The organism is Saccharibacillus sacchari, from assembly GCF_037722395.1.
In the GTDB taxonomy this organism is placed as follows: Bacteria; Bacillota; Bacilli; order Paenibacillales; family Paenibacillaceae; genus Saccharibacillus; species Saccharibacillus sacchari_A.
In genome coordinates, this window is record NZ_JBBKAR010000003.1 from 1 (window position 1) to 57,671 (window position 57,671).

The following is a 57,671-nucleotide window of genomic DNA, read 5'->3' on the forward strand; positions in this document are numbered from 1 at the left end:
AAACGAATCCCAAAATCAAGGGAAATAAATGAAAATGTTACTGAGGTTTTTGGGGGAAGAGGAAACGTCGAGTTGGAGCTACTTGAGAAGTTGTCGAACGGCGAGTTGAGCGGCGAGCAGGTTTTTAAGTTGTTGGAGGTATCTTATGAATAAAAAACATAAAATAAAAGAAATTATTTCTTTGGTAGAGCAAGGGGATATTACGCCTGATGAAGGACGGCTGTACCTCGAACAATTAAAACAGCATACTGAAGTACGCTTGACTCCTCGTACAGGAGCTGGAGAAAAAGTGTGGCTTGATAAACCAACTTCCGTGCAAGGTGTTCAGTTAAGAAGTGTCCCCGTAGAAAAACCAAATGACGAAGAAGTGAAGGTGTTAGTTAAAGCATTTTCTATAAACTTCGGAGATCTATTATGTGTAAAAGGTTTGTATCCCATGCAGCCTGAATACCCGTTCACTCCAGGCTTTGAATTCGCAGGTATTGTGCAGGAAGTTGGGAAAAATGTAAAAGGCTTAAACCGAGGGGACGAAGTGATTGGGTTGACTGGTCCTCGAATGGGGGCACACAGTTCTATCGTAATTACAGACAGTAAACTTATAGTGAAAAAACCTCGAAAACTTTCGTTTGAAGAAGCAAGTAGCTTCCCTGTGGCATTTTTGACTAATCAAATGATTTTTGAAAAAGCGAATATTCAACCGGGAGAAAAAATACTTATTCAAACAGCCGCAGGAGGAACCGGACTTATTGCTGTACAAATGGCGCAATTGAAAGGTGCTGAAGTGTACGCAACAGCGGGTTCGAGGGAGAAGTTAAATTATTTACAAAAAATGGGTGTTGAGAATCTTATTCTTTATAAAGAAACAGATTTTGCCTCGGAAATTCTGGATTTGACGAACGGATATGGAGTAGACGTTGTTATTAACACCCTTTCAAATGAAGCCGTACAAAAGGGACTAGACATTCTTGCTCCAGAAGGAAGGTATATTGAAATTGCTATAGGAGCCCTAGGGGGCTCCTATAAGTACAGCCTGGGACATTTGGTAGAGAATCAGAGCTTCCACAGCATAAATATACGCAAACTTTTAACGGGCAAGTCCGAAGAAATCTCGTCTTATCTTAAGCAAATGGTAGACATACTGGAGCTTGGACAAATCAAACCACAGGTAGGCCGTGTATTTCCATTTTCGGAGATCAAAGAAGCTTACCACTATCTTGAGAATGGAAAAAATATAGGTAAAGTAGTCATAAAAACAGATGCTATCTGGGATTCTTCAAAAAAAGATGCAGAAGATCTTCACGAAGTTCCGAAAGAGCATTCGGTTATCAACCCTAATGATAAATTAAATAGAGATATAGCCATTGTAGGCATGTCAGGTAAATTCCCGGGAGCAGATAACCTAGAAGAATTCTGGGAAAACTTAAAAAACGGTCACTGTGCAATTAATGAAGTACCAAGAGAGCGATGGTTGGTTGAGGAGTTTTATGATCCTGATCCCAAAAAATTAGATAAAACTTCTAGTAAGTGGGGAGGGTTTCTTAGAAATATTGATCAATTCGATGCAAAATTCTTTAACATTTCTGGAAAAGAAGCCGACCTTACTGATCCGCAGCAAAGAATCTTTCTGGAAACATGTTGGAATGCGCTTGAAGATGCAGGTTATGCAACAGAAGATATCAGCAATAAAAAGTGTGGAGTATTTGTGGGAACCAGTGGCGGAGATTATTTGAACAAAATGCAAGAAGACGGAACTGTCATGGAACCTCAAGCTTTTTGGGGGAATTCTTTGTCTGTACTTGCTGCGAGAATCTCTTATTTCTTGAACTTAAAAGGGCCTAGTCTGTCTATAGATACAGCTTGTTCTTCTTCCCTGGTAGCTATCCATTTGGGCTGTCAAAGTATCCTCTCTGGCGAAAGTGAAATGGCTATAGCAGGAGGCATATTTATTTCGCTAACTCCTGCTTTTATTATTTTATCAAGTAACGCAGGTATGCTTTCTCCTACTGGTCAATGCAAAACCTTTGATGATGGAGCAGATGGCTTTGTTCCAGGCGAAGGTGCAGGTGCAATCATTCTTAAATCCCTAGATGCTGCGGTTCGAGATAATGATCACATCTATGGAGTGATAAAGGGTTCGGCAATCAACCAAGATGGCAAAACAAACGGGCTAACGGCTCCTAGTACTTTGTCACAAACCCAAGTGGAACTTAGTGCTTATCGTCAAGCTGGAATCAATCCAAGATCTATTCAATTTATTGAAGCACATGGAACAGGAACCAAACTGGGAGACCCAATTGAAGTGGAAGCTTTAACTAATGCATTTGGTCATTACACCTCTGATAAGCAATTTTGTAAAATCAGTTCGGTAAAAACGAACATTGGTCATACCGCTTCAGCGGCAGGAGTAGCTAGTGTGTTGAAAGTTTTACTTTCTTTAAAACACAAAAAACTTCCGCCCAACGTAAACTTTCAAAGACAGAATAGTCACATTGAATTTGAGAAAACACCATTCCAAGTTGTTGAGAAACTAGAGGACTGGCCGGCAATCCAGACGCCTAGGAGAGCAGGGGTAAGTTCTTTTGGGTTTAGTGGTACCAATGCGCATCTTCTTATAGAGGAAGCTCCTGCACCAAAAAAACTAGAGGCATTCGATTACAACTATTTTATAGTTCCTTTATCTGCAAAAAGCAAAAAGTCGCATGAATCCGCTTTGAGCAACTTCTATAATTGGCTCACGATAAACAAGGATGAGTATAGGCTGGCTGATATAGCTTATTCCTTGCAAACTTCACGAGCTCATTTTTCTCACCATACTGTACTTCTAGTTCAGTCCACAGAAGAGTTATTGATGAAGTTGAGAAGACTATTAGAAAATGAAATGGAAGATGGTGTACACCAATTTCATGTGAAACAGAATGCAATAAAGCTGAGTGAAGAAGATAACGAATTTAAGCAGTTTGAACAAGCAAGAATGAAGATTTTAAAAGAAGGAGCAGAAATCTCCGATCAAGGCCAAAGTTGTTTGCAAATCATAGGGCTTTATGAGAAGGGTTACGAAATACCATGGAAAAGTCTTTGGCATGAAAATTCTGTTCAAAAAGTCCCACTCCCTACATACTCATTTAATTATCAAAGTTACTGGTATGACAAATCAGAACGTAAAACGGCAGTCAAAAAAGATAAGATCAATAAAGTTGCTTTGCATCCACTAGTCGATGCTAATATATCTACTTTGAAAGAAACTCAGTTTTCTCTGAATGTGAGTGGTGAGGAGTTTTATTTAAAAGACCACATTGTACAAGGCAAGCCGTTAATGCCAGCTGCTGCTTTTTTGGAGATGGCAATGGGGGCGGCAAACTATGCAACCAATTCGGATACCGCAATGATGAAGAATGTGATGTGGATAAATCCTTTTTCTGTTACAGAAGCGTCCCAAAACTTGACTACCCGTTTCAAACAAGAAAGCACAGGAATTACTTATGAGATTTTTTCTATGGATTCAAAAGGTGTAAAGGCTATTCACTCAAGGGGACTAATCAAAGACAACGATGAATATGAAACAATAGAACCGCTATCCATCGATCATATACAGGCTCAATGTAATTCCTTTTTTGAAGGAGAGGAATGTTATAAGGCCTTCGCAGAAGTAGGGTTTGATTATGGGTATAGCTTCCAAACAATTGAGAAAATAGGGATATTTGAAGGTGGGGCAATAGCGGAGATAAACCTTCCAGCAGATAGCATACCAGCTAGTTCTTTTGTTTTACATCCTGCACTGATGGATGGAGCATTACAAACCATTATGGGATATCTGTTGTTAGGAAATTCAGCAGACAAACAAATAAGCTTACCTTTTTCGCTTGAATCAATCAAAATTTATGGGAATCTCTCATCTGGAGCCTACGCTTACATTCGAGAAGTCAAAAATAAAAACATCGTAGAATCCGGAATGAGAAATTATAATATTTTGATTGCGGATCATCAAGGCCAAGTAATAGTAAAAGTCGAAAACTTTATGAGCCGATCTATCGCTTCTATATCGAAAAAAGAGAATGAAGTCAGCAAGGAAAGAGAAGATCTTTTGGCTTTTAAATGGAAATGGAAAGAAAAAACTCTAACCGACCAGACTGCTGAATTGTTAAAAGGAAATATCTTGATTTGGACGGAATCTGAACAATATGTTCAAGCTATAAAACAACAAAGTGACCCTCTCACGCAAGTAGTATGGGTACAACCTGCGGGCAACTTTGGCATCATCGAAAGGGATCAGATTTACTCAATTAATCCTGTAGAACAAGATGATTATGTGAAACTTCTAACTGTTTTAAAAGATAAAAAGCAAGAACCTAACTATATTGTATTCCATGACTCGAACTCCACATCTGTAAATACGCTGAACATCAAAGAACAAATCGAACAAAAGTTCCACCCATTATTCTTCTTGACTAAAGCGATTGGGATGACGAAAATAGTCTCGCAAAAAATGAGTTTGATCTATTCTTTTATAAATTCTTTGAATCAGACGGCAAACCCGCTTGATCGCGCAGTAGGTGCCTTTCTCAAATCAGCTTCCTTAGAAATACCGAACATGCAGGTCAAAAGTATAGAATATACGGATTCATTTTTTGATAAACCTGATAAATGGGCAAAGACGATAGCTACAGAGGCAGCATTGATGTCAAAAAACAGCGTAGAGATTAAATATACAGATCAATCAAAAAGCGAAAAAGAAGTCGAAGAATTTCAGCTTCCAGATACAGAACCACAGAAAGTATTTCGGAGGAATGGAACTTATATCATTACTGGAGGTATGGGAGGAATCGGTTACGAAATTTCCAAATACTTAGCCTCTGAATTCCAAGCAAAACTTATTCTCTTAGGTCGTTCTTATATGGGTGAGGGGTTAAAACAAAAAGTTGAACGACTCCGTACTTACGGTTGTGAAGTTTCTTATATGCGTGTTGATGTATCCCTTGAAACTTCTATGCAAAGTTTTGTGGAAAAGATTACTACAGAGCATTCTGGCGTTCATGGCATTTTCCATTGTGCGGGATTGACCAAAGATAAGATGTTGGTCAATAAATCCATTGAAGACTTAAATGAAGTGATAGGCGCTAAAATAATCGGAACTACCCATCTTGTTCGGATGACGCAACAGTTGAAACCTGATTTTATAGCTTTGTTTTCTTCTGTCGCTGAAATCAGAGGTAACATTGGGCAGGCTGATTATGCCTACGCCAATGGATTTATGAATTCCTTTGCGGAATGTCATGAGGATCATATGGGCCAAACAAAAATATTGTCTATCGGGTGGCCTTTATGGAAAGACGGAGGAATGCAATTAAATGAGCACGCGGAGCGTATGTTCCGTGAGAAGACAGGCATGACGAATATATCAACAGAAAGCGGCTTAGAAGTGCTGAAGCAGGGGCTTTCCATGCCTCTAAAGCATTTCAGTGTTATGGTAGGTAGCCCATCCTTGATACGCAATTGGTTAGGAAGCAGTATGGATCGTAAAGAGGAAAAAGAGACACATTTGCTTAGCGAAGCGGAATTTGTTGAAACAGATAATAAAAAAATAGAGCAAGAAGGTTCTGGCGTATACGAATTGTATCAGACAGAAGTTATTGGCATCGTATCAGCCCTACTTCGCATTGATATTGAAGAGATAGACTATTACGGAGAATTATCTGAATATGGATTTGATTCTCTCTTACTAGCTGATTTTGCACTCCAACTGGGACAAACATTTCATATAGATCTCACACCAGCTTCTGTATTTGGTCATTCTTCTATTGGAGGCATTGCGGATTTCATTTTTGAAGAACATAGATCCGCTATTGCAGGCTTGCTGAATGAACGAGAAAAAGTGAGCTTGACCTTTAGAGAAGAAAAACAAGAACAGAACAAGCTTCATGAGACCGTCACGGAACCAGAAGAAGATTTGCTAAAGCTCCCAGAGTTGGTGGAAATCGAATCTCTGCTTCCTCGTGAACCTCATCAAGAAGAGAAGGAATATAAAAATAATACGCGATACGAACCTATTGCCATCATTGGCATGAGCGGAAAAATGCCTGAATCGGAGAACATGTCAGCATACTGGGAGCATCTTAAAAATGGTGATCACATGGTATCGCTTATACCAGAAGAGCGCTGGAGTTGGGAAGAGCATTATGGAGATCCGGATACCGAAATCAATAAGACTGATATTAAATGGGGTGCCTTTTTAAAAGACGTAGATAAATTTGACCCCTTGTTCTTTGGGATTTCACCTAGGGAAGCAGAAATGATGGATCCACAGCAGCGTATATTTTTGGAAACGGTATGGTCAACTCTAGAAGATGCGGGGTATCGAGCTTCTGATTTGGCCGGAACGGATACAGGACTTTTTGTTGGAGTAGCAAGTAATGACTATACAGAGTTATTACAAAAACAACATGCCGCAGTAGACGCGCAAACTTCTACTGGAATGTCGCACTGCATTTTACCTAATCGAATATCTTACTTGTTAGATCTTCATGGGCCAAGCGAACCTGTTAATACCGCATGTTCCAGCTCTCTCGTTGCTATCCATCGCGCGGTAGAATCCATTCAGAATGGTCACTGCAAAATGGCGATAGCCGGAGGAGTAAATGTCATATTGACTCCAACTCTCCATGTTTCTTTTAGTAAAAATGGAATGCTTGCTCAAGATGGCCGTTGTAAAACATTTGATCACAAAGCAGATGGTTACGTAAGAGGTGAAGGAACGGGAGCCGTATTGCTTAAATCTTTGCAACAAGCCGTTCAGGATGGCGATCACATCTATGCAGTCATAAAAGGTTCCGCTATTAACCATGGAGGCAGGACGAATTCATTAACAGCTCCCAATCCCCATGCTCAAGCAGATCTCCTAGTAAAAGCTTATGAAAAAGCAGGTTTCGACCCGTCAACTATCTCTTATATAGAGGCGCACGGGACGGGAACAAATTTAGGAGATCCTGTTGAAATTAACGGGCTGAAATCGGCATTTACTCGGCTGTATCAAAGTTATGATAAAGAGTTTTCTGGGAAACCCCATATTGGTATAGGCTCCGTCAAAACCAATATTGGACACTTGGAAGCTGCAGCAGGGATTGCTGGGATTTTCAAAGTGGTATTAGCCATGAAAAATGGAATCATACCATCTAATCTTCATTTTGAAAAAATGAATCCATACATTGAATTGAATAATTCTCCATTTTATATTGTGGAAAAAAGTAGTCCGTGGGAGACTCCAAAAGATCCAAAAGGTAAGCCTGCGTTAAAACGAGCCGGGGTAAGTTCTTTTGGATTCGGAGGAGTAAATTGTCATATTGTTCTGGAAGAGTACGTTGAACAAGCAAGTCAAGTTTTAGAAAATCGCCCAGAAGTTGTCGTGTTATCAGCAAGAAGCGAATCTCAGTTAAGAGATTATTGTCGTTCTCTACGTAATCATATCGTTAACGAGAATTCTGAAGACTCCCCAAATGTAATTGAAGGAGAAAACATTCATGGCTTGAATAGGAAACTCACTCAAATTTGTTCGGAGATCCTGAATGTTCCGGAGAAAGAAATTGATCTTTCGGAAGATATCTATCAATTAGGCTTCTCTCAGTTAGAGCTGAGTCTTCTCACAAATAGAGTATCTGAAATGTATGGTATCGAGTGCTCTCCAACTTTAGTCAGTGAATACCGAACCTTACATGAAATTTCTCAGTACCTGCTTGATAAGCACATTATAAAAAGTACAGATGCCTATAAGAGGAATTTGGACTTGAAACGAATTGCTTTTACATTACAGACGGGCAGAGAAGCATTTGACTATAAAGTAGCTTTTGTTGCCGAAAGTGTGAAAGAGTTGGTTGAATTATTGGAACAATATGAGAATCAAAGTTTGAAGATCTCCAAGAACATTTTCCAAGGAAAGTCCAGCAACAAAAAGTCATCTCTGCAAAGAAAAGAATTACCAGATCATTTTCTCGTAGAGGAAGCCATGGAAAGCTATAATGCTATGAAATTGGCTGAACTATGGGTGACTGGAGCTAAGATTCCTTGGAAATTGATTCATTCCGAGAGAGATTTAAAGAAACTCTCTTTGCCAACTTATCCATTTAGTAAAGAAAGTTATTGGTTGGCTATAGAAAAAAGCAAGAATGAAAGACCTCAAAATTCTGTTCTTTTACAAAAACTTCATCAGCTGAGAAACGGTGAGATAACAATCGAACAAGTTAAAAATAGTATGGGAGGCTTGTGAATGAATCAAGAGGCGATGAACGAAATATTGATGCAAATTGAGTCTAAACGCTTGAGCCCAGAACAAGGACTGAAAATGCTTGAACATTTAAAAGGGAAGGAGGTGCTAGATAGCAAAACAGGAGGCGGAAAATCAGGTTTTTTATTTTTTAAGGAAGAATGGGAAGAAACCCCTCTTTCATACCAAGAACCTGATCTCATCAATGGTCCAATTATTGTTTTTGAAGAGGGGAATGCTATTTCCGATTCATTCAAGCATATGAGTAATTCAAAACGATATGGTGGAGAAAACGAAAGCTTGAAAGTGATCCGCATTATCCCGGGAAAATCATTCGAAGAGAAAAATGACGGATGTTTTGTCATTCGTCCTCAAGAATATACTGATTATTTGTTTGTTATCGATCTCCTCATGCAGCGGGGAATTCACTTTGATAAGGTTGTACACGCTTGGTGTGAGTGTAAAGCCCACTTTGCCCCTGACCTTGTTGGAGAACAACTCGCTTCTAGTTATTTCAGTGTATATCACTTTTGTAAAGCATTGATTGAAAAGAAGTACAAACATCCTCTAGAGTTACGGTTTGCGTATAAGTCTATAAAAGGACATCATCCCATTTTTTCTTCAATGAGTTCTTTTCTTAAGACCGTACATCAAGAGTATCCTTCTATTCGAACCTCCTGTATTGAAATTGATGAGGTAGAGCAAGCAAGGTTTGCAGAAATATTGGTTGCGGAACTCTCATCTTCAAGTTGGGAAGAGGAAGTGAAATATAAGAAAGAAGTTAGGCTTTCAAAAAGACAAAAAATACGTTCAAGTAGAACGATATCATCGAGCTTTTCGAGGAAAGAACTGTTAAAACCTAAAGGAGTTTATATCATTACTGGTGGTTTAGGTGGAGTAGGTTATAAATTCGCTTGTCATTTTGCAGAAAAGGCAAATGCAAGATTGGTGTTATGTGGAAGATCAGAATCTAGTCGTATAACTGAAGAAAAGTTAGAAAGACTTGCTTCAATAGGAGCAGAAGTCACTTACCTACAAGTTGATATTACAAATCCTGAAGATGTAACTCGTCTCATATTTGAGACTAAACAAAAATATGGGCATATCGATGGGATCATTCACGGGGCTGGTGTCATCCGCGATGCCTATATTATTCGGAAAACCGTTCAAAATATGGAGGAAGTAATAAACCCTAAGGTGTACGGAACAATTTTATTAGACGAAGCAACAAAAACAGAGCAACTTGACTGGTTTGTCGTCTTATCTTCTTTAAGTGAAGTATGGGGAAACCCCGGGCAATGTGATTATTCATTTGCTAATCGATTTATGAAGCAGTACTGTTCCTATCGAAATCGATCTAGCAATCAGAAAGAACCACTTAATCGCTTTGTATCAATTGATTGGCCATTATGGGCAGAAGGAGGAATGTCAGTAGATGACGCTCTGCCAGAAAATGTACCTATAAAGGGAATGCCAACAAATGAAGGTATAGAAGCATGGGAACAAATCTTGAAATCAAATGAAGAACACGTATCAATTTTGTATGGTGATGAAAATGAAATAGAAAAGTATTTTGAACAATTAAGCGCTAGAAAGCAAGTTAAACCAAAAGAAGTTGCGAGTACAATTCCACCTTTAGAAGGAACTCAACTTCTAGAGACGATAAAAAAATACATTACGTTTAACCTCGGTGATCTTTTAAAGCTTTCTCCTGAGAAAATAGATGTCTACACGCCTTTTCAAGATTATGGTGTAGATTCTATGGCAATAAAAGCTTTTAACAAAATATTAGAAGATGAACTTGGGAATGTATCCAAGACATTATTGTATGAATATCAAACAGTAGAAGAGCTTGCTGATTTTCTTTATGAATATCATGCTCCACAGTTCGCGAAGATTCTGAAGCAAACACAAATTCCAGAAGACAATAGAGGAGCAAATAATAAAAAAAATCACACAACAAGTAAAAAGCAGATGCAAGCAAACGACAAACCGATCGTAGCAATCGTTGGCTTAGCAGGTCAATATCCAAACGCGAGCAATACTGAGGAATTTTGGGATCTGTTAAAGTCTAGTCAATCATGTTTTCAAGAAATTCCTAATGATCGTTGGAATTATGAAGAATATTTGGACAAAGGCATTTACTGCAAAAGAGGTGCTTTTGTAAATGGAGTAGAAAACTTTGATCCGCTACTATTCAAAATGAATCCACTAGAATCGAAGCTCATTAATCCAGAAGAGAGAAAATTTCTGGAATGTGTTTGGACGGCAATGGAAGATGGTGGATACAATAAGGATTATTGGAGCGGCAAGAGAGTGGGCGTATTTGTCGGGGTTACATCAATGACATATCCCCTTGCCGGTATTGATCATTGGGTATCACCCACGCCTACACCAATCAATTCAACTTATTTCAGTTTACCTAATAGGATTTCCTACTTTTTCAACCTGAATGGACCGAGCCTGGCATTAGACACCGCTTGTTCTTCTTCCCTTACAGCGATCCACATGGCCTGTCAAAGTATTTGGACAGGAGAAAGTGAAGCTGCAATTGCAGGAGGAGTCAATTTTTATTTGCACCCTTCAAAATATTTAAGCATGTGCCAAAGTAAAATGCTTTCTTCAAAAGATCATATCGAGTTGTTTGATCGGGATGGAGATGGATTTATTCCAGGTGAAGGTATAGGAGCCGTGTTATTAAAACCGTTAAATCAGGCACTCGAAGACGGAGATTACATTTACGGTACAGTTCGTGGTTCAGGATCAAGTCACAAAGGATACTCTTCAGGGTTTTTCTTGCCCGATCCTCAATCTCAAACCAGTCTGATTGAAAGTGTTTTAGAAAGCAGTGATACTGACCCGGCAACAATAGGCTACGCAGAACTACAAGCCTTAGGAAGTGAAATGACTGACATTATTGAGTGGACAGGCATTCGTCGAGCATACGAAGCGCATACCTCAAAAAAACAGTATTGCGCTGTGGGATCTTTAAAACCTATCATTGGTCATTTGGAAGCGGCCTCCGGAATTTCGCAATTAACCAAGGTTTTGCTTCAGTTAAAACATAAAAAGATCCTTCCAAACAAAGTTGCAAAGGAAATAAACAGCGGCATTTCGGTAGAGAATTCTCCCTTCTATATACCTGAATCGGAAATGGATTGGCCTTCTATGGAAGTAAAAGGAATAGACGAGACTCTAAAACTTCCTAGGCGAGCAGCTATTAGCTCTTTTGGAGCAGGAGGATCTGAAGCACATCTCATCATTGAAGAATGGATGGAAAATGAAAGTCCAATCAAATTTGAAAACAAAGAATTAGAAGAATATGCTATTCCTGTTTCGGCGCGAACTCAACAGCAATTGACATCCTATGTTGAAATTTTGCTGGATCATTTAAACCGACATCGTTATGGAGATGAATGGTTGGCTGACATTGCATTTACTTTGCAAAACGGACGGCAGTCGATGCAAAAGCGAGCTGTATTTATTTGCAAACAAGTAGAGCAATTGAAACAGCAGATGCAAGACTATATCGATTCTTCCAATTACGAGCCAGAGGTTGGTCTTCTTAAAGAAAGGATAAACAATAATTCTCAAGTGGTCATCGAAGATAGAGAACAAACCAAACTCAAGGTAGTCGCTGACAGATGGCTTAGAGGAGAAATTTCTGAGTGGATAATGGATCACAAGATGAATAAAAGGAGAAGAATTCCTTTGCCAACTTACCCTTTTGAAAAGCGCAGATGTTGGATGTATTCTACAGATAAACAAGTAGAACAAATTCAAGATGCTCAGGAGGATCGTGAGAAAAAAACGGCTTCTTTGTCAACTGGAAATTCTGACAATGTAGTAGCGAGTTATTACGATGCTTCTATTCAACACTACGCAGAAGGTTCGACAAGAGAAGGCTATTTAACTTTCGCTCCGTTCAACAAGAAAGTGGAAGGCTTCTCTTGGATAAGAGTCTTTTCCCAACCCGATCAGTTTGCGGATCATGCAGTGTACGCTCTGGAGAAACAAAAAGAAATGAGAAGAGTGCTTTATCGTCATATTGATTTTGGGAATGTGTTCAATTTGCTCGACATAGGATGTGGTTTCTCGACTGATTTGATAGAATTTGCTCGATTATATCCGCATCTGACTTGTGATGGGTATACAATTTCGGGAAATCAAGCTGAGTTCGGCCGTGTACAGGTTCAACAAAATGGTCTTGCTGAACAAATTCAGATTTATTGCAAAGATAGTTCAAAAGATGAGTATCCTAGTCATTATGATCTCATCATTGGATTAGAGGTTACGGTACATATTGCTGATAAGCAAGGAGTCTTTGGGAATATGTCGCGTCATCTATCTCCTAAAGGCAAAATTGTATTAGCTGATTGCATTGCTAATACCATGCACGAAGTAAATCTTCCTGAAGTAGGACAGTATACGGTGACACAATCGCAATACAGCAAAATTCTCGCTGACCATAGGTTGCAGATCGTAGATTGTGTAGATGCAAGTAAAGGTGTATCAAACTTTTTACATGACTCTAATTTTGAAGAGAATCTTGCTTTTTTAAATACAGAATACCCGGATACAAAGGGTATGGAAAACGAACATAAAGCGTGGAACAATTTTGGTAAAGCTTTGGGGTTAGAATTATTCCGCTATGTACTGCTAACTATTGAAAAAGCCGAAGATTCACTGACCTGGGAAGAATTAAAGAAGCTGAATGAGCAGGCTTTAACTAATTCAATCAATTATGAAAATGCGGCGGAAAAATGGGCACGGAGAACTGAAAAGGCGATTCAAGTTTTAAATGATGGTGAAAAAGATCAGTCTCGCCTCTCCTTAGTCTCTAAGTATGATGAAGGAGAAGAATCAATCCGACAACTTGAAGATAAGCTGACTGAATGGTTCGGAGAAACTCTAGAAATGGGTTATGAAGAGATTAATCGTCAAATCCCTTTCGCAGATTATGGAATAGATTCTCTACTAGGGTTGAAAATATTGGATGTAATTAACCGTAATTTGCAAATAAAACTTGAGGTTCATACCTTATTTGATCATTCTAATATTCACGATTTAGCTCTTTACTTATCTAAAACATATAGTGAAGCTGTTAGCGGAATCGTATTGAAGGATCGGCGACTAGATTTAGAAAAAAGCAATAAAAGCGAATCTGATGCTCCTTTCAAAGAAGTGACGAACGATAGTAAACCTTTAAAACAGATCACACCTGCATTACCATTAAGGAATTTACAGCAAACGAAAGCGATACCTTCTGAAGTCGCAATTGTTGGGATTTCAGGCAAGTTCCCTGGAGCAGAAGACGTTAATGAATTTTGGGAGAACTTAATTCAAGGTATCGATTCCATAACTGAAATTCCAGAAGAAAGATGGAATAAAGAAGAGCTATATGATCCAGATCCATTGAACCCTAATAAGTCACAAGGGAAATGGGGAGGTTTTTTAAAGGACGTAGACAAGTTTGATCCCGCATTTTTTAACATCTCTCCAGTTGAAGCTGAAATGATGGATCCCCAACAGCGATTATTTTTACAAGAGAGTTATAAAGCCTTAGAGGATGCTGGGTATTCTCTAAAAATGTTAAACCGGATTAAATGCGGCGTTATGGCAGGGGTGTTTGGTAATGAATATAGTTCTATCTTAGAAAATTCTGAATCTGAGTATAAAGCGCAACTTATGCTCGGTAATACGAACTCCATCCTAGCTTCACGGATTTCTTATTTTTTGAACCTGAAAGGGCCTGCGATAAGCATTGATACGGCTTGTTCCTCTTCTTTAGTAGCTATTCATGTGGCTTGCAAAAGTCTTATCAATAGAGAAACCGATTTGATGCTAGCAGGTGGAGTTACGCTTTATTTAACTGAGAAACCTTATATTTCAATGAGTAAAGCAGGCATGCTATCTCATGATGGCAAATGTAAGACGTTTTCAAATGAGGCGGATGGCATTGTTCCGGCAGAAGCTGTTGCAATCGTTGTTCTAAAGAGGCTAGATGACGCTCTAAAAGATGGAGACCATATATACGGCATCATTAAAGGTTCAGAGATCAATCAGGATGGAAGAACGAATGGAATTACAGCCCCTAGCTCACAATCGCAAACCGAATTGGAAGAAGAGGTTTATCGGAAATATGATATTAATCCATCTAGTATTTCTTATGTAGAAGCTCATGGGACGGGAACTAAGTTGGGAGATCCAATTGAACTTACGGCCCTGAGTCAAGCTTTCTCTTCTTATACGGGGCAGAAACAGTTCTGCGCCATCGGTTCTGTTAAAAGCAACCTAGGACATACTTCAGCTGCTTCTGGAGCAGTGGGACTTATTAAAGTACTGCTCTGTCTAAAGCATGCTAAGCTTCCTGCAACTCTCCATGCCCATGAAGAAAATGAACACATGAATTTTAAAGATAGCCCATTTTATTTGAACCATGCTCTAAGCGATTGGCCAAGAACACAGAAACCGCGCAGAGCAGCCATTAACTCTTTTGGATTTAGTGGAACGAATTGTCATATGGTCGTTGAAGAAGCTCCTGAGTCAGTAATAGACCAACATCGGAATTATGGCGAATCCAAGCAAGTCTATATTCTTCCGATATCCGCAAAGACAAAAGAGCAATTACAAGTCTATGCACGGAAGGTTTTAGAGTTTTTGCTATCTGATTCTTTCAGAAAAGAGATAGATGAATCACAAGAAGGCTACGTCAAAGAGCTTGAGAGTATTTGTTATACTTTTCAGACGGGTAGAGCAGTACTGGAACAAAAGCTTGCTATAGCTGCCAGTAGTCTAGAAGGACTGTGTGAGAAATTGTCAAAGTTTCTCCAAGGAGAAACAAATACTCAGGGAATATATGCGGGAAGTCGCCAAGCCAGCAACCCATATGAATTGTTGATAGAAGGTGCAGAAGGCCGAGAATTTATCAATTCTCTAATTCTAGGAAAAAAACAAGGTAAGATTGCTCAATTATGGGCGATGGGTATCGAAATAGATTGGCAATTGCTTTACGGAGAGCATAGACCTCAAAAAATGCCACTCCCTTCTTATCCATTTGCCAAACAAAGATACTGGCCCGTCTTGAAGAAGGCTGAAAAAGTTTCCTCTTCAATGTTGGCGCTCTCTATAAACCATACTCATTCAACAGTTAATGATGGAGACTCTTCTGAGAAAAATATCACTTACATTCCAAGGTGGAAACTATTTCCAGCTAAGAGTGTGAATAAAGAAAGTAAGATCAAAAAAAATAGAGTATTGATATTCACGACAAATGCAGCCAGCTCTTTTGTTGAAAGTCTGAAGAATGAACATCAAAATGACGAGCTAGGAATCTGTGAAGTTTCGGCTGATGCAAGATTCTCATCTAGTTGTGATTTTAGGCTGAATATTCAAGATGAAGAGTGTCTTTCTGAATGTCTTGCTCATTACACAAGTTTAGATCTTATCTATTTCTTAGCTGATTTTGATGCAAGTGAGCTGGAATTATGGACCTCAGTAAGTAGTGGGCTAGAATTAAATACGATCTTCTTTTTCCGTTTGGTGAAATTGTTAGCGGAACAGAAATATGCAGCAACAAATATTAAAGTAATTACTTTTGGTCAGTATAAGATCGAAAAAGATGATGAGGTCTATTTTGTATCAGGTGGTTTGCATAGCTTGGCAGAAACTCTGGCTAAAGAATTTACGCAATTCCGCTTCTCGCGTATAGATTTACATCGTAATTTACTTGAAGAATCTAAAAACATACAAGAGATTGCTGGAAATATAAAAAGAATGGTTGCAGAACCTTCACATGAGAATAAGTTAGTCGCTTTTAGAGAAGATCAGCGGTATGAAAGGGTTCTTTCCCCCATTGAGATTCCGCTTCCGAGCTCAACCCCATTTAAAATGAACGGCACTTACATCATCATAGGAGGGTTGGGCACGGTAGGATACGCCTTAGCTGAGTATTTGGCTAAAAGTGTAGGTGCATCATTGACACTCGTAGGAAGAAGACCAGAAGATGAAAACATATCTACGAAAATCTCTAAATTGAAATCCTATGGGGCTAAAGTGGTATACGTACAAGGTGATGTGAAAAAATTGAAGGATATGCAACACGTTGTTGCCATGACTAAACTTCAATTCGGATCTATAAATGGAATCGTTCAATCTGCCCTGGATATTTCACCTTTAAAAGCTTCTGAAATAACGACAGAGTTTTTAAGAAGGTCAATGGAGACTCAAGTTCATGGTAGTGTTGCTATTTTTGAAGCTGTTCAAAAGGAGAAATTAGATTTCTTGTTGTTATTCTCGTCGGCACAGTCTTTTGTAGGAACAGCGGGGTGGGCACATTATGCGGCGAGTTGCGAATACAAAGACATTTATGCCAATTATTTAAGTGATAAATCCAAGTTCCCTGTTTTTGTCGTCAATTGGGGATTCTGGTCGAATCGAAATGGCGAATTCAACGAAGAGCTAAACCGGTACATTAATTTACAAGGTGCCTATGCGATTCGTGAAGATGAAGCGATGAATACAGTAGAAGCTCTTCTTTCCGGCGACATCCGGCAGCTTGTAACCATCAAAGCGCAAGATTACGTTCTGGAATTGATGAATGTAGAACGAGAAGCGGTTGTATCACACTCAGTTCCATCAAAAATCAATCTTGTAGAGAGCCGGGTTATTCGCGAAGAAGATCTGAAAGAAAAGGTAATCGAGCAAGTAACAGAAGAAGTGTGTAAAGTGCTGCATATTCATCCGGAGAATATAAACGAAGAGCTGACTTTCATGGAATTAGGTGTGGATTCGATATTGGCTCTAACGATCGTACGCAACCTCAATGAAGTATTCTCGTGCGAGTTGACACCTAAAGATTTATTTGATCATGCCACAATAATAAGAATGGCCGATCACGTAATAAACGAAACACACCAAAGATTTTCCACACTAGAGCAAGACAAAGACTTAAAGTCTACCTATTCGGAAATGAAAGATTCAGCTCCTATAACAGTAAAAGAGAAAAATGAAGACGACGAGGAGTCTTTAAAGAACATATTCTATCAATTAGAAATGCAAAAGCTCGATGTCAAAACGGCCGACTTCTTGCTCAAGAAAGGGGAAGAGCTATGAATGAAATTTATAAAAAACACCTGCTTGAGATGGTTCATAGTAAGCAACTTTCTGCAGAAGAAGGTTTGAAATTTTATAAGTCTCTGCAACATATTTCCGTGTCACCGGAAGAGCCTATTAAAGCCGATAATCGCATTGCGATTATCGGCCTCTCAGGTAGATTCCCTGGAGCTAGTGATGTAGAAAGCTACTGGAGAAACTTAGAGAAGGGGATCGACTCCGTTCAAGAGATCGATCGCTGGGATCCTGCCTCTTTTTATAGTAAAGATCCTAAAGCAAAAGATAAAAGTTACTGTAAGGAAGGGGGATTATTGTCCAATATCGATAAATTTGATCCCTTGTTTTTTAATATTTCTCCTAAACAAGCAGAGTTAATGGATCCAAGACAAAGGTTGTTTTTGCAAGAGGCTTGGAAAACTTTTGAAGACGCTGGTTATTCTAACCGTAGCTTGGCAAGTCGTAAAATAGGTGTATTTGTAGGGTGTGAAGGCGACACTGACTATTTTCAGTTGAATGAGAGACAGCATGATTTTAATTCGGAAATTTTTCTTGGTAACTCAAATTCTATATTAGCATCTCGAATATCTTATTTTATGGATCTCAAGGGCCCGAGTATTACATTGGATACTGCCTGTTCATCTTCACTAGTAGCTATACACATTGCTTCAGAGAGCTTACGTGCAAACGAATGCGAGATGGCGTTATGTGGAGGTGTAGCGTTATATACGACTCCTCATGGTTATGTGTTAGCCAGTAGAATGGGGATGCTTTCTGCGACTGGGAGATGTCGTACATTCGATGACGCTGCTGATGGATTCGTACCAGGTGAAGCGGTAGTTTCCATATTACTGAAGCGCTTTGACCAAGCGGTAATGGACGGCGATCATATATATGGGATTATTTCCGCCTCAGGAGTGAATCAAGATGGAAAAACCAATGGTATCACAGCTCCAAGTGGTCGTTCGCAGAAAGAACTCATTACAGATATCTACAAGAAATTTAATATTCATCCAGAAACGATATCTTATGTAGAAGCGCATGGTACAGGGACGAAATTAGGAGATCCTATCGAGTTTCATGCTTTGAAAGAAGCGTTTGAGCAATATACTAGTGAAAAACAATTTTGTGGATTGGGGTCAGTTAAAACCAATATCGGACATACAGGAGCAGTTTCAGGATTAGCAGGGATAGTCAAAGTGTTAATGTCCATGAAATACAATAAAATCCCTCCTTCTTTACATTTTTCCAGTTCTAACAAACAAATTAATTTTGATGAAAGTCCATTTTATGTAGTAGATGTCTTAAAAGATTGGAAAGCACAAGGAGCTGCACGTCGTGCAGCTGTTAGCTCTTTCGGACATAGTGGGACAAACTGTCATATGGTAATTGAAGAGCATTGTATTTCTTCTGAAGATCGAAAAGAAGAGCATCCGCTTCCTTTCTATCTAATTCCCATATCTGCTAAGTCTGAAGCAATATTGAAAGAAAAAATAGCTGATTTGCTTTCTTGGTGTTGCGCTCAGAAACAGTCTGTAGAGATAGCTGATGTTGCATATACCTTGCAAGTTGGAAGAAGCCACTTCGATTATAGAACAATTATAAAAGCGAGCGATATGAAGCAGCTTATTTCAAAACTAAGAGATGCAAATCCTTTGGATAGTTCTTCCTTTTCATTAGGAAAAAAAGATAAAAAAACAAGGAATTACTTATTACAAAACAAGGATACTAGTCTTATCATGCATCGTATAAAGGATTCATCACTATCTACAAATGAGCAAACATTCTTACTAGATGAATTGTGCCAGTTATATCTAGGACACGTAGATATCGTTTGGCAAGATTTATATGAACCAAAATCAAGAATGAGAATTTCCATGCCTCTCTACCCCTTCTCTGAAAAACGTTTCTGGTTAGAAGAGAAACCTACTGAGAGTAGAAAAATCAAATCTAATCCTTCTCAAGGCATACATCCGCTTATTGATGTAAATGAATCAACATTTGGAAACCAGAAATTTAAAAAGGTGTTTCTACCTTCTGAGTGGTTCGTAAAAGATCACCTTGTAGATGGAGGCTCCGTTGTTCCGGGATCCACATATTTGGAAATGGCCAGAATGGCGGGAGAGCTGTCTCATACAGATCAAATTGCAAGCGCCATCTCTGAAGTGTATTGGGTAAGACCCCTGTCGATTAAGGAGTCTACATTGACCTATATAAGCCTGGAAGCATTCGAGAATTACGATGAATTCCGAGTTGTTGCGAGAATAAATGGCTTAGAGCAAGTTTATACAAAGGGAAAAATTCATCTTCAACAGCACAATGAAAAAAAACCGGAATTGGGACATATCCCTATTGAATATATGAAGTCGAATTTTAATAGTACTTTAACCCCGGAAGAATGTTATCACTTTTTTGAAAGTATGGGGTTAAAATATCAAACCGCTTTCCGAACGATAGATAAAGTATGGACCGGCAAACATGAAGTTCTCTCACAAATATATTGTCCTGAGTATTTATTGAGCAGTTTTTCAGATTTTGTTTTGCATCCCGCATTGATCGATGGTGCTTTTCAGTCTTTAATCGGCTTAGAAAAAGAAACAAAATTTGAAGGACAAATGTTCCTCCCTTTTTCTATTGGAAAGATAACTTGGAACGGAACGCTCGATCCGAGTTGTTACGTTCATATTCGTTACGATGAATTTCAAGCAGAAGAGAATCGCTTGGAAAGAAAATATCAATTAGCTATTGCAAACATGGAAGGGAAAATAATTGTTCAGATATCAGACTATCTTGTCCGACTAGTTCATGAAGCCAAAAGAGCGGTGCAACCACAAGACTCCAAACTGTTGGATATGCTGGTTCAAGTAAAAGATGGAATGATGAGTGAACATGAAGTACTTCGACTATTGGAGGAGAGCTGATTATGATTGAACATCTTACAATGAAAGAAATTGTTGAAGGGATCAAATCAGGGACTTTCAGTCCCGAAGAAGGAATGGAATACATAAAGCGATTGAAAAAAAAGCAAAAAAGCCACAAATCACTTGATGAGAAACCATTGATTTGGTTCCAATCTAATCAAAAGGCAAAACATCGTTCTAATAGTCTTTTAAATGTAACGGCTCCCATAATTATCTTAGACAATAACCCGCAATTTTATCGCAGTATGCTAGCTATTATTTCTGAAAAAAAAGAACCTTCTACCTTGTATTGGGTGAAGAATGAGAATGATTTTTTACAAAAGAGTAATACGGAATTTACAGCGAACCTGTTATCAGTCTCGCATATAAATCATTTGTTTGAAGCTCTGATCTCTTCAGTAGAATCCAAGTTGATTTTTTTAATGAAGTGGAGAGGATTTTCTGGAGAAGAAAAGTTAGATAAACAACCTCAAATTCTCGAGCTATTTACATTAGTGCAAACATGGATGCGAAATTATCACGAAAAATCTTTGCATATCTTAATAGTTAACGAAAATACAGGTGAAAACGTTGATCCTTACTTCAAAGCCATAGGTGGCTTTGCTCGCTCTGTTAAGAAAGAAAGTCCTAACGTATTCATTCAAACGTGTGACATTCAATATATGGAAAGAAAAAAATGGCATGAAAAAAGTGAAATATATCGGGAAATCCTGAATGAATTAAGTGTTTCGGAAGATACCGAAATCACTTACTCCAATGAAAGAAGAATGATTCATGAAATTCAAGAAATTGAGACTCCAAGCATAGTTGAGAGAAATGATGAAAATAAACCAGGAGCTATCGTTATAACAGGCGGAGCTGGGAGCATTGGATTTACTATCACTCAACACTTGGCTAAGAAAACGAAAGACCCTCTAGTGCTAACAGGGCGTTCTGAGAAAAACGAACATGTAGAAAAAATGCTTCAAACTCTGAAAAACTTGGGCTCTGACGCTGTATACATTCAAGCGGACATTACTAAAAAAGCTGAAGTAACAGACCTGATTAATATGACTAAGCAAAAATTCCAGTCTGTTAAAGGAGTAATTCATGCAGCAGGCATTATAGAGGACGGTCTCTTAGTTAATAAAACGATAGATTCGTTCCATGCTGTTTTGAAACCTAAGATTGACGGCACAATCTACTTGGATGAGGCTACACTTGAAGAACCTATTGAATATTTTTTAATGTTTTCTTCCATAACAGGAAAGATGGGAAACGTAGGACAATGCGATTATGCATATGCAAATAGTTTTTTAGATTACTATTCTAATTATAGAAAAGAACAAAAAAGACCTGGACGTACGGTTTCTATTTCTTGGCCTTTATGGAAAGAAGGAGGGATGAATTTAGATGATAGAAAATCGGCTTATATTTATGAAAAAACGGGAATGGAAGAATTCTCTGCAGCGACCGGCCAATATGTTTTTGAGGCGGCGTTAAACTCAAGTTATCACGAGTTGATTGCTCTTGGAGGAGATTTTGAAAAAATAAGAAGCTGGTTAGAGTATGAACAAAAGGGGCAAACAAAAGAGAGTCTTAAAAGCGATCATAATGCTGCACAAAAAGTGCCTCGGCACAACAAAACTCCTCTTCGCGAGCATGAGGGCATACAACCAACATCATTAAAGGAATCTTTAAGCAAACAGGTGCTTTTGATTGCTGCAGACATAATCAAGATTGATCCTCGGGAATTAGAAGATGAAGTCAGTTTATCGGAGTACGGATATGACTCTATCGCTTTTGTTGAATTAGCTAATCGAATTAATGAGTCTTTTTATGTAGAGATTAGCCCGACTCTTTTTTATGGTACTCCCACTTTGCTCTCGATCATTGAGAGTGTTATGCAAGGAATAAAGGAATCAGACTATTCTTTCATTCAAGAACACAAGGAAACTTATGAAGAAAATGTATTGGAAAAAGAACGCGATTCCGGATTGCATAGTGAACAGCAGATCGATTCAACCGATTCTCCTATAAACTTTCAAAAAGATATTTGTAAGCTGGCTGCTGAAGTTATAGGCCTAAATATTAAGGAGATTGACTTAGATACGAGTCTCACCGAATATGGTTACGATTCGATTACCTTTGTAGAGTTAGCTAGTCAAATTAGTACCTTCTTTAACATTGACATAAATCCGACTCTTTTTTATGGGACTCCTACCATCGATTCAATCAGTGCACACTTGCTGAAGGAATACCCATTAACGGTTCATGCCTTTTACGAAACAGTGGACAATAAAGAGGATTTGCAAACCATCGATGCCCAAGAAGAAGAGCAATCCGTTCAAAAAGCTGAACGAGATGATATTCCCGCAAAAAAGCCGCATGATTTAAAGTCATTAAAAAGTAGCATTGGTATTGATCCGATTAAAGAGTCTTATCTGAAAGAGCCCATCGCTATTATTGGCATGAGTGGGGTTTTTCCGAATTCTCAAGATACCGAAGAATTGTGGGATAACATTTTTAATTCCAGAGATATGATTTCTGAAATCCCCCAGGATCGTTGGGATTGGAAAGAATACTATGGCAATCCCCAAACAGAAACAGGTAAGACGAATATCAAATGGGGAGGATTCATGCGCGAGATCGATAAGTTCGATCCTCACTTTTTTGGCATATCAGGAAGGGACGCGGAAATGATGGATCCGCAGGAACGAATAGTTTTAGAACAGGCTTGGAAGGCCATAGAAAATGCAGGGTACGATGCAAAACGTTTATCAGGAAGCAACACAGGAGTATTCTTGGGTGTCTGTACTTCCGATTATAAAGAGTTGTTGATTGAAAACGGTATTCCGACAGCAGTAAGTCAATGGGCATTAACAAACCGCATTTCTTACTTATTAAATCTTCATGGGCCGAGTGAACCTGTTGACACCGCATGTTCAAGTTCTCTCGTCGCCATCCATCGTGGAATAGAAGCCATTTATTCAGGACAATCAGATATGGTTTTAGCAGGTGGAATCAATGTGATGGTTAGTCCCAACCCATATATCATGCAAAGCAAGGCGGGAATGTTAAGCGAAGACGGGAGATGTAAGACCTTTGATCGAGAAGCAAATGGTTACGTTCGAGGAGAAGGAGTGGGCGTACTCGTATTAAAGCGTCTTAGTAAAGCAGAAGAAGACAAAGATCCAATCCATGCAGTTATTCGCTCCTCAGCTATTAATCACGGGGGAAGAGCTACTTCCTTTACAGCACCGAACCCTAATGCCCAAGCTGAGGTCATAATAAAGGCGTATGAGCAAGCAGATATCGACCCGGAAACAGTCACTTATATAGAAGCGCATGGAACTGGCACTAATTTAGGAGATCCTATTGAAATAGATGCTTTGAAAAAGGCATTCAAACATCTTTATGAGGGAAAGGGGAAAGCTTTCTCTGAGTTTCCTCACATTAAGATCGGTTCGTTAAAAACAAATATGGGGCATTTGGAAGCCGCTGCAGGAGTAGCAGGAATTATTAAAGTTGTTCTGGGCATGAAGAATAAAAAAATCCCAGCTACGCTTCACTATAAAGTTAGCAATCCCTACATTCAGTTGGAAGGCACACCTTTTGCAATTAATGCGGATGTTTCTGATTGGGAAGTGGATATTGAAAATTCGCTCCCTCGAAGAGCAGGAGTTAGCTCTTTTGGTATCGGCGGTGTGAATTCGCACATTGTGCTTGAAGAATATGAAGTCAAAGAAAAAGAAGTTGAGTCGTTAGATGAACATTTCATCTTCGTTCTTTCTGCAAGAGAGAAAAATCTTCTTAAAGAATACGCTCATTCATTCTTGGGCTTCTTAGACCTGGAAAAACTAAATGATCGCGCTTCTCTTCGACGCCTCACCTATACGTTGCAAACTGGGCGTTCAGCTATGGAGCATAGGCTTGCATTTTTAGTGTCTGATGCCCAAGATTTGAGACAAAAGTTAGAGATGTTCTATAAAGACGATGAAAATGAAGAGATCATCTATGGCCACAGCTTCAAGCAAGATAAAATCGGCCTACGGGATCTTATTGGCGGGCCAGAAGGTGCGGATTTCGTTCAATCACTTATCAAAAATAAAAAAATGGATAAAATCTGCAAGTTGTGGGCCTCAGGATTTTTTATTGACTGGGATACCTTGTATGATCGAAAAATACAAAAAGTACCTCTGCCAACATATCCATTCGCTAGAGAGCGTTATTGGATTCCCCAAACACCAAATATAAAAAAGAGTTTTGCTGAAGTGCAATACTCGCCTTCTTACTCTAATGAAAAAGAAATTTTACTTAATCAACATGAAGAACAGCAACAAAAAAATAGCTTGAATCTACAAGCAGTCGATTTGAAAGACAAAGTGATAGACATTATCGCTGACATTTTGAAAGAAGATAGAGGATGGGTCAATTTAGAGTCTGAAATGGATGAACTGGGGTTCGATTCCATAACGCTAACCGAACTCTCAAACAGAATAAACAGAGAATTCCCAGTGAACATAACAATGGACTTATTTTTCAAATATAAACCCCTGTCAAGGTTTATAACTTATCTGATCGAAGAAACTAAGTTGGAGCCTCTTGAACAAAATACAATAATAGAGTCCAATGAATTTGAAAATTCTTTGCATTCGCTTACTAAGGAAACTCGGGGAATTTCAACGGGTAAATTGGAAATCCTTGAAGCAGGAAAATATTCCTCTGAGAAGTTTTTGGAGAAGTGGGCTAACATACGTGCAAAAGGCGGTATAGAAACAGAATCCTTTAGTTTAGTGAAAGAGCATATGTTGGAAGAAGAAAAAGACAAACCTAAAATGCTCCATCTTTTAATTGAGAACTTAGAAGGGGAGAAAATCGAAACTGTAATTATTGGGAAAGGAGCTCCTTTACTTCTTATCACTGGATTTGCATTGACAGCACCACAATTCACTTATCAAATTGAAGCTTGGTCAACAAAGTATCAGTTAATTATCATGCATTTACCCGGTTGTGGATTATCTGTTGGGAAGACTGATTTAACACCGGAAGGAATTGCTCGGAAATTTGCATACGTATTAGAGAAAATCGGTGTAAATGATCCTGTTCACATTGTCTCTTCTTCATGGGGGGGATTAGTTGGTCAATGGTTGGCAAAAGAATATCCAGAAAAAATAGCATCATTGATCATTGTTGGAGGCTTTTATCGTATAATAAAAGACATGGATATAAAGGATAAATTAGAAATGGACTTCAAGCAAATTGGTTACCACGATCGATTCGAGATTATTGAAAAAAGTCATCAAATAAATCCTTCTATATCCGTGTACTTCGATTATATTTATGAGGAGCTTACTACAGAAGATATTCTTCAAGAGATTTGCATCCCTACTCTTATCGTACATGGGGAAAAGGATTCGATCGTAGAAGACGATCAAGTGAACCAACTGCTACTAAAGCTCCCCAAAGCTGAAGATCATGAAATAAAAGATTCAGGTCACGCGCCTTTCATTACACATCCTCAAGAGTTTAATGAGTTGGTGGAGCAATTCATCAAAAGAACCCTAGATTAGAAGGAGACAAAGAATGAAGAAAGTATCTGTTGAAGAATTAGAAAATTCGTATTACAAAGCTTACGACAAGACATTAACTCTTTGGAAAACAGAATTTGCATCTGAAAGGGTTACCACGACATTCGGAGAAACCCATGTTTTAGTAAGTGGAAAACCCAGCTCTCCGCCTTTGATTTTGTTGCATGCGCATGAGTTTAGTTCCACCATGTGGTATACGAATATAGCTGAACTATCTGAATGCTTCAGAGTCTATGCAGTGGATATATTAGGCGATAAAAATCGTACAAAAGTAACACGATTTCCAAATACACGTGAAGAATACGCAGATTGGCTGGAAGAAGTATTAAATCATTTTAAAGTCAACACAGCCTCTATTGTTGGTATTTCGTACGGAGCTCTAATGGCGTTGAATTTTGCGATCCTTCGACCTGAACGTGTCGGAAAACTGTTTATTATGAGTCCTTCTATGGGAATCTCAAATATAAATGGGTTTTACGTTGCTAAGCTCATCGTTAACTCTGTCGTTTCTTCTCGCCCCCAGTTTATTTCCAAACTTATGCATTGGATGTTTGATGAACGCTTTCATCCGCAGACAGAATTTTATGAACAAATAGTTGCTGGAGCTGTGTGGGGGAATCCACATTCTCATGTCCAGAAGGGCAAAAGGGTTTGGCCCTATCTTTTCAAAAACGAAGAATTGTCTCAGATTAAGTGCCCAGTACATATTGTAGTTGGAGATAAGGATCCCACTCAAAACATCGAAAAAACAATCCAACGTGCACAGTCTTATATCCAGGGGGTTACAACAGAGCGTATAAAGAGTGGTCATTTCATGAATATGGAGACACCCGAGATTGTGAATTTTAAAATCTTGGAGTTCATGCGGACAAAAGACTGATTTTTAACACGGGGGGAAGTAAGAAAATGAGAAAAATCGTGCTCGCCAGCGAGGGGTCAAACGGAGATTTGCTCCCTATCTTGGCTATAGGACAAAGACTTATGAAATCAGGAAATCAAATCACGATTTGTGCCCCTCCTAACAATGAAAAATTTGTAAAGAGCTTAGGGTTTGAATTCATCCCCATTGGGATTGACTTCCAGGCATTATTGACAGAACATGCAGATAAAATCATGGGTAAGAATCCAATTCGAATCATGAGATTAACAATCAGTATACTGAAAGAGCAAGTACAAAGGCATATTAAAGATTTGATACGAGTTACAAAAGATGCTGATATGTTAATAGCCTCAGGATTAATTTACGCTGCAAAATCTGTGGCTGAATACCGTCAAATTCCATTTAAGCTATCCATCGCTATTCCACAAGTACTGCCCTCTAACGAGTATGCTCCCCTACTTGTCAATTCACTAAATAACCCACCATGGTTGAATCGATTTCTATGGTGGGGAGAAGGAGTCTTTCAAAATCGCATCTTGCTTAACACACTCAACGAAGAGAGAAGAAAGCTAGCTTTGCAGCCGATAAAAGATATTCGATTCCATTTACTAAATGACTTAATCATTCCAGCCGATCCTCTTCTACAAAAAGTAAAAACTTATCCTCAATATAATTATATGCAAACGGGATATTGGCATTTGGAAGAAGCAGAGATCGAGCCTTCGGTTTGCGAATTTATAGAAAAAGGGTCCCCGCCTATCTTTATTGGTTTTGGGAGTAGCACAGATCCAAATTCTTTACAGACGAAAGCAATGCTGAACGAAGTTATTCAAAAAAGCGGCCATCGCTTCATCATTTCAAAAGGGTGGGCTGATTTAGGCGTTGGCTTGGAAAATGAAAACGTTAAGATTATTGACTTTGCTCCTTATCTAAAGATGTTCCCTAAGATGGTGGCTGTGATTCACCATGGAGGTGCAGGTACCACTCATTGTGCGGCTAGGTCAGGCGTGCCTCAAATTATTGTTCCACATGCCATGGATCAGTACAGATGGGGAGATACCATAGTTAAGAAGAAGTTAGGGTCTAGCCCTATTCCCAGATCTAAACTAACAGCGGAGAAGCTTTTGCAAGCAATTGAACAAGTCACAACAGATGAAACCATAAAAAGAGAATCAAAAAGGGTTGGGGAGTTGATGCAACGAGAAGATGGTATTGAACAATTTTTAGAAGGAATTTCTTTTAAATAATATTGTTGATAAACAGAGCGAAATAGAATGAGAAAGGGGGAACCAATAGTGTTAATTATAGTTACTGGAGCTGAAGGGCAACTGAGTAAATCAGTAGCCTCTATACTCGGGTGCAAGCATCAAGTCCATTCTTTTTCTCGGAAAGAACTGGATATTACAGATTATCATAGAGTAAATGAAGTAATAACTAGCTTACGCCCAGACATTGTCATTCATTCAGCGGCTATTAGTGGTATTGATGCTGCTGAAGAGAACCCTCACAAAGCCTATTTAGTCAATACATATGGCACCCGAAATATTGCCGTCGCTGCAGAAAAAGTTGGAGCTGGCTTGGTATATATTAGCTCTGCTTATGTTTTCGATGGACAGAAAGAGCGATATCATGAGCTCGATAAGCCTAGACCTTTGAATGTCTATGGTGAAACTAAGTTGGGCGGAGAGTTTTACGTTGAACTTTTTCATTCTCGATACTGGATTATTCGGACTTCATGGTTGTATGGTGAGAATTTCATTCGTACGGTATTAAATATTATAAATTCAGCAGGAGGCATAAAGGTTAGTGACAAGCAAATAGGTACACCAACTTCTACGACTGATCTGGCAAAAGTGATCATGAACATGATAGAAACTAAAAGTCACGGGATCTACCATATTACAAGTCAAGGAAGTTGTACTAAGCGTCAGTATTACAGACATATTGCAAGTTTATTGGGTGTGGATAATCTAGAGGAAAAAATAATCGATGCGGAAAGCGACTCTAAGGTATGCCGACCTACTCATTGTGTGCTGGAACAGAAGAATGCAATCAATCAAGGTTTCGGGATTCTCAAACCTTGGAATGAAGCATTAAGCCAATTTATCAACAATTCATAAATTATAATCATACATAAGTTCAGACGGAAAGGGTGATGAAAATGAGACATGGAATTGAGACGCAATTTCCTGTTTTGCCGCAAGATAAGGTGAATTCTTTGTTTTCAAATAATCAAATTCATAGTGTTCTATACTGTTCAGGAATAGTTGACTTAAATCTCATTTCATTGACTCAAAAATATATATTCCAAATGTATCCTATAATGAATTGTAAGCTAACTGAGACACAAGGGGACGTCGCATGGGAGGCAGGAAAGCAGGAAGGGGAATACTTTGAATTTGAACTTTTAGAAGATGCAAGGGAACTAGAGAAGAAGATCAAGGCTTATATGTTGGAAGTTGAAAGTACTTGGAAATCGCCACAGGTAAGAATGAAAATTTTTAGAGGAACTCATGATGTCATTTGCATCAAAGTTCAACACACTTATTGTGATGGAGCTGGATTGAAAAAGTATCTTCAGATGTTCACTTCTACCTATACATCTTTGTGTAAGGAAGATATAGATTTTAAGTTTTCTTTAAAAGAGGGGGATAGAGGAAAAGGTGCTATCTCTAAGTATTTGAGCAGTGGATCTGAAGTTGAAAATAGAATTTTAGGCACTGCACCACTTAATGCTGAATGGCTTTTTCCGTTAAAAAACAATTCGATCGAAGAAAGCAGAAAGAACATCGAAATCTCCATTCTCAGGTTAAATGAAGATTTTTATGCATCACTTCACCGATACGCTAAAGATAAGAAGGCTACAATAAATGATGTGATTCTTGCTGCTTATTATCGATCTTTATGTTCTATAACTGGGAAATATGGTAGTGGACAGCTAGGTATAGATCTGACTTTAGACATGAGAAAATACTTTTCGGATTATCAAGAAGAGTTGATTTGTAACTTGGCCAGCTCTGAGAAAGTTTATGTGGAGATATCCTCACATGATTCTTTTGAAACGACTCTCTCTCGAGTGCAAGATAAAACAAGCGAAATGAAAAAAAATAAAATGGGTGTTGAAGGTTTAAAGACGTTTGAATTTTTAGGGAATAAAAAATATAAAGATTTAAAAGAATATTTTCGAGAATCAATGAGCTTAATGCGTTTAAACAAAAGCAGGGATCCTATTTTATCCAATTTTGGAATTTTATTTTCAGAAAAATTGTTTTTGGGAGAAGTAGTAGTAGAGGATGCCTATTTGGTTTCTCCGTACGTTCAAGCACCAAGTTTTATGTTAGGGGTAAGTTGTTATAACCAGAAAATAACCTTTACTGTAACGTATGACTCTTTAATGACTTCAATGCGAGAAGTTGAGCTTTTATTGAATACGATAGCTGCTGAATTAATTCTAGAAATAGCGTAGCCACGTTTGAAGAAACAAGTAGGTCAAAAGGAGGGAAATCTGTGCAGAATGCATGGGATAGCTATTTGAAAAAATCCAGTCAATTATCAAATGATTTCGAACCTTTTGTGTGGTACGACAAAATGAGAACCCATAGTCCGGTGGCTTTTGATGAGGATCGCAATACTTGGGATCTTTTCTTATACGATGACGTAAAAGCAGTACTCGTGGATCGAGAACATTTTGCTATGCATCGTCCCGATCATTCTGGGGGCCAGGCTAGTTTAGAAAAACATGCTCTCATGCGATCCGCTGTCAACGATGCGTTCACTCCAACTGCTTCTAAGAAATGGAGCGAAAGAATAGAAAATATTGCAGACAAATTGATAAGCTCCTCAAAAAATGATTCTTCTATGGATATTGTACAGAGTCTTTCCTCTCCTCTCCCGATTTTAGTGATAGCCGATTTGATGGGAATCCCTTCATCTGAACAACTTATGTTCAAAGAAAAAGCAGAAATCTTAGCTGAAAACCCAATAGGACAATCCCCTGAAGAACGAAAATTAAAGGTCGCTCTGAAGCAGAAAACGACCTTGGAATTGATGGATTATTTTTCGAATATTATTTCGAAAAAAGAAAAAAATCTTGAAGAAGACGTAATATCTACATTAATAAAAGCAAGGAAAGTCAATTCGGTTTTGACAAAAGAGGACATACTAAGTTTTTGTGTCTTGTTATTGTTCGCAGGCAGTGAGACAACGACCCATTTAATTACTAATGGCTTGTATTGTATGTTGCAAGAAAAAGGAATTGCAGAAGAAGTTAAAGAAAATCCTTCTCTTGTAAGTGCTTTGGTTGAAGAAACTCTTAGGTATCGATCACCTGTACAAGCTATGAACCGTGTTGTAAAGAAGGATGTAGTTATTAGAGACGTTTATCTCAAGCAGGGAGATTATGTAGTAGCTTGGATCGGTTCCGCTAATCGTGACGAGAATCGTTTTACAAATGCAAGTTCATTTATTTTAAAGCGCAAACCAAATCCACATTTAGCTTTTAGCAAGGGGGACAACTTTTGTTTGGGCTCTTCCCTAGCAAGAGTAGAAGCTGAGATAGCGATTGCTCGGGTACTGCATCTTCTTCCTGGAAAAGTTATTGATACTAAACGTTCACTTACCCCTATTGATAGTCCCTTTGTGTATGGGTTAAAAGAACTTTATTTGTACTAAAATTTAATATTCAAATTTGAGGACACGAAATCCGCAAAAATCTATTTCTGAATAAAGAAGGTCTTCCCCTGTACAAAATCGAGTTATTATTCTCAAACTTTGCAAGCCGACGAAGCGAGTAATGAAAGTTGAACAGATTGATGATATAATACGCAACTGGGAGATATGAAAAAAAGATCAATTTATTAAATAAGATTTTGGAGGGAAAGCTATGGGGAAATTGGTTATCTGCGATCATCCTATGATCCAACACAAGTTGACGTTCATTAGAGATGTCAACACGAATACTAAGGATTTTCGAGAATTGGTAAATGAAGTCGCTACCTTGATGACGTATGAACTTACAAGAGATGTACCGTTAGTTTCGGTGCCAGTGGAAACACCTGTAGTACATGCAGAAGGTAAAATTATTTCTGGACGCATGCTTGGTTTGATTCCGATATTGCGTGCAGGCCTCGGTATGTTAGATGGCATATTAATGCTCCTGCCAGCAGCAAAGGTGGGGCATGTTGGCCTGTTCCGCGATCCGCATACGCTGCAACCGGTCGAATACTATGTGAAGCTGCCAACAGACGTTCAGGAGCGCGAACTGATTGTCATCGATCCGATGCTGGCAACAGGCGGTTCCGCGATCGCGGCTATCGACGTGCTCAAAAAGCGCGGTTGCACGCAAATCAAGATGATGAATCTGATCGCAGCTCCGGAAGGCGTCAAGGCTGTTCGAGAAGCACATCCTGACGTAGACATCTACGTAGCAGCGCTCGACGAGAAACTCGACGAACATGGCTACATTGTACCAGGATTAGGAGATGCAGGAGACCGTCTTTACGGCACAAAATAGTTTTGGCTTTTCAAAAGCAGCTAGGTAGCTTTGGCGTGACAGATTAAAAGAGAACTCTATTTAATTAAGAAATCACTGATGAAAGAATTATATAATGCATCCGTCAATTCGCCTCTTAAGCGGCCGGATGCCGAAGGAAGGGTGAGACAACAAGGAATGGAAAAAATTAAGGTAATGACGATATTCGGCGTACGTCCAGAAGCGATCAAGATGGCTCCGTTGATTCTTGAATTGGAAAAATACCCACATGAGATCGAATCAATCGTCTGCGTAACCGCTCAGCATCGTCAGATGCTTGACCAAGTGCTCGACGTATTCAAGATTAAGCCGGATTACGATCTGGACGTGATGAAGGATCGACAGACGTTAAACGAGATATCCACCCGCGTACTTCAAGGATTGGAGCCCGTGCTGCGCGAAGTGAAGCCTGACATCGTATTGGTGCACGGAGATACGTTGACTACATTCTTAGCAAGCTATGCGTCTTTCCTTCAGCAGATCAAGGTAGGTCATGTGGAAGCGGGACTTCGTACCTGGAACAAGCTTTCCCCTTATCCTGAAGAGATGAACCGTCAATTGACCGGAGTAATCGCCGATCTGCATTTCGCTCCGACTTCGTGGTCGGCGGGTAACCTTGAAAAAGAGAATAAGTCGAAGTCAAGCGTTTTTGTCACAGGCAACACCGTTACGGATGTGTTTCAATATACCGTGCAGCCTGATTACAATCATCCAGTGCTAGAATGGGCCAAGGGAAAAAGACTGATTCTTATGACAGCGCATCGTCGCGAATCGCAAGGTGAACCTCACCGTAACATCTTTCGTGCGGTGAAAAGGATCGCTGACGAGTTCGAGGACGTGGCGATTGTGTATCCGGTTCACCTGAGTCCCGCAGTCCAAGAGCCGGCTCGCGAAATCCTCGGCGATCATCCGCGCATTTCGCTCATCGATCCGCTGGACGTTGTGGATCTGCACAATTTTTATCCGCATACTCATCTGATTCTTACGGACTCCGGTGGGCTACAGGAAGAAGCGCCGTCATTCGGTGTACCTGTTCTCGTCCTGCGTGATACAACGGAGCGGCCAGAAGGCATTGAAGCAGGAACGCTTGAACTGGTGGGAACTGAAGAAGAGAAGGTGTATACACGGACCCAAGCCTTATTGAGCGATACAACTTTGTATGAATCCATGAGCCGAGCCGCCAACCCGTATGGAGACGGCAAAGCTTCGCAAAGGATTGTCAATGCGATTCTTCATAGTTTCGGCGTAAAAGCGGAACAGCCTGAAGAATTTCACACAATGGACACAAATAATTCTGAAGTCGCATTGTGATTTACTAGCTAGACAGTATACAGTATAACTGTACGGTTAATACGCTTTCAAAGAGATATAATCTGTATTTCAAAAAAATATCTTCTGTTTTTTTTAGGGAAAAGATATTTTTTTAAAAGCTCGATCTAAATTAAATCATTTTCACTAATTGCATTTGAATCATACTTATGCGGTTCGAACGGAGGTAGGTGAAAATCCAGGCGCTTTGAATTTTTCTTAAAGCGTGTGACATTTTAAATTCAATACGCTAAATTGTGGAGGGATTCATATGGATGAATTGCCGAGGTACATGCGTTGGTTAACGCGCATAACGTACACAGTGCTATTGATGGGTGCCATATGGATGCTGATTGCTCCACACCATCATCCCGTATTGCTCGGGATCGTTTTTGGAGTAAGTATCAGTTGTATAAGCATGTATTACCTAGGTTACAAGGTCAAAAAATTAACTGATGCTGCGGCCGAGGGACGTAAATATCGTGGAGGAATCGGTTTTTCATGGCGTGTAATTGCAGCGATTGGAACAGTTGTAGTTGCTATAGAATTTCCATATGAAGTGAATTTACAAGTGTTGTTAGCGTGTATCGTGATTGCACCTCTGATACTTTTGGTCTTAGGGATAACCTTTAACATAAAGAGTTCCAAAGAAGAAATGGCTTACTTTCAAAAGAAACGCCAGGATGCTGTAGGATCACTTGAGGAAAGGAGTAAAAAGGATGCATAAAAGTCCAATCATTGAGCTTGGTGGTATTCAATTCGACATATCGATTATCACCATGTTATTTGTGAGTTGCTTAGTTGTTTTCGTGATTTCAAAGTTAGCTACGCGCAATATGTCAGTAGAAAATCCAGGCAAATTTCAAAATTTTTTGGAGTGGATTATTGAATTCGTACAGAATCAGATCGCTGCTACAATGGATTTGAAAAAAGGCCGTCCCTTTATTACGCTTGGTGTAACTTTGCTTATGTTTATCTTTGTGAGTAATCTCTTAGGACTTCCTTTCGGGATTGTTTTCGGGTATGAGCATGTTGAAGATGCTACCATATTTGGCCGTCCAATAGTTCCGGTGGTCGATGCATTTAACGCAGCCGCCGCTTCTGGAAATGCACATCCGCATGTAGAAGTAGCATTTTGGAAATCTCCTACTGCCGACATTTCCGTCACAATGGGGTTAGCCGGACTTATCTTCTTCATGGTGCATTTCCTAGGAATTTCACGGAATACAAAGTCTTATTTTAAGCATTACGTTAAACCGTTTGCTGCTTTGTTGCCGATCAATCTGATTGAGCAAGCTTCAAGTTTGTTGACGCATGGCATGCGCCTTTACGCTAACATCTTTGCTGGCGAAGTTCTAATCAGTGTTATTTTGAAACTTGCTGCTGTAAATGCAGTGGGTTGGATCGCCTCAATTCCTTTGATGATGGCTTGGCAAGGATTTAGCTTGTTTATAGGAGCAATCCAAGCATTTGTGTTCATGATTCTGGCTATGGTTTACATATCCCAGAAAATCGATCCCCAAGAAGATCATTAAATGTTTTGAGTTTGGATTTTTTAAGTGACTTGGATTGGCACACATAGGTTAAAAGTTGGCAATCGTTTTTTGAAAATTGCGAACTGCTAATAAATCAGATGTATACACACTAAGGAGGGTTACTTTAAATGGGAGTTATGGCATTTATTGCAGCTGCAATTGCAGTAGGATTGGGCGCTTTAGGCGCAGGCATTGGTAACGGTTTGATCATTAGTAAAACCGTAGAAGGAATCGCTCGTCAGCCGGAAGCTAAATCGACATTGCAAACAACTATGTTTATCGGTGTAGGGTTGGTCGAAGTACTGCCGATTATCGGTGTCGTTCTTGCTTTCATCTTCTGGTCGGCAGCTTAAATTTTTATGCGGAACTTTATGGCGGGGACGGCAGTAGCCTCCACGCCTTCTTTTTGAACTGTATTTTTTTACAAGAGTGGATTTGTTTTGTGACTGTATTAAATCTAAACACAAATAAATAAGTGATTTAGAAGTATGGAAAGGAGTGATCTTGGTGCAGTTTGTATGGACTTCTACAGTTGTAACATTGATTTCGTTCGGTATTTTATACTGGCTGCTCAGCCGCTATGCGATCGGACCTCTGATGTCCGTGATGGAAAAGCGCCGCGAGCTGGTACTTGGCCAGTTGAATGAAGCTTCGGCCACACGCGAAGAAGCTGCCGCTTACGTAGAACAGCAAAAAGAAGCGCTGCAACAAGCGCGCAAAGACGCTTACGATATTATCGAGCAATCCAGACAGACAAGCGGCAAGCAAGCCGATCAATTGATCGCGCAGGCGAAAGAAGAATCCGTGCGTTTGAAAGACGAAGCGTTGCGCGATATCGAAAGCGAGAAGAACAAAGCGATGGCCGCTCTGCGCGGCGAAGTCGGACGCGTTTCCGTACAGATCGCTTCCAAGCTGATCGAGAAGGAAATCGACGAGAAATCGAACGAAGGCCTGGTCGACCAGTATCTGAAAGACGTAGGGACGAAATCATGAGCCGCGACACGCTGGTCGCGAAACGTTATGCGCGCGCGCTGTTCGAAGTGACGTTTGCCGAAGGCAAAGTCGCCGAGACTCAGGCCGAGCTTCGCGCCATCACGGAAGCTTTCGCGTCCGATCCGGCCCTGCGTAAGTTCGTAGCTTCGCCCGGTGTATCCGCGGAAAACAAAAAGAAAGTGCTGAACAGCGCTTTTGAAGGCCGCGTGTCCGTTCCGGTAATCCGTACGGTCGACTTATTGATCGAACGGGGCCGGACGCAACTGTTCGGCGAACTGCGCGAGAGTTACGAGCATATTTCCAATGAAGCGCTCGGCTTGGCCGACGCTACCGTATACAGTGCTTTCCCTTTGACCGAAGAGGAAAAGGCCGCCGCGACAGAACGCTTCGGCGTGCTGACCGGCAAAAAGATTACCATTACCAACATCGTGGACAAAAGCGTGCTGGGCGGCGCCAAAGTCGTGATCGGCAACACGCTGTACGACGGAAGCCTGGCGGGCAAATTGGCCCGTCTTGAGAAGTCTTTCGAACGACAAGCATAGTGACAGGGGGGAAACCACTTGAGTATCAGACCTGATGAAATCAGCACGCTGATTAAAAGCCAGATTGAACAGTATCAAAGCGAAATCGAAGTCGCCGAAGTGGGAACCGTTATCCAAGTCGGCGACGGTATTGCACGCGCACACGGTCTCGATAACGTATTGTCGGGCGAACTGCTGGAATTCTCCAACGGCGTGATGGGCATGGCCCTCAACCTTGAAGAAGACAATGTCGGTATCGTTATCCTGGGTCCTTACACGGACATTCGCGAAGGCGACCAAGTGAAACGCACAGGCCGCATCATGGAAGTGCCTGTAGGCGAAGCATTGCTGGGACGCGTCGTGAACCCGCTCGGACAGCCGGTTGACGGCAAAGGCCCGATCGAAACGCCGCATTTCCGTCCTGTAGAAGGTTCGGCACCGGGCGTTATCGACCGTAAATCGGTACATGAGCCGATGCAAACCGGCATCAAAGCGATCGACTCCATGGTTCCGATCGGCCGCGGTCAGCGCGAGTTGATTATCGGCGACCGTCAAACCGGTAAAACAACGATCGCGATCGATACGATCCTGAACCAAAAAGGCAACAATGTGAAGTGCGTGTACGTGGCGATCGGACAGAAACAGTCTACCGTCGCGCAAGTCGTGGAAACGCTGCGTCGCAACGGCGCGCTGGACTACACGATCGTCGTAACGGCATCGGCATCCGATCCGGCTCCTCTTCAATACATTTCCGCTTATGCGGGCTGCGCGATGGGCGAGTACTTCATGTACAAAGGCGAGCACGCGCTGGTCATCTACGACGACTTGTCGAAACAAGCCGCGGCTTACCGCGAACTTTCCTTGCTGCTTCGCCGTCCTCCGGGCCGGGAAGCTTATCCGGGCGACGTCTTCTATCTGCACTCCCGTCTGTTGGAACGCGCAGCCAAACTGAGCGATGCTCGCGGCGGCGGCTCGTTGACGGCTCTGCCGTTTATCGAGACTCAAGCTTCCGACGTATCGGCTTACATTCCGACGAACGTGATCTCGATCACCGACGGTCAGATCTTCCTGGAATCGGATCTATTCTATTCCGGTCAACGTCCGGCGATCAACGTCGGCATCTCGGTATCCCGCGTCGGCGGTTCCGCGCAGATCAAAGCGATGAAAAAAGTCGCCGGTACCCTGCGTTTGGACCTGGCGCAATACCGCGAACTGCAAGCTTTCTCGCAGTTCGGTTCGGATCTCGATAAATCCACGCTGTCCCGCCTCAACCGCGGCGCACGGATGATGGAGATTCTGAAACAGGGCGTGAACCAGCCGCTGTCCGTCGAACAACAGGTCGTGAGCCTGTACACGGCCGTCAAAGGCCTGCTCGACGATATTCCGGTGGCCGACGTTCGTCGTTTCGAACGCGAATTCCTCGCATTCATGACGTCCGAACACACTGCGATTCTCGATTCGATCGTACAGACGAAAGATCTGACGTCGGATAACGAAAAAGCGCTGGTTGCGGCGATCGAACAATTCAAAAAAGGATTTGCGACGACGGCTTAACCGGACTCTCGCGAATCTTCAGCAGAAGCTTTCCGGCTTCGAAAGGGTGAAGCCGCGTCCTTCCCGTCAGGGAAGAGCGGCTTTGCGCTTACGGCTCGGGGCAGGCTTCCTTCATAAATCAAGAAAATGTTCGGATAGATGCTTACGAAGTGACTTTGCTTCGCAAAGTCTGGAGGTGAACCCATATGGCTAAAGGAATACGCGAGATCAAACGGCAGATCAAAAGTACACAAAACACCCGTCAGATCACCAAAGCGATGGAGATGGTAGCGGCTTCCAAGCTGCGCCGCGCGCAAGAGAAAACCGAAGCGGCTCGTCCGTATTCGGAAAAACTGCGCGAAGTGGTGGCAAGCATCGCGTCCGCGAGCACGGGGATTCGTCATCCGATGCTCGAAAAACGCGCGGCACGCAAAACCGCTTATCTCGTGATCACGTCCGACCGCGGTCTGGCAGGCGGTTACAACGCGAACATTTTGCGCCGCGTGTCGAACGAGCTTCGCGACCGTCATTCGTCTCCGGACGAGTACGTGCTTTACGTGATCGGACGCAAAGGACGCGACTATTTCCGCAGACGCGGGATCGAAATCGCCGAGACGGTGACGGAATTGTCGGACGCGCCTTCTTTCGCGGACATCAAAACGGTTGCTGCCCGCGCTGTCCAGGATTACGAACTGGGACACACGGACGCGCTATACTTATGTTATAACCAATTCGTCAACGCGCTTACGCAGATTCCTCAGATCGAAGGACTGCTGCCGATGGAGCCTGTTTCTTTCGAAGGCGCCATGCAGTCGTACGAGTTCGAACCGTCCGCCGAAGCGGTGCTTAGCGAGCTACTGCCGCGTTACGCGGAAACGCTGATCTACAAAGCCGTGCTTGAAGGAAAAGCCAGCGAGCTCGGCGCGAAGATGACGGCGATGGGCGCGGCTACCAAAAACGCATCCAAGCTGATCAACGAATATACGCTGACATACAACCGGGCGCGTCAAGCGGCCATTACGCAGGAAATTACCGAAATCGTGGCCGGCGCGAGCGCCGCACAAAGCTGAAGCTTGTAGGAGGGAAAACCAAGCATGAATACAGGACGCATCATCAGCATCACGGGTCCGGTTGTCGACGTGGAATTCGAACGCGGTCAGCTTCCGGAAATCCTGAATGCACTCAAAGTTAAAAAAGTGACCGAAAACGGTCAAGCGATCGACCTGACGCTGGAAGTTTCGAACCATCTGGGCGACAACACGGTGCGCTGCATCGCGATGTCTTCCACGGACGGATTAACGCGCGGAAGCGCAGCGGTTGACACCGGAGCTCCGATCTCGGTTCCTGTCGGCGAAATCACTCTGGGACGCGTATTTAACGTTCTTGGCGAACCGATCGACGAAGCCGGCGACGTGGTTTCCCCGGTAAATAACCCGATCCACCGTCAGCCTCCGACGTTCGACGAATTGTCAACGCAGGCTGAAATGCTTGAAACCGGCATTAAGGTTATCGACTTGCTCGCTCCTTACGCAAAAGGCGGTAAAATCGGTCTGTTCGGCGGCGCGGGTGTAGGTAAAACCGTTACGATCCAAGAGCTGATCAATAACATCGCACAGGAACACGGCGGTATCTCCGTATTTGCGGGCGTTGGTGAACGTACGCGCGAAGGTAACGACTTGTACCATGAAATGAGAGAGTCCGGCGTTATCAGCAAAACAGCCATGGTATTCGGTCAGATGAACGAGCCTCCGGGCGCACGTCTGCGCGTTGCCTTGACGGGTCTGACAATGGCTGAATTCTTCCGCGATGAAGAAGGCCGCGACGTACTGCTGTTCGTCGATAACATCTTCCGCTTTACCCAAGCCGGTTCCGAAGTATCCGCCCTGCTCGGCCGGATGCCTTCTGCCGTAGGTTACCAGCCAACACTGGCAACTGAAATGGGTCAATTGCAAGAACGGATCACGTCGACCAAAAAAGGTTCCGTAACGTCGATCCAAGCGATCTACGTACCGGCGGATGACTATACCGACCCGGCGCCGGCGACGACTTTCGCTCACTTGGACGCAACGACTAACTTGGAGCGTAAAATCTCCGAAATGGGTATCTTCCCTGCCGTAGACCCGCTGGCTTCCAGCTCGCGGATTCTGGCTCCGGACGTTGTTGGCGAAGAGCATTACGAAGTGGCTCAAGGCGTGAAGCAGCTCCTGGCCCGTTACCGCGAGCTTCAGGACATCATTGCGATCCTGGGTATGGACGAGCTGAGCGAAGATGACAAAGTTATCGTTGCTCGTGCGCGTAAGATCCAACGCTTCCTGTCGCAGCCATTCCACGTTGCCGAAGCTTTCACAGGCCTCAAAGGACGCTACGTACCGGTTAAAGAAACCATCCGCAGCTTCCGTGAAATCCTTGACGGTAAGCATGACGGTCTGCCGGAAGCGGCATTCCTCTTCGTCGGCACGATCGAAGAAGCCGTCGAGAAAGCGAAAACCCTGTAAGCTACTTAGGGTGAGGAGGGATATAAGTGAGCACCTTTTTGCTGGAAATCGTCACGCCTGAGCGTCTCATTTACTCCGGTGAGGTCACCAGTATCATCGCCAAGAGCGTAGAAGGCGATATGGGCGTTTTGCCGGGTCATATCGCAACTGTCGCTCCGCTTCAAATCGGCGCGCTTACCGTGCAGCATGACGGTAAACGCTCGCATATCGCTGTGCACGGCGGCTTCCTGGAAGTCCGTCGCGACAAAGTGGTCGTACTGGCCGAAAGCGCCGAGCTGCCGGAACGCATCGATGTAGATCGCGCCCGCGCCGCAAGGGAAAGAGCCGAGCTGCGGATCGAAAGCAGCAAAATGCATCAGGACGAAGTCGACTTCCGTCGGGCGGAACTTGCGCTTAAGCGCGCAATGACCCGTATCGACGTGAACGCTACGGACGTCATCAATAAGTAATCGCAAGGCCGGTCTCTTTTGAGCCCGGCTTTTTTTGTATGCTGTATTTCCCCGGAAATATAGAAAAGAAGATTCAAGATCCAGAGCGGTTTGCCGATAAAGGGAAAAGGCGGCAAAGGGGAGGCTTTTTAATGAAAAGCGCTTACATGATTTTAAGCAACCAAGCAAAACCCAATTAATAAGCTTCGAAGGAAAGTTATGGGCGCTTTTTTGCAAAAATTGTTTGAATTGTGCTGGATTCTTCGCGCACTTCCCAGTATTATAGAGGAGTCCGCAAAAATATCGATACGCGGACCAAAGGTCTGACCGGACGAATGAAAGGGGCTTGAAATATGGCTGAAAGTAACTTGGCCGTTTTTTCGCAAACCGGAGTTTCCGGCATTCTGTCTATGGTTGTGTCACTGGGCTGTATTATCCTCGCCTGGTGGGCGCTGCAGAATTTAAAGCTCGATGTAATCATTCGCCATCCGCAGAGTCCGCAGGGGAAAATGCTGCATGTGCTGCTGGCGATCGTGCTCGGGCATTTCGTCGCGAACTTTGTTTTGGATTACGTCGGATGGTCGCAGTTGCTCCGGACAGGATTCTAGAGTCGAAATTGTTTAAAGTCGGAACGCTTGGGTTAATCAGTGATTAGGCTTGTTGGCTATATTTCTTTCAAAAGACCAACCGGCCTTCAGGTCGGCATGTGCACAATACCACAAACACCAATTATAAACACAAAAAATTAAACGCAAATTAAACGCGCGGAGGGAATACGTAGATGAGCAAATTTATCGTCCGCGGCGGCAAACGATTGACCGGAACCGTCAAAGTTAGCGGTGCCAAGAATTCGGTGCTTCCTATCATCGCTGCCAGTCTTTTAGGACAAGAAGGAGAAAGTATCATTTCCGATGCACCTCCTCTTGATGACGTTATGACCATTAATAAAGTTTTAGAATCGTTGGGAGCAGGCATTACATACCGTGATGAAGTCATCCGTGTAAATGCGCAAAACCTGACTTCATCCGAAGCGCCATACGAGTGGGTAAGCAAAATGCGTGCCTCGTTCCTCGTTATGGGGCCTCTGCTTGCGCGTTTGGGCGAAACCCGTATTTCCATGCCTGGCGGCTGCGCGATCGGCACGCGTCCGATCGATCAACATCTCAAAGGCTTCGAAGCCATGGGCGCGAAAGTTACGCTTGGCGAAGGCTACGTAGAAGCGAAAAGCGACGGCAGACTTCGCGGAGCTAAAATCTATTTGGATTTTGCCAGCGTAGGCGCAACGGAAAACATCATGATGGCCGCAACGATGGCGATCGGAACGACAACCATCGAAAATGCGGCTAAAGAACCGGAAATCGTAGACTTGGCAAACTATCTGAATGCGATGGGAGCTGTCGTTCGCGGCGCAGGTACGGATACAATCCGCATCGAAGGCGTGGATAAGCTGGTCGGCGCTCCGCATACCGTCATTCCTGACCGTATCGAAGCAGGTACCTATATGGTAGCAGCAGCGATCACGGGTGGCGACGTGTACGTAGAAGGCGCAATCGCAGACCATCTGGGACCGGTTGTTGCCAAGATGGAAGAGATGGGCGTTACGGTTATCCCCGACGAAAATGGCATTCGCGTCATCGCGGACAAGCCGCTTCGCGCAGTGGATATCAAGACATTGCCTTACCCAGGCTTCCCTACGGACATGCAGTCCCAAATGATGGCTCTGCTGCTCAGCTCTACAGGAACAAGCGTGGTAACCGAAACAGTATTCGAGAACCGTTTCATGCATGTGGACCAGTTCCGTTTGATGAATGCTGAAATCAAGGTTGAAGGACGTTCTTCGTTCGTCAGCGGCGAGACCAAATTTGTCGGAGCGAAAGTGACGGCAACCGATCTGCGCGCAGGTGCGGCTTTGATTTGTGCAGGCCTTGTCGCAGAGGGGACGACCGAAGTCGGCGGGACGCATCACATCGACCGCGGATATGTCAATCTGACGGAGAAGCTGGTTGGACTGGGCGCGGATATTTGGCGCGTTTCCATGCCGGAGCCTGCTGCTTCTACGGAGGCCGTAACAACCGAAGCACCAGCTCGTGCGGAAGCACCGGCGTTCAATGTACAACCAACGTGGGCTTAAGCTTTCGGTTGAAAAATCCAAGTTCGAGAGAACTTGGATTTTTTGTGTTTTTAGCCGTGTTTTCCGGTGAATTTCCGTTGATGTACACCCCATGAATATGGTATGTTAAAAGCTGGTAGTTTACAGGACGGCGGGCGTGAGCGCGCAGTGAAAAAGCCGAATAAACAAGGATGCTGGAGGCCGCGAAAATACATGTTGAGCAAGGATATCGGAATCGACCTGGGCACGGCGAACGTGCTGATTTATGTAAAAGGTAAGGGAGTCGTCATCGATGAACCGTCGGTTGTGGCGGTGGAGAGAGAGTCCAAGCGCGTTCTGGCCGTAGGCGAGGAAGCTCGTCGCATGGTAGGACGCACGCCGGGCAATATCGAAGTGGTGCGGCCGCTGCGCGACGGCGTTATCGCAGACTTCGACATTACGGAAGCGATGCTGCGTTACTTCATCAATAAAGTGGGCGGAAGAAGCTGGTACAGCAATCCGCGGATTTTGATCTGCGCGCCAACCAATATCACGTCCGTTGAGCAAAAAGCAATCCGTGAAGCGGCCCAGCGTACCGGAGCGAAAGACGTTTATCTGGAAGAAGAACCAAAAGCCGCAGCGATCGGCGCGGGCATGGACATTTATCAGCCAAGCGGCAATATGGTCGTCGATATCGGCGGAGGTACGACTGACGTAGCGGTACTGTCGATGGGCGATATCGTAACGTCTTCTTCGATCAAGGTAGCGGGTGACACTTTCGATGAATCGATTATTCGTTATATCAAAAACAAATATAAATTGCTGATCGGCGAACGCACGGCGGAGGATCTGAAGATCAATATTGCTTCGGTTCACCCGGACGGCCGTGAAGCTGAAGTGGATATCCGTGGACGCGATATGGTCAGCGGTCTGCCACGCACGATCTCTGTCACATCAGCAGAAGTCAAGGAAGCGCTGGACGAGTCTGTGGCGTTAATCGTGAGTGCCGCCAAGTCGGTGCTGGAACGTACACCACCGGAATTGTCGGCAGACATCATTGATCGCGGCGTTGTCCTTACAGGCGGAGGCGCTCTGTTACATGGTCTGGATGATCTGTTGGCACAGGAATTGAGAGTACCGGTCTGGACGGCTGAGGACCCTATGCACTGCGTAGTTAAAGGCACGCAGAAGATGCTGGACCACCTCGACAAAACAGCCAAGAAAAAATTCTGATTTTCTCTCAACAAATTTTTGAATCTGCCGATATATAGAAGACAAGGCCGGAGGGGCTTTTTTGAAGGCGCCGGTTATTAGGACACGGACAAAGACACCTTGGATTTTTACAGACGGCTATAGACCGCATCCGCGATATCGGAAAGGGGAAAACATCGAATGCTGAGAGGATTATATACGGCGACTGCAGGCATGATGACGCAGCAGCACAGACATGACACGGTTACACAGAACATCGCCAACTTGAACACGACAGGTTACAAGCAGGTGGAGAGTGTGGCGCGTTCATTCCCGGAAGTCATGGTCGCTCTGCAAAACGGGGATCAGGGCCGCGACAATCGTCAGGTCGGCAAGCTGAACACGGGCGTATTTGCCGAAGAAAGCATTTCGATGATGGTGCAAGGCGATATAACGGAGTCCAATTCGTCGGATGACCTCGCACTGATTTCCGATATCCAGGTCGCGAATCCTCAAGGCGGCAATATTGCGTTCGACGCTTCGGGCAAAGCTACTCAGGCAAACGGACAGACGGTCTATAAGCCGCAAGCCTTTTTCAACGTGGCGAACCCTGCTGGAGGAACCGGCTACACCCGCGATGGCGATATGCACCTGACGTCGGACGGACGCCTCGTCACTTCGATGAACCAGAACGTGCTGGGCCAGGACGGACAACCGATCGTGCTGACCGGATCGATGGACGATTACTGGGTACGCGAGAACGGAACGATTTTCAATAAAGCGACAGGCGCCGCATCCGGACGGATCGGGATCACGGTTGCCGAGAAACCGAACGAGTTGACTCGCGACGGCGAAGGATTGTTTGCGGAAAAGACGCAGGGAGCAGCTTCGCTCCGCGCGGCGACCAACAATGATGCGATCGAAGTCAAGCAAGGATTCCTGGAACGGTCTACTGTGGATGCCGCCCAATCGATGGTGGATCTGACAGCTGCGCTGCGTGCCTACGAAGCGAACCAGAAAGTCGTCCAATTCTACGATAAAAGCTTGGAGAAAGCCGTTAACGAAGTCGGAAGAGTCTAATTAAGGGGGCATATTCATGAATAACTCGATGATCAGTGCTGCGGTGACCATGAACGGCCTTCAGCGTAAGCTCGACTTGATTTCGGATAACATCGCGAACCTGGATACTGTCGGTTACAAAGCCAAACAAGGGAACTTTCAGGATGTACTGACTCGCGTGCAGAGCCAAGGCGATTCTTTCCAACTGGACGGACGACGCACAGACGCGGGCTTCAACCTGGGCTTCGGTGCCCGGATGAGCGAAGTGACCGTCGATCTGACACAAGGACCGCTGAAGGAAACAGGCAGCCTGTCCGATCTTGCGATCGAAGGCAACGCGCTGTTCGAGATTCAGGTGAACGGCGAGAAAGCCTGGACGCGCGAAGGCGGCTTCCAATTGGCTTCGATGGGCGCCGATACGCAGAACGTCTACCTGATGACCAATCAGGGACATCCGGTTATGGGCACGAACGGACAACCGATTCGTATTCCGGCTACTTCGAAGCTGCAAGTGGACAGCGACGGTACGGTTCGCGCGTTGAACGCTAACGGTACAAGCACAGCCGCCGGCCAGCTTTCGCTGGCGCGCGTTAATCATTCCGAAGGACTTGTTCAAACGGACGGAAACGTATTCGTTTTGGCGGCCGGCACGAACGAAGCCGACGTGCTGACGAACACTGGCGTAACCGCTCAGGTGAGACAACAATATCTCGAACAATCCAACGTAGACATGACCGCGCAGATGACCGAGTTGCTCCAAGCTCAGCGTGCTTACCAATTGGCCGCCAAGGCGCTGACATCCAGCGATACTATGGCAACATTGGCAAACGGAATTCGTCAATAATTGAATATTCATACAAGCGCATAGCTTGTAAAATGAAGTCGTCCGAAGCCCCGGTATTTTCGCCGGGGCTTCGGACTTTGCAGCAAGGAGGGTTGGAAGTGGAAAAGGTGATGGACGAGCAAAGCGAAGTACCTGTGCGTCGTAAACGAACATTTGGCAGAAGATTGCTGCGGTTTATTCTTTTTCTGCTTTTTTTCGCAATTTGTCTGGCCGGAGGTTTGGTCTTCGGTTATGTCTATATCGGGAAGCAGGAGCTGGAAGAGGCGTTTAAGCCGGAGACATGGATGCATGTATTCGACCTTGTCTTTGCTCCTTAAGATTTGGCTTCCTATTCCTGTGGGAATCAGTGAGATACAGAAGAGCCGTTCTTGGACCATTGGGATCTGGGAGCGGCTCTTTTTCTATGGCGTTTTTCCGCGATTTCTTTTTGTTGCGGGAAACTGTATAATGATGGGGGAAATTGCCGAAGGGAGTTTTGCTCGTGATGTTGGATTCGCAGCAGATTCAAGAGATTATACCGCACCGCCCGCCGTTTTTGCTGGTGGATCGGATTTTGGAAGTCGAACCGGGGAAACGCGCGGTCGGCATTAAAAACGTAACCGTTAACGAACCTTTCTTTGTTGGGCATTTTCCGGGTTATCCGGTCATGCCGGGGGTATTAATAGTTGAGGCACTGGCTCAGGTCGGAAGCGTGGCGATGATGATCGTGGAAGAAAACCGGGGCAAACTCGGATTTTTCGCAGGCATCGACGGTTTCCGGTTCAGAGGACAGGTCAAGCCCGGCGATACGCTGCGGCTTGAGGTCGAAATGACCCGCTTCAAGGGGAAGATCGGAAAAGGACACGCCGTAGCTACGGTTGACGGAAACGTGGTCGCCGAAGGCGACATGATGTTTGCGCTCGCCGACCGCGAATAGGCACCTCACCGCGAAAGCCTCTTCACCCCAACAATCCGGACATGGAGGTACGACAACTATGTTGAATGAAAAAACCGCGGCGGTCGTCAAGCAGTGGCTGGAAGACCCAAGCATCGATGAGGACACCAAACAGGAGCTGCGAGGGCTAGAAGCGCAGCCGGATGAACTGGAAGACCGTTTTTACCGGGAGCTGGAGTTTGGTACAGGCGGATTGCGCGGCGTCATCGGCGCAGGCAGCAACCGCATGAACCGTTATACAGTCGGCAAAGCGACGCAAGGACTGGCGGAGTACATACTGGAAACGGCAAAAGGCAAAGCAGGGAAACCTTCCGTTGTCATTGCGCACGATTCGCGTCACTTTTCGCCGGAGTTTTCGCTCGAAGCCGCATTGGTGCTGGCTGCCAACGGCATCGTAGCCAAATTGTACCCTTCGCTTCGCACGACGCCGCAGCTGTCTTTCTCGGTTCGCCATTTGCAGGCGGACGGCGGCATCATGGTGACGGCAAGCCACAACCCGCCCGAGTACAATGGCTACAAAGTGTATAATCAAGAAGGCGGGCAACTCGTTCCCCATGAAGCGGAGCGCGTGATCAGCTTGGTGCAAGGCGTTCAATCGTTCTCGGCAATCAAACGGATCACCCGCGAAGAAGCCGAAGCGCAAGGTCTGCTGGTGTGGCTCGGCGACGCGGAAGACGAAGCCTTTATCGATACAGTAGCGAGCCTGTCCCTGAGCCGCGAGCAATTGGCTGCTGGCAAAGGCGACGACCTACAGATCGTATTCACGCCGCTGCATGGCACCGGGAATCTGCCGGTACGCCGCGTACTGGAGAAGATCGGATTTAAAAACGTTGCCGTGGTACCGGAGCAGGAGCAGCCGGACGGCGACTTCTCCACGGTAAAATCGCCGAACCCGGAAGAACGCGAAGCGTTCACGCTGGCGATGAAGCTGGGCGAGGAACTGAACGCGGATATCCTGATCGGTACCGACCCCGATTGTGACCGTATGGGTGCAGTCGTTCGAAACCAAGAAGGCAAATACGTCGTTCTGAGCGGTAACCAATCCGGCGCCATCATGGTCGATTACGTATTGAGCCGCATGAAAGAAGCGGGAACGCTACCGGAGAACGGCGCCGTGATCAAAACGATCGTAACCAGCGAACTGGGCGCGGTCATCGCTCAGCATTACGGTGCGTCCGTACTGAACACGCTGACCGGCTTCAAATACATCGGCGAGAAAATGACGCAGTTCGAACAGAGCGGCGAGCATACTTTCTTGTTCGGGTACGAAGAAAGCTATGGCTATCTGGCAGGCAGCTATGCGCGGGATAAAGACGCGGTGCTGGCTTCTATGCTGATTGCGGAAGCGGCGGCGTACTACAAGACCCAAGGCAAAACGCTGTACGATGTGCTGGAAGGTCTGTATGCACAGTTCGGCACGTTCATCGAACGTCTGGAGTCGCGTACAATGAAAGGCAAAGACGGTCTGGCCAAAATTCAGTCGATCATGGCTGAATGGCGTGAAAACCCACCGACCGAAGTCGCGGGCGTGAAGGTCGTACAGACTCTTGATTACGAAAAAGGCATTGACGGACTTCCATCCGAAAATGTACTGAAGTATATTTTGGAGGATGACTCCTGGTTTGTTCTGCGCCCATCGGGCACAGAGCCGAAGATCAAAGTGTATTTCGCGGTTCGTGGCGACTCGCTGGCAGACGCTGAAGCAGCGGTAGAGCGATTGGTGCAGGCGGTTACGGCAAAAGTAGACGCTTAAGCTTTGTTCGTTACAATCGGATATTGATTAAAAATGGCCGCGAGCCGAACCTTATTCGCGTTCGCGGCGGTTTTTTCAGAACTCCCCACGATGCCTCTTGCCGAAGCGCGCCGAAGCGGCGCGTTTCGGCAGGAGGCGTCTGACTTATCAACTTGAACAATGCTGGAACATCGTTTCCGGCAAGGAGGTATACCGAAATTGAGTCAGAAATGGCGTCAGTGGAATAAGGCAGCAACAAAGGTGTTATGGATTTTGGTTATCCTCGGCATCGTGGCATCTTTACCCGTTGCATATGATCGTATCCGGACAGAAGGAACGTCCAAAAATGTAGAAATGATTTTCGACTATCGGGATCTGGTGCAGGTTTCCTCCTATCAAGGCAATCCTAGCGCTTGGATGAATGAACAGCTCGACGTTCTGCAAGAAGCAGGCATTCACACGATGGCTGTCTATCAAGCGACGCTGACGGAGTTATCCAATGCACGCCGGATTACGGTGTACAGTGAGCAGGATGCGGCGCGTTTGACAGGCAAAGTGTTGACGGCTAACGAGAACGCTACATACCTACTGTTTACGGACGCCGAGAATCAGACCCAGATCGAACCGATGATCCGCAAAGCTTTTGCCAGTCAGGAGATCGCGGTAGAAGACTGGTCTTTAAATGGACGTAGCGGCTTGAAGATTGCGACGCCGGTACAAAATGCGGTATTGAAAACAATGGAACCCGACCCGGTAGCCATGGAAATGTTGGAGTCCAAAGGCTTCCATCTGCTGCCGCGTTTAAGCAACAGTGCCGTGTACGATCAAGAAGGCCTGGCTTCGCTGCTGGATCGATTCAAAGCGATGGGCGTAGATCGTATCCTGTTTGACGGGGAAGAAGTGCCGGGTTACGCGGAAGAGCCGGACGAGCGTCATCTGGAAGAATTTGCGGATTTGCTCAATGAACGCGGCATCGGTATTGCGGCGATCGAGAATTTGCGTGGTCCTCAACGCGGTTTCGAAACGCTGGCAAAAGATACGAACTACAATGTCGCTCGTTTGTATTCGCTGAGCGGCCGCGATTCTTCGCTCGACCCTGAAATTCTGGCGGATCGTTTCGCGCTGGCTGCGAAAGACCGCAACATCCGCATGATGTTTATTCATACAGCGGTACAGACCAATAACATCGAAGGCCGAATCACCGATACGATCGAAAACCTGGTCGAAAGCCTGGAAGGGCCGCAAGGCGCGATCCAGCGTATCGAAAATTACGGCTTCGAAATGGGTCCCGCTTCTTCGTTCGAAGTCGCCGAGATGGCCGGACAGAACTATTTCCGTTGGATCGCCATTTTGGGCGCGGTCGCTTTGATCGCTCTCCTGGTCTCCGTCTTCATTCCGCCGCTGACGCTGCTTGCTTTCGTGTTGGGCGTGGTGGGAACGGCGGGCTTGTACGTGTTGCGGCCGCATCTGATGGAGCAAGCGCTCGCGCTGCTCGCCGGAATCAGCGCGCCGACGATCGCAATGGTGTTCGCGATCCGCAAGATCGACCGTTTGTACGAGGCCGGACAGGCCATGAGCGTGGGCCGAAGACTGACTCACGGGATTCTGTTGTTCCTGCGCACAAGCGCCATGTCGTTGATTGCCGTACCGTTCATTATCGCGTTGCTCAACCATGTCACGTACCAGTTGGTGCTGGATCAGTTCAGAGGCGTCAGCTTGTTGCACTTGGCGCCGATCGCGTTGACCGCGTTGTACGTTCTCTTTTACCGGAAAAATTCCGCGTTCGGCAGCGTGGGCAAAATTTTGCGCATGCCGGTTACGATCGCGATGGTGGTCATTGCGGCAGTAGCAGCCGTTGCCGGATTGTATTATCTTTCCCGTACAGGCAACAGCGGCAGCGTAAGTTCGCTCGAAATGACGTTCCGGAACCTGCTCGAAAATACGGTAGGCGTTCGTCCGCGAACCAAAGAGTTCCTGCTCGGACATCCTCTGTTCATTGCCGGCGTGTTCGTCGCTTTGAAATACCGCCATGCGGTTTACGTCATGGTTATAGCGTCGATCGGACAGTTGTCCATGGTTGACACGTTTGCGCATATCCATACCCCGGTTTGGATTTCTCTGCTTCGGGATTTGATCGGAATGGGCTTCGGTCTTCTTGTCGGTCTGGTATTCGTGCTCGTATGGCAAATCATCGAAAGGTGTTGGAAGAAATGGTCGCCACTGCTCGCAAAATTGTAATCTCTGGCTACTACGGATTCCGCAACAGCGGAGATGAAGCGGTACTCAAGTCGATCTTGACCGCGCTGGAGCAAGAAGGCAAACGAAGCGGCGTGACGTTTGAGCCGATCGTTCTTTCCGGTGATCCGTCGTGGACAGCCGGTGTATATGGCGTCAAAGCGGTGCACCGGATGAAAATGGGCGAGGTGCGCCAGGCGTTGAAAGAGAGCGACGGATTGATCAGCGGCGGCGGAAGTCTGCTACAGGATGCGACCAGCTCCAAAACGATTCCCTACTATGTAGGCGTGATTCGATTGGCTCAATGGATGGGCAAGCCTGTGTTCATCTATGCGCAAGGCGTAGGACCCGTCAATCGCAAACTGTTCTATCCGCTCATTCACGGTTCCTTCAAGCGTAGTCACTATATTTCGGTTCGCGATCAGGAGTCGGCCGCCCTGCTGCGTTCTATGAAAATGGACGGCAGCCGGGTCGAGATCGTGCCCGATCCTGTGATGGGTCTTCCGCTGCCAGCGGGAGCCGCATCGAAGTTCCCTGCCGAAAAGCCGGACGGATTGCCCAAAATCGGGGTGTCGGTACGTTTTTGGAATGAAGACCGTGCAGAACTTACCGGAATCGCTGATGGATTGCGCAAACTGGCGGAGAGCCGCAATGTTCATTTCTGCTTTTTGCCGTTTCACCTCCCGGATGACGAAGCGGCTTCCAATTACGTGATCGAGCGAATGGGCGACGTGAAGTCGCTCGGTTCGAAGATCACGACGCGTCAGACCGAAGATCCTCAGGCGATGTTGCTTGAAGTCGGACGCTGCGATGCTCTTGTCGGCATGCGTCTGCATAGTCTGATCTATGCCGCTTCGCAGCGAGTGCCGGTAGCGGGGATCTCCTACGATCCGAAGATCGACAGCTTTTTGGCTCAGTTGAATGTAAAAGCAATCGGGAACAGCGAACAGGTACGTCCGGAGCGTCTTGCCGAAGAATTGGCCCATCTGCTCGACGATGCTGAAAGCTGGAAAGCCGAACGTGAGCCGCTGATTGCGGAATTGAAGCGTGAATCGACACGTCCTGCACGGGCGATTGCTGAATATTTTTCACATAAAGGATGAGCAAACCCTATGAGTCATATGAAGAATGAGGCAGGGATCGGGCAGATTCCGGTCACTTCCATCTTCGGCGTCAACGTTTCGAAGCTGGACATGAAAGGTACTGTTGCAGTGCTGGAGCGTGCGGTCGCTTCCAAGAAGCCGCACCAGGTCATTACGGCGAATCCGATTATGATTATGGCTGCGTTGGAGAGCGAAGATAACATGCGCGCCATGCGAGAAGCGGAATTGATCGTGCCGGACGGCGCAGGCGTGGTCTGGGCAGCCGAGGAATTCGGTGATCCGGTCGCGGAACGCGTAGCCGGATTCGATCTGCTGCACGAGCTGATGAAGCGCGGGGAAGAACTGGGCTGGACAGCCTATCTGCTCGGCGCCGCGGAAGAAGTGGTTCAGGAAGCAGCGAGTCGGTTACAGAAACAATATCCGAAGGTACGAATCGTCGGAGTGCGTAACGGTTACTTCGGTGCTCCGGAAAATGCCGGGGTGATCGAATCTATTCGTCAGGCGCAACCTGATCTGCTGTTTGTCGCACGTGACGCCAAAACGCAAGAGCCGTGGATTGCCCGTCATAAGCATGAACTCGGCGCTTCGGTGATCATGGGAGTAGGCGGAAGTTTCGATGTGATCTCAGGAAAAACGAAGCGCGCGCCGATATTTATGCAGAAGCTTCGTTTGGAGTGGTTCTACCGTCTAGCGAAGGAACCTTCCCGCTTGCCGCGCATGATGGCTTTGCCGCAATTCATGCGCAAAGTCAAAAAAGCGAAAAAAAAGCGGTAAATAGGAGCCGTCAAAAGGGAAATCTACATAATTCGTACTGGCATTCGGCCGCAGGGCGCGTTATAATAATTCCCGGTTGAAACACATTGGAGGTTTGAGACAACTATGTTCATCGTCTATATTTTAGGTTTCGTGCTCGCGCTCGGATTGGCTCTGGGTCTGACGCCGCTCGTGAAGCGGTTTGCGATCAAAGTCGGAGCAGTGGACGTGCCGAACGCCCGCAAAGTGCATACGCGCATTATGCCAAGACTCGGCGGACTAGGGATTTTTCTCGCTTTTGTCATCGCGCTTCTTGCCGTTATGCCTTTCCTTCCGTTCGACTTGTCGGAACGCGACGGGAACTTTATCAAGGCCTTCCTTACAGCCGGAACGATTATTGTGCTTACCGGCGCGTTAGATGACCGATTTGATCTGAATGCCAAATTAAAATTCCTGATCCAGACCGGCGCAGCCTGCGTTGTCGTTTTTGGATTTGGAATCAAAGTCGAATTCGTCAATATTCCGTTTATGGATGCTTATTCTTCGCTTGAAAACTGGATCGCGATTCCGCTGACCATCTTTTGGATCGTCGGCGTAACGAATGCGGTCAACCTGATCGACGGCCTTGACGGCCTGGCTGCCGGCGTATCGGGTATTGCGATCGGAACCATCCTCGTGATGGCGCTGATCAACGGCAACTTCCTGGTCGCGCTGCTCTGCCTGCTGTTGCTGGGAGGCATCGTCGGATTCCTGTTCTTCAACTTCCATCCGGCCAAGATCTTTATGGGAGATACGGGTTCATTATTCTTGGGCTTTAGCTTGGCGATGCTGTCGCTGCTTGGGTTCAAGCAAATCGCGGTATTGTCTTTCATCACGCCGCTGATTATCATCGGTGTGCCCCTGTCGGATACGTTCTTCGCGATCGTGCGCCGGAAGCTTCAGAAGAAGCCGATCTTTGCTCCGGACAAAGGACACCTGCACCATTGCCTGCGCGAACTGGGCTTCAGCCACCGCCAAACGGTACTGATCATTTACGGAATCGCGGCCTTCTTCGGCGTGTTGGCGGTCATTCAGTCGGCTTCCGCCATGTTCGAGGCCAGCTGGGTTACCTTTGTCGTGATCTGTATCATGATGTTCTTTATGCAAATCGGGGCTGAGGTCATCGGTCTGGTTGGCCAAACGAAGCGTCCGGTGCTGCAATTGTTGGCGAGACTTCGTCCGAAACCGGAAGATCAGGCGAAACCCTAACCATTCTGATTTCCGATAATTGTAAAAAAGCTTTGTTTTCTCTTTCTAACTAGAGAAGCAAGGCTTTTTTTGTTTGTAAAAAATGAGGGTTTTTTATAACATATTTGTTCGATGCCGCCGATAAAAAGAACAACGACGCGTAACAAACAGGAAGTGAGGGACATCCATTGCAGATTGGTAACAATAAGACGACCCCTTCGGGGCGTGCGTCACAAAGGGGAGCTGTACAAGTGGGTAAACAAAGCATTAAGTCTCTGTTGAGCTTAATGATGGCAGTCGTTTTGATCTTCACGTTGCTTCCGGTATATCCGGCGGCCGCTGCGGGCGGAACCGTTAAAATTACGAACCTGAGCCATGACGCTTCGGCACCAACAAGCAGCGCCAGCGGCAAGGTCGATATCATTGGTACATTCCAGGACGTCAACACATCCACGATCACGTATGTGATCGAATCGATGGTAGGCACGACGGTCGTGGGTTCGAGCAGCGGCGGAGACCGCCAACCGGACACGGGCGACAATAAAACGTTCAAGTTTTATCAAGTGAACGTCAAATCCGGCGTTAACCGGATCACGGTCAAAGCGACGACGACAAGCGGTCAGGAAGTATCCGACCAGGCTTACGTTACGTTTGTGGATGCACCGAATATCTCTTCCGTAAAAGTAGGGGCGGACGATACGCAAGAAAATACGCCTTTCGTTGTTTCTTCGCAGACGCCTTCGATCACGGTTGAAGCGCCTAACGCGGTTGATGTAACGTTGAACGGAAATCCGATGTTCAGCGGCGGCGCGGGAACTTTTTACGCGACACCGACATTGACCCAAGGCTCCAACACATTGACGTTCGTTGCGAAGTCGACGACAGGAACTTACGCCGAAACGCGTACGCTTGTGTATTATGACGGCAACGCGCAACTGTACAATGTCAAAGTCGGCAGCACGGCAATCGATCCGAACGCGACGATCGAAGGTTCGCCGAGCGGACAAATTTCCGGCGAAGTCGTCGTTGCGGTACCGGCAAGCGGTACGGCACCGAGCACGCTGAGCGGGCAAATCACATTTAACAAAATGGTGGACACAACGCCTGAAGTGTATCCTTCGTTCAATGAAGCAGCCGTTACGTTGACAAAAAAGAACACGATCGGAACTTCTCTTGTGACGTATACGTTCCGTACGGCAGACAGTCTGCCTGAGCTTACGTCCGGTTCTTATCAATTGGACCTTAGAGTGAACAGCCAACAGCGTGCGACATTGAGCTTCAAAGTTCGCGGCGCGCAAGATACGTTCATTAAAAACATTTATCAAATTTACGGAGTAAACAGTACCTCAAGCAGTGTCACGTCTTACAGCAGCAAAACGGCTTTCGATGCGGGAACTTCTCCATATGTATCCGTGCCTGAAATGCCGTTATGGCTTGCTATCGATACAGGCAAAGCCGGCGATTTGGTTAAAATCAAATCCGACGGAACGGAAATCGCCGCTGGAAATTACAAGTATTACACAGACGGCAGCGGAACATCGTACAACATTTATCAAATCTCCAAACTGAAAAGCGGCCGTCAAACGCTGACTTTCGAATACGAGAACGATTCCGTTTCCGTGCCGATCAACTATCAATCCGCTCCTTATATCCAAGTGACCAACTTGTATAACGAGCAGGTGTTCACCGCTGCCAACGCGATCGATTCCGTTCAAGGACGTCTGATCAATTTCACGGCAGCGACAAATAACATCACGGTCGAGTATAGCGGACGTACAATAACGACAACTTCGTCCAACGGCACGTTCTCGCTCAGCACGGCGGACTTCCCGCTGACCTTGACGCCCGGCGCCAATACGCTGACGTTGTCGGGAACTGCGGACGGCAAAAAAGTCACGACGACGCTGACGCTGTACCTGATCGAAAACGACAGCATTCAAATCGAAAATTTCCATCCGCTTCCGGTCGATTCGTTGACTCAGGACAATTCGTTGTTCGTTCCAGGTGAAACCGATCAATATACGACGAACGAACTGACGATGGATACGGAATTCGCGATCAATCCGGCTGATACGGCCGACGAAATCATTATCCGTTTGGACGGCAACAAAAAAGAGACCCGTCTTACCCGGGGTACGGGCACTTCCTGGAGTCAGTCTACAGGAGAACTCAAAGTAGGACCGAAAGCCGGAACCGTGAATGCTTTCATCATCGAGGATCTGGCTTTGCCGACAACCGGCGATTTGAAAGTAACGGTTTACGTACGCAAAGGAACGTCCACGACTTCCAAAACGTTGACGGTAACCCGCGAACTTCGTCCTTACACGATTCTGTCTCCGAAATTGCCTAACGAGAGCGTCATTACGCAAAACTTCCTTGACGTGAGTATCCAGGCCGAAGGAGCTTCTACCGTACTGGTCGGAAAGCAGTCGCTGGTAAAAGGCGATAAAGACATTTTCCGCGGTCGTCTCACCGGCTTGAAAGCCGGTAAAAACACGATTAAATTCACGGTAACTTCCGGAACGACCAAAACAAACGGTTCGTTCGAAGTCAATTACTCGGCGGAAATCGTGCAAGGCGCGCAGTATAGCGCCACGATGCCTTCCGGCGGCAAACTCAAACTGTTCAAAGGCGATTTGCAAATTTCGCTGCCTAAAGGAACGTTGCTGAGAGAAATCAACCCGACTCCGGGCAGCCAATCGCCAACCATCAGCTTGTTCGATAAGCAGGAACTGTTGGTCGGTATCGCCAGCCCGATCGACGGACGCACGATCAAAATCTATAATCAAGTCAATGTGAGCGACGGCCAGGGCGGATACCGCGACGGTCAACTGAAGTTGCTGGAATCCAACGGTACGATGATCAGCCGGATGGTTCCCAAACCCCACTTCGGTTACGCATCCGATCTGTACTGGACCGATGCCGGTTACTTCGCTTCGACCGCAACAAGCGACGATTACGAAACCGTTCCGGGCAACCAGCCTTACGCTGCGCCAGGATTCGAAAGCCGCTCGTCTAAACAATGGCTGGAACCTACGCAAGAAGGCACGATTACAATCAAATACGATCCGGCTCTCGTGAATGCTTCGGCCGGTAATCTCGGTATCTGGAGATTGAACGGCAACGAATGGGTCAACTTGGGCGGAACGGTTAATAAGTCCGCCAAGACGGTTACTGCACCGTTCGATGGATTCGGTTACTACGCGGTATTCGGTCTCCGTTACAGCTACGGCGACGTTATCGCTCAAGCCGATCTGCGCGAAAACGTAGAAATGATCATGTCCCGCGGCGTTATGAAGGCTAAAGACGCAAATGAATTCGGCGTAAACGAAGTCATTACTCGCGGCGAATTCGCTACGATGCTGGTCAGAATGCTGAACATTCCGCTCGATTATGACGAAGACATCACGAAACGTACTTTTGACGAC

The 57,671-nt window shown here is 44.6% G+C and carries 33 protein-coding genes (1 of these 33 running past the window's edge); all 33 read left to right on the top strand.

All coding sequences use genetic code 11. The features are described from left to right. The first annotated feature begins 145 nt into the window (after positions 1-145). On the top strand, positions 146-8,254 hold the full coding sequence (locus WKI47_RS01840; RefSeq protein WP_340225486.1) for an SDR family NAD(P)-dependent oxidoreductase: 8,109 nt from the start codon (positions 146-148) through the stop codon (positions 8,252-8,254). After that, on the top strand, positions 8,255-17,365 hold the full coding sequence (locus WKI47_RS01845) for an SDR family NAD(P)-dependent oxidoreductase (RefSeq protein ID WP_340225487.1): 9,111 nt from the start codon (positions 8,255-8,257) through the stop codon (positions 17,363-17,365). Beyond that, positions 17,362-20,283, top strand: a complete 2,922-nt coding sequence (locus WKI47_RS01850) for a type I polyketide synthase (RefSeq protein ID WP_340225488.1) — start codon at positions 17,362-17,364, stop codon at positions 20,281-20,283. The genes WKI47_RS01845 and WKI47_RS01850 overlap by 4 nt, the downstream gene beginning before the upstream one ends. 2 nt (positions 20,284-20,285) lie before the next feature. After that, on the top strand, positions 20,286-25,835 hold the full coding sequence (locus WKI47_RS01855; protein WP_340225489.1) for an alpha/beta fold hydrolase: 5,550 nt from the start codon (positions 20,286-20,288) through the stop codon (positions 25,833-25,835). Between the two features lie 13 nt (positions 25,836-25,848). Then, complete coding sequence (locus WKI47_RS01860; protein ID WP_340225490.1) at positions 25,849-26,733, top strand: alpha/beta hydrolase; 885 nt, start codon at positions 25,849-25,851, stop codon at positions 26,731-26,733. Positions 26,734-26,759: 26 nt separating this feature from the next. Further along, positions 26,760-27,980: a glycosyltransferase gene (locus WKI47_RS01865; RefSeq protein WP_340225491.1), complete on the top strand. Its 1,221-nt coding sequence runs from the start codon at positions 26,760-26,762 to the stop codon at positions 27,978-27,980. A gap of 48 nt (positions 27,981-28,028) precedes the next feature. Then, positions 28,029-28,853 carry a dTDP-4-dehydrorhamnose reductase gene (gene rfbD, locus WKI47_RS01870; RefSeq protein WP_340225492.1) on the top strand — a complete coding sequence of 275 codons (825 nt, stop codon included), beginning with the start codon at positions 28,029-28,031 and terminating at the stop codon, positions 28,851-28,853. A gap of 35 nt (positions 28,854-28,888) precedes the next feature. Next, complete coding sequence (locus tag WKI47_RS01875) at positions 28,889-30,199, top strand: hypothetical protein (protein ID WP_340225493.1); 1,311 nt, start codon at positions 28,889-28,891, stop codon at positions 30,197-30,199. A 41-nt stretch (positions 30,200-30,240) separates the two neighbouring features. Then, complete coding sequence (locus WKI47_RS01880) at positions 30,241-31,404, top strand: cytochrome P450 (protein WP_340225494.1); 1,164 nt, start codon at positions 30,241-30,243, stop codon at positions 31,402-31,404. 211 nt (positions 31,405-31,615) lie between these two features. Next, entirely contained in the window at positions 31,616-32,245 is a 630-nt protein-coding gene (gene upp, locus WKI47_RS01885) for a uracil phosphoribosyltransferase (RefSeq protein WP_340225495.1), read from the top strand. Between the two features lie 156 nt (positions 32,246-32,401). Then, positions 32,402-33,574 carry a non-hydrolyzing UDP-N-acetylglucosamine 2-epimerase gene (wecB, locus tag WKI47_RS01890; protein ID WP_340225496.1) on the top strand — a complete coding sequence of 391 codons (1,173 nt, stop codon included), beginning with the start codon at positions 32,402-32,404 and terminating at the stop codon, positions 33,572-33,574. A 268-nt stretch (positions 33,575-33,842) separates the two neighbouring features. Beyond that, positions 33,843-34,298, top strand: coding sequence for an ATP synthase subunit I (locus WKI47_RS01895; RefSeq protein WP_340225497.1), 456 nt, complete (start codon positions 33,843-33,845; stop codon positions 34,296-34,298). Continuing rightward, the gene (gene atpB / locus WKI47_RS01900) at positions 34,291-35,106 is read left to right on the top strand and encodes a F0F1 ATP synthase subunit A (protein ID WP_340225498.1); all 816 of its coding nucleotides are present in this window, start codon (positions 34,291-34,293) and stop codon (positions 35,104-35,106) included. The genes WKI47_RS01895 and atpB overlap by 8 nt, the downstream gene beginning before the upstream one ends. Positions 35,107-35,234: 128 nt before the next feature. Then, positions 35,235-35,459: a F0F1 ATP synthase subunit C gene (atpE, locus tag WKI47_RS01905; protein ID WP_340225499.1), complete on the top strand. Its 225-nt coding sequence runs from the start codon at positions 35,235-35,237 to the stop codon at positions 35,457-35,459. 154 nt (positions 35,460-35,613) lie between these two features. After that, positions 35,614-36,099 (top strand): F0F1 ATP synthase subunit B, encoded by a 486-nt coding sequence (gene atpF, locus WKI47_RS01910; RefSeq protein WP_340225500.1) that lies wholly within the window; start codon positions 35,614-35,616, stop codon positions 36,097-36,099. After that, entirely contained in the window at positions 36,096-36,641 is a 546-nt protein-coding gene (locus tag WKI47_RS01915; protein WP_340225501.1) for a F0F1 ATP synthase subunit delta, read from the top strand. The genes atpF and WKI47_RS01915 overlap by 4 nt, the downstream gene beginning before the upstream one ends. Positions 36,642-36,659: 18 nt before the next feature. Continuing rightward, positions 36,660-38,174: a F0F1 ATP synthase subunit alpha gene (gene atpA, locus WKI47_RS01920; RefSeq protein WP_340225502.1), complete on the top strand. Its 1,515-nt coding sequence runs from the start codon at positions 36,660-36,662 to the stop codon at positions 38,172-38,174. A gap of 185 nt (positions 38,175-38,359) precedes the next feature. Next, complete coding sequence (gene atpG / locus WKI47_RS01925) at positions 38,360-39,223, top strand: ATP synthase F1 subunit gamma (protein WP_340225503.1); 864 nt, start codon at positions 38,360-38,362, stop codon at positions 39,221-39,223. Between the two features lie 24 nt (positions 39,224-39,247). Continuing rightward, a complete protein-coding gene (gene atpD / locus WKI47_RS01930; protein WP_340225504.1) occupies positions 39,248-40,648 on the top strand; it encodes a F0F1 ATP synthase subunit beta in 1,401 nt (466 codons plus the stop codon). A gap of 26 nt (positions 40,649-40,674) precedes the next feature. Next, positions 40,675-41,097, top strand: coding sequence for a F0F1 ATP synthase subunit epsilon (locus WKI47_RS01935; protein WP_340225505.1), 423 nt, complete (start codon positions 40,675-40,677; stop codon positions 41,095-41,097). Positions 41,098-41,429: 332 nt separating this feature from the next. After that, on the top strand, positions 41,430-41,684 hold the full coding sequence (locus tag WKI47_RS01940; RefSeq protein ID WP_340225506.1) for a DUF1146 family protein: 255 nt from the start codon (positions 41,430-41,432) through the stop codon (positions 41,682-41,684). Positions 41,685-41,857: 173 nt separating this feature from the next. Continuing rightward, positions 41,858-43,207 (top strand): UDP-N-acetylglucosamine 1-carboxyvinyltransferase, encoded by a 1,350-nt coding sequence (gene murA, locus WKI47_RS01945; RefSeq protein ID WP_340225507.1) that lies wholly within the window; start codon positions 41,858-41,860, stop codon positions 43,205-43,207. Between the two features lie 192 nt (positions 43,208-43,399). Next, positions 43,400-44,398 (top strand): rod shape-determining protein, encoded by a 999-nt coding sequence (locus WKI47_RS01950; RefSeq protein ID WP_340225508.1) that lies wholly within the window; start codon positions 43,400-43,402, stop codon positions 44,396-44,398. 159 nt (positions 44,399-44,557) lie between these two features. Further along, positions 44,558-45,436, top strand: a complete 879-nt coding sequence (locus tag WKI47_RS01955; RefSeq protein WP_340225509.1) for a flagellar hook-basal body protein — start codon at positions 44,558-44,560, stop codon at positions 45,434-45,436. A gap of 16 nt (positions 45,437-45,452) precedes the next feature. Next, positions 45,453-46,259: a flagellar hook-basal body protein gene (locus tag WKI47_RS01960; protein WP_340225510.1), complete on the top strand. Its 807-nt coding sequence runs from the start codon at positions 45,453-45,455 to the stop codon at positions 46,257-46,259. A gap of 98 nt (positions 46,260-46,357) precedes the next feature. Beyond that, positions 46,358-46,576 (top strand): DNA-directed RNA polymerase subunit beta, encoded by a 219-nt coding sequence (locus WKI47_RS01965; protein WP_340225511.1) that lies wholly within the window; start codon positions 46,358-46,360, stop codon positions 46,574-46,576. A 167-nt stretch (positions 46,577-46,743) separates the two neighbouring features. Beyond that, positions 46,744-47,175 carry a 3-hydroxyacyl-ACP dehydratase FabZ gene (gene fabZ / locus WKI47_RS01970; RefSeq protein WP_340225512.1) on the top strand — a complete coding sequence of 144 codons (432 nt, stop codon included), beginning with the start codon at positions 46,744-46,746 and terminating at the stop codon, positions 47,173-47,175. 58 nt (positions 47,176-47,233) lie between these two features. After that, positions 47,234-48,946, top strand: coding sequence for a phospho-sugar mutase (locus WKI47_RS01975; RefSeq protein WP_340225513.1), 1,713 nt, complete (start codon positions 47,234-47,236; stop codon positions 48,944-48,946). A 198-nt stretch (positions 48,947-49,144) separates the two neighbouring features. Then, entirely contained in the window at positions 49,145-51,163 is a 2,019-nt protein-coding gene (locus WKI47_RS01980) for a DUF5693 family protein (RefSeq protein ID WP_340225514.1), read from the top strand. Then, positions 51,136-52,263, top strand: a complete 1,128-nt coding sequence (csaB, locus tag WKI47_RS01985) for a polysaccharide pyruvyl transferase CsaB (RefSeq protein WP_340225515.1) — start codon at positions 51,136-51,138, stop codon at positions 52,261-52,263. Before WKI47_RS01980 ends, csaB begins: the two co-directional genes overlap by 28 nt. A 9-nt stretch (positions 52,264-52,272) precedes the next feature. Beyond that, positions 52,273-53,037 (top strand): WecB/TagA/CpsF family glycosyltransferase, encoded by a 765-nt coding sequence (locus tag WKI47_RS01990; RefSeq protein WP_340225516.1) that lies wholly within the window; start codon positions 52,273-52,275, stop codon positions 53,035-53,037. Positions 53,038-53,142: 105 nt separating this feature from the next. After that, complete coding sequence (locus tag WKI47_RS01995) at positions 53,143-54,264, top strand: MraY family glycosyltransferase (protein WP_340225517.1); 1,122 nt, start codon at positions 53,143-53,145, stop codon at positions 54,262-54,264. 230 nt (positions 54,265-54,494) lie between these two features. After that, on the top strand, positions 54,495-57,671 hold the 5' portion of the coding sequence (locus WKI47_RS02000; RefSeq protein ID WP_340225518.1) for an S-layer homology domain-containing protein. 405 nt of this gene lie beyond the right edge of the window; the window shows 3,177 of its 3,582 coding nt (coding positions 1-3,177); the start codon lies at positions 54,495-54,497; its stop codon lies beyond the right edge, outside the window.

Excerpts from the sequence above, each read along its gene's own strand:
- WKI47_RS01840 (WP_340225486.1), top strand. The coding sequence starts at position 146 with ATGAATAAAAAACATAAAATAAAAGAAATTATTTCTTTGGTAGAGCAA.
- WKI47_RS01845 (WP_340225487.1), top strand. The coding sequence starts at position 8,255 with ATGAATCAAGAGGCGATGAACGAAATATTGATGCAAATTGAGTCTAAA.
- WKI47_RS01850 (WP_340225488.1), top strand. The coding sequence starts at position 17,362 with ATGAATGAAATTTATAAAAAACACCTGCTTGAGATGGTTCATAGTAAG.
- WKI47_RS01855 (WP_340225489.1), top strand. The coding sequence starts at position 20,286 with ATGATTGAACATCTTACAATGAAAGAAATTGTTGAAGGGATCAAATCA.
- WKI47_RS01860 (WP_340225490.1), top strand. The coding sequence starts at position 25,849 with ATGAAGAAAGTATCTGTTGAAGAATTAGAAAATTCGTATTACAAAGCT.
- WKI47_RS01865 (WP_340225491.1), top strand. The coding sequence starts at position 26,760 with ATGAGAAAAATCGTGCTCGCCAGCGAGGGGTCAAACGGAGATTTGCTC.
- WKI47_RS01875 (WP_340225493.1), top strand. The coding sequence starts at position 28,889 with ATGAAAATGAGACATGGAATTGAGACGCAATTTCCTGTTTTGCCGCAA.
- upp (WP_340225495.1), top strand. The coding sequence starts at position 31,616 with ATGGGGAAATTGGTTATCTGCGATCATCCTATGATCCAACACAAGTTG.
- wecB (WP_340225496.1), top strand. The coding sequence starts at position 32,402 with ATGGAAAAAATTAAGGTAATGACGATATTCGGCGTACGTCCAGAAGCG.
- WKI47_RS01895 (WP_340225497.1), top strand. The coding sequence starts at position 33,843 with ATGGATGAATTGCCGAGGTACATGCGTTGGTTAACGCGCATAACGTAC.
- atpB (WP_340225498.1), top strand. The coding sequence starts at position 34,291 with ATGCATAAAAGTCCAATCATTGAGCTTGGTGGTATTCAATTCGACATA.
- atpE (WP_340225499.1), top strand. The coding sequence starts at position 35,235 with ATGGGAGTTATGGCATTTATTGCAGCTGCAATTGCAGTAGGATTGGGC.
- WKI47_RS01915 (WP_340225501.1), top strand. The coding sequence starts at position 36,096 with ATGAGCCGCGACACGCTGGTCGCGAAACGTTATGCGCGCGCGCTGTTC.
- atpG (WP_340225503.1), top strand. The coding sequence starts at position 38,360 with ATGGCTAAAGGAATACGCGAGATCAAACGGCAGATCAAAAGTACACAA.
- atpD (WP_340225504.1), top strand. The coding sequence starts at position 39,248 with ATGAATACAGGACGCATCATCAGCATCACGGGTCCGGTTGTCGACGTG.
- WKI47_RS01940 (WP_340225506.1), top strand. The coding sequence starts at position 41,430 with ATGGCTGAAAGTAACTTGGCCGTTTTTTCGCAAACCGGAGTTTCCGGC.
- murA (WP_340225507.1), top strand. The coding sequence starts at position 41,858 with ATGAGCAAATTTATCGTCCGCGGCGGCAAACGATTGACCGGAACCGTC.
- WKI47_RS01950 (WP_340225508.1), top strand. The coding sequence starts at position 43,400 with ATGTTGAGCAAGGATATCGGAATCGACCTGGGCACGGCGAACGTGCTG.
- WKI47_RS01955 (WP_340225509.1), top strand. The coding sequence starts at position 44,558 with ATGCTGAGAGGATTATATACGGCGACTGCAGGCATGATGACGCAGCAG.
- WKI47_RS01960 (WP_340225510.1), top strand. The coding sequence starts at position 45,453 with ATGAATAACTCGATGATCAGTGCTGCGGTGACCATGAACGGCCTTCAG.
- fabZ (WP_340225512.1), top strand. The coding sequence starts at position 46,744 with ATGTTGGATTCGCAGCAGATTCAAGAGATTATACCGCACCGCCCGCCG.
- WKI47_RS01975 (WP_340225513.1), top strand. The coding sequence starts at position 47,234 with ATGTTGAATGAAAAAACCGCGGCGGTCGTCAAGCAGTGGCTGGAAGAC.
- csaB (WP_340225515.1), top strand. The coding sequence starts at position 51,136 with ATGGTCGCCACTGCTCGCAAAATTGTAATCTCTGGCTACTACGGATTC.
- WKI47_RS01990 (WP_340225516.1), top strand. The coding sequence starts at position 52,273 with ATGAGTCATATGAAGAATGAGGCAGGGATCGGGCAGATTCCGGTCACT.
- WKI47_RS01995 (WP_340225517.1), top strand. The coding sequence starts at position 53,143 with ATGTTCATCGTCTATATTTTAGGTTTCGTGCTCGCGCTCGGATTGGCT.